Here is a 55813-nt window from a genome sequence, read left to right on the forward strand (position 1 = left end):
GCCGGGTGCTGGGGGTGCCGTGTCAGGGCGGACGCCACGCGTCGTATTCGGGAAACGCTCGGGAAAGCCATGGACAATAGGGGCCATGATGCCCGAAGAACTCACCGCTACACCCCGGACCAAGGACACCGTACCCGTCGTCGAGCACCGGCAAAACGCCGTCGTGCGAGCCTCCGCCTCGAAAGTACCCGAGGTAACCGTCCTGTTTTGGGTAGTGAAGATCCTCACCACCGGGATGGGCGAGACGACGTCGGACTTTCTCGTCCACCGATTCGAACCCGAGGTCGCTCTGGGCCTCGGGTTCGCGGCATTGGTGGTTTCGTTGGTCCTGCAGTTCCGGGTCCGCCGCTACATCCCTTGGGTGTACTGGACCGCCGTAGCAATGGTCAGCGTGTTTGGGACCATGGCCGCGGACGCCGTGCACGTCGGACTTGGCGTCCCGTACCTGGCGTCGACCCTGTTCTTCACCGCGGCGCTCGCCGTCGTTTTCCTGCTCTGGCACCGGAGCGAGAAGACCCTCTCCATCCACAGCATCACCACCCGGCGTCGGGAGATCTTCTACTGGGCTGCGGTGCTGACAACTTTCGCGCTCGGCACGGCTACCGGAGACCTGACCGCCTACACGCTTGGCCTGGGCTACCTCGCTTCAGGCATCATGTTCGCGGCCATCATCGCTCTTCCGGCGCTAGCCCACTGGCGTCGGCTGCTGGCAGCGATCCCGGCCTTCTGGTTCGCGTATATCCTCACCCGGCCGTTGGGGGCGTCCCTTTCTGACTGGACCGCGGTTTCCCCCGAGCGAGGAGGGCTCGATTTGGGGACCGGCCCCGTCAGCCTGGCCCTGGCTGCGGCGATAGCAGTCCTTGTCACTTTCCTGACGATCAATGGGAAGCGAGCCCGCAAGTAGCGCAATTCATCGGCGCGAGATTTCATGCTGAGTTGTTCGTATGTCCTGACATATTTGCATGAATTCTGTTTCCGGTTAACCGCGGATTCACAGCCCATGACCCGTACCTTCACCTTGCCCTTGGAAGGTGGTTCCCGCACTGGGGGAACTTTTCGAGACAAGATGAAGGAACACCATGACCAACCGCTTTCTAGCAGCGGCCGCCGTCGCCGTTGTTGCAGCCACCGCTGTGACCGGCTGCGCTCAAAGCAGCACCGCTTCTGCCCAGAACATTGGCTCAAGCGCATCCCCCGACAAGACCGTCACCGTGTTCATCAGTGGCGACACGAACGTCCAGAACCTGTGGGAAAAGAGCCTTGTTCCCGCTTTCGAGAAGGCCAACCCCGGCTACAACGTGAAGGTCACCCTCGATCTGCACGGCGAGCACGACGCCCAGACACTGTGAAACTGACCAGCGCCACGGAGCAGAACAAGGAAGCTGATTTCGACCTGGTGGATGGCGGCTTCGTTCCGAAGGCCTCCGCGGCAAATCTGCTGACCCCCGTGAGCTCGCAGACGATTTCCGCCCTGAACGATGTCCCGCAGGACGTCCTCAAGGCCGGTGGCACGGGTGGCATCCCATACCGCGGCTCCGCCGTACTCCTGGCTTACGACACCAAAACAGTCGCCACTCCGCCGAAGACCCTTGACGATCTGCTCGCCTGGATCAAGGCAAACCCGGGCAAGTTCACCTACAACTCGCCCAAGTCGGGAGGGTCCGGTGGCGCCTTCGTTGCCACCGTTTTGGACAAGTTCGTTCCTGCCGACGCCCGCGCCAAGATGACGGTGGGCTATGAGAAGGACCTTGAGAAGTACTGGGACCAAGGCTTTGCGACCTTGAAGGACCTCAACTCGTCCGTCTTCCAGAACGGCGTCTACCCCAACGGCAACCAGCAGACGCTTGACTTGCTCGCCAAGGGACAAATCTCCATGGCCCCGGTGTGGTCTGACCAGTTCATCACCGGCTTGACCAACGGCCAGATCCCGTCCACCGTGAGGGCCACCCAGATCAGCAACCCGTCCTTCACGGGCGGCGCCGCCTACCTCGGTATTCCCAAGTCCTCGCCCCACCAGGAAGCCGCGCTGAAGCTCGCCAACTTCGTCCTCTCACCGGACGCCCAGACCATGATCATCAAGGACATGTCCGGTTTTCCGGCCATCAGCCTGGACAAACTGCCGGCGGATGTGAAGGACAAGTTCAAGGACGCAGACACCAACAACCTGCGCAAAGGGTACTTCGACCAGATGGGCAAGGACCTGAACAACCTCTGGGACCAGAAGGTTCCGGGCCAGTGACAACCATGCTGCAGAAGCCGGCGGATGTGCAGCAAGCAGTTCCGCCGGCGGGTGCCACGCGCCCTAAGCGGCTGGGCGAGGGCGCCGTCGGGTTCTTCATGGCACTCCCGCCGATTCTGTTGATCGCACTCTTCGTCGGCTTCCCGATCGTTCTTGCCTTCGGCTTCAGCATCGGCCTGACCGGCGGGTTGAACCACACCATCGCCATCATCGGCCAGAACGTGCACGAGGCAGACTCCTGGTGGGGAACCCTGGCCGCGTACCAGGAAATGTTCACCAACAAGCGTTTCCTTGGGGACCTCCTGGTCACGATCATCGTGACGCTGGTGGGCACGGCAACGGTCATCTTCCTGGCCTTGGGCATTGGGCTCTACCTCAAGCTCAAGGGCGGACGGATGGCCCGCCTCCTCTCCGGACTGGCGATCGTGCCGCTCTTCATCCCGGTGGTCATCGCCTCGTGGGCGATCCTGACTTTCTACTCCGGCACGGGTTTTCTGCGCAGCGTCTTTGCCCTCGCCGGGCTTGACTTCCCCGTATGGGCCTTCACCATGGTCACGGTCATCATCGGCTCGGTCTGGACGTCGCTGCCCTTCGCCGTGCTGATGGTCTCCTCGGGACTGCAGTCCGTGCCGAATGCCATGATCGAAGCAGCCCGCGACGCCGGTGCAGGCTCCTTGCGCACGATTGTCTCGGTGATCGTTCCCATGGCGGCCGTCCCCATCATCATCGCCACGACGTTTACGGCCATCGGGATTGTTGGATCCTTCACGGTCCCGTACTTCACCGGGCCCAATTCCCCCAACATGCTCGGAGTGGACATGTCCAACTACTTCTCCGCCTTCAACCAACCCCAGCAGTCCGCCGTCATGGCCTTCACGGTGTTCCTGATCGCCTCCGGAATCGCCGCGCTCTATGTGTGGGCAAACTTCCGTTCCGCCAAGGAACAGGGGAAAGCCTGATGGCCATCAACGCTGGTTCCCGCGCCGCTTCCCGTATCCGCAGGCCGCTCACGCTCGACTCGATTGTCCGCAGTGCCCTGGTGGGCCTCTTCGTGGTCCTCATGGTCGTTTTCATCCTTGGCCCGCTGCTTTGGCTCGGCGTCCGTGCATTCGCCGGCAACTGGACCTTCCCCCACCTCCTTCCCGACGACTGGACCCTTCGCTGGTGGCAGGTTGTCATCAACGACGGAGCCCTCGGCATCGCAGTACAGAACTCCTTGTTCTTCGCTCCACTGACGGTGCTGGTGTCCGCGATCATTTGTTTGCCCGCGGCCTACGCCTTCGCCCGTTTCGAGTTCCCCGGACGCCGCTTCTTCCTGATCAGCCTTTTCGCGACGAACGCCTTCCCCAAAATGGGCTTGTTCGTCACCCTCGCGGCGCTCTTCTACGCGTTGAACCTCATGAACAGCGTGTTGGGAATCCTGGTGGTGCATGTGCTGGGCACAGTGGTGTTCATGACGTGGATTCCCGCGGCAGCCTTCGCTGCCGTGCCGCGGAACCTCGAGGAAGCAGCCCGCGACGCCGGAGCCTCCAAATTGCGCGTGTTCGCTTCCGTGACCCTCCCCATGGCACTGCCTGGCATTATCGTGGCGGCCGTGATGTCTTTCCTGGCGTCCTTCGACGAAGCTCAAGGTACATATTTGGTGGGTGCGCCGGCCTTCATGACGATGCCCACCCAGATGTACAGCCTGGTGCTGAACTATCCCACGCAGGTGGCTGCCGTTTTCTCGATCCTGCTGGCCATCCCCTCCGTTGCCCTCATGCTCGCGGCGCACAAGCACATCCTCGGCGGCCAGCTCGCCGAAGGCTTCCAGATCAAATAGCGCCACGCGCTCAACGTCAGACAGAGAACCCATGACAATCCATGAGCCATTGACTGAATCGCCGGCCAGCCCCACGAACCCGGGCACACCGGCGTCGAGGGGTGGCCTGAGCATCCGCGGCCTCCACAAGAGCCTCGGCGGACGCACCATCATCGACAACCTCGATCTCTCGGTAAAAGAGGGGGAACTGGTGTCCTTGCTTGGCCCCAGCGGCTGCGGCAAGACAACGACGCTGCGCATGATTGCCGGCTTCCTGGAACCGGACTCCGGCTCAATTGAGGTGGAAGGCCAGGAAGTGTCACACCTTGGCGCGGAGAACCGCCCCAGCGCCATGGTGTTCCAGAACTACGCCCTATGGCCCCACATGACGGTGGCCAAGAACGTCGGTTTCCCCCTGAAGCTCCGCAAAATGTCCAAGGCTCAGACCAAGGAGAGGGTGGAAGCCGTCCTGGAGTTGGTCAGCCTCTTGCATCACAAGGATTCCAAGCCCGCCCGCATCTCCGGCGGCGAGCAGCAGCGCGTGGCGTTGGCCAGGGCACTTGTCCAAGAGCCGAAGCTTTTGCTCCTTGACGAGCCGCTGAGCAACCTCGATGCGAAACTGCGTGTCAAAGTGCGTGAAGACATCCGCAAGATCCAGCAGGAACTAGGCATCACCACGGTCATCGTCACCCATGACCAGGAGGAAGCCATGTCCATGTCGGACCGCATCGCCGTCATGAATGCAGGCCGGATCGAGCAATACAGTACTCCCGAGGCGCTCTATGCCCGCCCGGAAACCGAGTTCGTGGCCACCTTCATTGGCAGCATGAACCGCTTGGCGGGCTCGCTCGTCGACGGGCTCATTACCGAGGGTCCGGACATTCTCGGGATCAGGCCCGAGGACGTGGTCCTTGCAGACGCGCCCTTCGCAGGTGCGGTCCCGGCGACCGTGGAACGGGTTGTCCCCCGCGGGCATTTCCAGGAGGTGTACGTCCGCCGGGCCGACGCCCAGCTCCGCAGCTTTGTGAGCAGCGAGCTCATGCATCCCGGCCAGCGCACGTATGCGGGGATCCGCAAGGCCATGACCTTCCGGGACGGACGGTTGCTAGGAGAGGCAGGTGCCGCACGTTGAGCAACACGATTGATACCAAAACGAAAACGACCCGGGCCACGGCCCATCGGGGCGATTCGAGCAAACACCTGGAGAACACGCTCCCCGCCATCGCCTCGGCCATCGACGCGGGCGCGGACCTCGTGGAAGTGGACGTCCGCGTAACGAAGGACGGGCAGGTGATCCTGCTCCACGATGCCTCGCTGCTCAGGATCTGGAGCCTCGACGCCGCAGCGGCGGACCTCGACTATGACCGCATCAGGCAACTGGGCGCCGGGGAGGAACGAATTCCGCTGCTTTCCGAAGCCCTCGAACTTTTCCGCCGCGCCGAGTCAACCTTGCTGATCGACATGGACGAGCCGGGCCCCGCGGAGGCGGCTGCCGCCGTCGTACGCGAAAGCGGTATCGATGTGGCCTGGTGTGGCGACCTCGACGGAATGCGCACCATCCGGGCCCTCGACCCCGCGGCCCGTATCTGGCTGCCATGGAGCCAGAGAATCGCCCCGCCGGAAGAGCTACTTGCCGAACTGAATCCCGAGTTCGTCAATTCCGAGCACGTGGTTCTCAGCAAGCACATGGTGGAACAGATCCACGCCGCGGGAGCCAAAGTTTCGTGCTGGACGGTGGACGACCTGGAATCCATGCGCTGGGCATTGGGACTTGGCGTTGATTCGATCACGAGCAACCAACTGGACCTGTTGCAAAGCGCCATCGCCGAAGACCCGCAGGTATGGGCTTCGGCCCAGGCTCCAGGGGGACTGGCCGGAGATGAGGTTCTGGAATCCCGGAGAGTCGCCGTTGAACTGGCCGAATGGGCAGTCAACTACATGCGCGACGCCGATCGAGGCCAAATATCCACTAAGGCGCACCCTGGTGACCTGGTCACGGAAGTCGATGTCGCCGTCGAGCGCCACGTTCGCGAAGTGATCGCTGCCCGCCTTCCCGGGCACACGGTGGTGGGCGAGGAAATGGGCGGAGTTGCCGTTCCTGGCGCACCCTGTTGGTACCTTGATCCAGTCGACGGGACCACCAACTACGTGAACCAGATTCCCTGGACGGCGTTCTCGCTTGCCTTGGCCGTCGACCGCAAGCCGGCCGTGGCCGTCGTCGCCGATCCTTGGCGCGGCGAGATTTTCGAGGGGTGGGCCGGTCATGGTGCCTGGCTGAACGGCACGCCACTATCGCTGGCTCCTGCGGGAGTTCCGACGGCGGCTCTGGCCGGAACGGTCGTGGCGACCGAGCTCGCGGGTCACTTGCCGTGGCCCGGCATGCTGGAGCTCCTCGCCGAGCTCGGCGGACGGCACAGCATCATGCGGATCATGGGTTCGGCCACCATGACGGTGGTAGGGGTAGCTGCCGGCCGCGGTGCGGGGGCAATCATCGGGAGTTTCAGCCCGATCGACCACCTTGCGGCCACCCTCATTGTCCAAGAGGCCGGGGGTGTCGTCCTCAACTCCGAAGGTGAGACAGACACGTTCCCGGAAGAAGGCGGCGTGCTGGCGGCTCGTCCGGAATACTCCACGGAACTTTACGAGCTGTGGAGGCAGGCGCATGCGGACGCCGGCAACTGAGCTCCGATTCGACGCTGTCTCCGCCCTTGACCGGCGGAGCCGCTTCGAACTGCTTGGGGAGATCCGCCTCGACTTTCCGACGCACCACCCACAGGGCATGGCCTTCGCCAAAGGGTTGACGTTCTTGTCGTCCGTCGAAATCCTCGAAGCGCCGCGCCCCGCGGCGGATCCGGCGCTGCGCACTCCCGGACGGGGAAACGGACACGTCTTCGTCCTTGGCGCCGGCGGCGAATTGATGCGCGACATCCCGATCGGCGAGGGGGCTGTCTACCACCCGGGCGGTATCGATTTCGACGGCGACCACGTGTGGGTATCCGTCGCTGAGTACCGGGCCGCGGGTAGAAGCATCATCTATACGATCGATCCGGACACTTTCGAGGTGGCTGAGCGGTTCCGCGTGGACGACCACATCGGCTGGATTCTCCGCGATCCCGGTCTGGACCTGGTGTTCGGCGGAAGCTGGGGTTCCCGGCGGCTCTACACCTGGGATTCGGAAGGCCGCTTGGTGGATCAGTGGGAGAACCCCAGCCACTTCGTCGACTACCAGGATGCCCAGCTCCTAGGTCCGGGGCTCTTGCTATGCAGCGGAATATCCCTCTTGCCGCAGGCCGACGGGACGGCCCTTGAACTCGGGGGACTGGCCCTGGTGGAACCGCTACGGCAAAGAATCACGTGGGAGCTGCCGATCAGCGTGTTCAGCGGTGCCGGCCACGTCATCACACGCAATCCCGTCGCGGTCACCGCAGATGAATCCGGGCTGCTGATTCACGCGGCCCCGGATGATGGTGACGACGAGGGCGGCACGCGGATCCTTAGCTACAAGAGCATTTAACACAGCCGTGACAGACCGGAAACGGGTCTTGAACCGCGCCTCGATAGCGTGGCCCGATGATCGTATCCATCATGTCCAAGGTGAGCGCCTGGATCGAAGCTGCATACTTCTACGACGCCGCCGAGCTGGGCGCCTCCGGAGCCACTGAAACCACCCGTTATGGATGGCTCCCGGCGCTCAGCGGCGTCGCCGTCGGCGACTTCCAGGCGCGGAAAATCCGCGCTGGGGAGTAGCCAAACCCCGTGATTCCGGGGTTTTGGCGCGGCCAAATGTATTGTTGAACACACTATTCGTTGATTGCGTGTACTATGCCCTAAACTCCTTCACTGAGATGCCTGAGAGGGCAGTGTGCAGCAACGAAAGTGAACCCCGCCAATGGCTACTGATTACGACGCCCCACGCAAGACCGAAGAAGAGTCTCCCGCCGAGTCGCTCGAGGCCCTTCAGGCGTCTCGCGGCTCCGGTGCCCAGACTGCTGTCATCGACATCGACGAGAACGACACGGCCGAGGGTATTGACCTTCCCGGCGCAGACCTGTCAAACGAAGAGCTCACCGTCATTGTTGTCCCCGAGCAGTCCGATGAATTTACGTGTTCATCGTGCTTCCTGGTCCGTCACCGCTCGCAGATCGCCCTGGAAAAGAACGGCCTCAAGTACTGCCGCGATTGCGAAGGCTAATTTCCCGCACGCACACATTGCCCCGCCAGGCTTGAAGAGAGCCGGGCGGGGTTTTGCGTGCCCGGGGGTGCGTGGAAGCCCTCCGGGTGGAGGCGGCACCCGCCGTCGTTATCTGAAATAACGAACCGAGGCGCGAAACGGTCCACAAACCCCGAAAAGCCGCGGAAACGAGGGGGTGGAATGACATTTCCGTGACCCTGGGTGGGCTCGATTAACGGTTGTGCGCCGAAGCGGAGACGGGACCACTGAAAGCCTTCAAACGCTCCTACGCTTGAGCTATTGATTCCCTCGAGCGCTCAAAGGGAGTGGGCACAAGTGAGGAAATTCCAAGTGTGGTTGTTTGCCCTTCTAGCCGCCGCCGGGCTCGGTCTTGTGACTCCCGGGGTGGCGTCGGCGGCGCCCTATTGCGGCACTGTCTGGGGTTCGCTGGCGAGGTCGAGCCCGGGATTGACCCAAGCGCAGGTTGTCAACATCAGGACAGGAGAGCAGGCCTGTTTCGACCGGCTGGTGGTCGATGTGAACGGGACGATGGCGGGTTACTCTGTCCGGTACGTTCCGCAGGTGCTCCAGGATGGCTCAGGAATGCCCGTTGATTTGAGGGGAAACGCCTACTTGCAGATCACCATCAACGCCCCGGCGTACGACTCATCGGGCAATTCCACCTATAAGCCGGCCGACAAGAACGAACTCACGAACGTCTCGGGCTACAAAACCTTCCGGCAAGTGGCCTTCGCGGGCAGCTTCGAGGGCTACACGAGCCTTGGCCTTGGAGTTCGCGCCCGGCTGCCGTTCAGGATTTTCACGCTGGCGGGGCCGGGATCGGGATCGCGCCTGGTGGTCGACGTCGCGCACATGTGGTGATGCGCCGACAGCAGAAGCCCTGCCCCGGGTAAATCCGGAACAGGGCTCCTGCAGTACTTGGGGTTACTCGGGAACAACCAGGGCCGGGGTGTCCTTGCGGAGGGTTTCGCCGCGGAAGAACCCGGGCCGGGTGCGGGCCATGATCACCATGACCACGGCTCCGAGGACCAGGATTCCCACGCCGATGATGAAAACCAGCCCGACGCCGAAGATCTCGGAACCGCTGCCGAAGGACGGTGACCAGCTGTCCACTGCCGTCTGGATGAAGACGAGTGTCAGAACCACGCCGCCGATCACCGGGAAGAGCAGGCGCATGAAGAAGTTGCGGACGCTGCTGAACACGCTGTGCCGGAAGTACCAGGCGCAGGCAAAAGCGGTCATTCCGTAGTAGAAGCAGATCATCAAGCCCAGGGCCAGGATGGTGTCGTTGAGGACGTTCTCGCTGACCACCTTCATGATGGCGTAGAACCCGCCGGAGATGGCCCCGGCCATAATGGTTGCGAATCCGGGGGAACCGAAGCGCTTGCTCACGGTGGAGAACTTCTGCGGGAGGGCACCGTAGTGGCCCATGGCGAGCAGGCTTCGGGCGGGGGAGGCCATGGTGGACTGCAGGGACGACGCTGTGCCTGCGAGTACGGCCAACGACATGAGGATCGCCAACGGTCCCATGACCGGGGAAGCCAGCGCTGCGAAGATGTTGGACTGGTTGTCCGGGTTGTTGAGCCCGATGCCGTCTCCTCCAACGCCTGCCACCATCATCGTTGCGACAATCACTGCGACGTAGAGCCCCAGGACGGCAATCGCGGTGGTGGTTCCGGCCTTACCGGCAGTGCCTTTGCCGCCTTTGGTCTCCTCGTTGACCGTCAAGCAGACGTCCCAGCCCCAGTAGACGAAGACGGCGAGGGACATGCCGGCAGCAAATTGCTCGAAGCTGCTGATCTTGGTGGGGTCGAACCAGTCCCAGCTGAAGGCGATCGCCGTCGGGGTGTCACCGGAGGACGCATGGGTGAGGGCCATGACGATGAAGACGCCCAGGACCACCACCTGGAAACCGACCATGGCGTACTGCACCAGTTTGGTGGCGTGCAGGCCCCGGTAGCTGACCCAGACAGCAAGCGCGACGAAGGCAAGGCATGTGGCGATGTTCAAGGCCTTGTTGGAAGTGAGGTCGGCAAGATCGGGATTGCCGAAAACCTGGGCGAGGAAGAGGTAGAAGAAGTCCACGGCCACGCCTGCCAAGTTGGACAGGACGATGATGTTCGCGGCGAGCAGCCCCCATCCGCCCATCCAGCCGATGAACGGCCCGAAGGCCTTGGTGGCCCACGTGAAGGTGGTCCCGCTGTCGGGAGAGTCTGCGTTGAGCTCCCGGTAAGCGAAGGCCACGAGGATCATCGGGATGAAGGCGACGATGAAGATCGCCGGCAACTGCAGGCCCACCGCGTTGACCGCCGGGCCCAGCGAGCTGGTCAGGCTGTAGGCAGGTGCCACGGAGGAAATGCCCAGGACGACGACGGCGAGGAGCCCCAGCTGCCCCGTCTTGAGTCCTTTGCCGCTGATGCCGTGTTCGGTGCCGGCGGGATCATGGGCCTCTGCGGTTTTCCTGGCGCTTGGGCGGGTTAATTGAGTCATGTGCCTGGCTCTTTCTAGATGGGCCGAAGGTTGTTTCTACGTGATGCAGTGAAAGCCGTCTGTGGGGTCATGGAAGCTGATGGCGGGCGGGGGAGGGTGGGGCGCCCGGGCGGGTGGTGCAGATCATGATGGCTGTTCTCCGGTGAGACGGCAGTCACTAAATGAATGACGTTCATTTAGTATGGACGCGCAGACGGCCCGGCGCAAGTGGTTTGGCCAAACAATTTCGATTCGGAGTGGATCATCTGGGCAAGCGTCCGCCGAAAAAGACCCATAAGTGACCGGGCATCGGGGGAAACGGCCGATAAGTGGCCGGGCGTCGGGGGGAAACGGCCGATAAGTGACCGGGCATCGGGGGACCGGCGGGTCAAGAAGGACGCCCGGTCACATACGATGCCAAAAGCGGCGACGCCCGGTCAGATATGACGCCAAAAGCGGCGACGCCCGGTCAGATCATCTGACCGGGCGTCGCGCGGGAGGGGTCCAAAGGTGAGCGGGCGTCGGGCGGGAAGGGAGCGGGCGCTGCCTACGCGCTCAGCTCCGCCCGGAGGGGGTATTCCTTGCTGTCCAGGAGAAGCTGTGTGCAACGCCCGGTGTCCGGGTTCAAGACGATAGGGGCCGCGAGGTTGACCGTGGTCTTTTCAAGGGTCGGATTGACCACCACCAGCGTGGTTGCCGGTTGGGTGCCCTGCAGGCCCAGATCCTCGAGTGTCGAGTCGGGGATGGCCGGGGCGTAATCCGGAACATAGACGGAGGCGTCGGCCAGGAACATCCGGATGCGGGGGCTTGCCGACTCCATCGCGTAGAGTCCGGGGGCGCCGTCGATTCCCCGCAAGGCGAATCCCTCCGCGGCTTCCAGGCCGGGCATCGGCGCGGTGAAGCTCAGCTCACGGGATGCTTGCGCCGGGCTCATTTGAGGAAGTCCATCAGGGTTGGTTGGAGCGTTTTGGCGGTGACCGCCAGGGCAACCTGGTAATTGGTTTCCTGCAGTTTCAAGTCCATGACAACCTTTCCCATGTCAGCATCTTCAATATTCGAACGCTGTACCTCAAGCGAGGCCTTCAGTCCGTCCACCGAGTTCCGGGCGCTCATCAGCTTGCTCTGCCGTGCTCCCACATCAGCTCGGCCGTCAATGACCGACTTGATCTTGTCACCGATTGCCGTCAAACGGCTGCTGACATCCGCCCCGGAGCGGATATCCGCGACGACGTTGCTCACCAAAGCGAAGACCGAGTTGGCGCCGTCACCGAAGATCGCGCCGCCGTCGGCGTCTACCCGCACGGTCTGCGTCGCGTCAATCCGCCGTTGAACGCTCCCTCCCGGCGTTCCGTTGAATACGGGGGGAGTGGCGTTGCTGAATGCGCCGGCCGAATCGGAGCTTCCCGCGAAAACGTTGCGGCCGAGGTACTGCGTGTTCGCGCTGTTGAGGAGGTCTTTGTTGAGTCCTTCGATTTCGACGGCGATCGCCTCCTTGGCGGTGCTGTTGAGTGAGCCGTTGGAGGCTTGCACGGTGAGGTCGCGGATCTGGTTGAGGACGTTGGTCGCCTGCCCCAGGGCCGCGTCCGCCGTGGTCAGCCAGCCATTGCCGTCGTTGATGTTGTTCGAATACTGTCCGGCGGCGCTGATCTGTCCCCGCACGGCCAAGGCATTCGCCAACCCCGTTGGATCGTCTGAGGGCCGGTTGATGTTCGTGAGGTTGCTGGCCTTGTCCTGAAGGGCGGCGAGCTTGGCCTGGCTCGCCTGAAGATTCAGCTGCGCGGCGGCGGCCATCGTCTGGGTGGTGACTCTGTTCAGCATGGCTTACCTTCCCACCAATCCGGTGTGGTTGATCAGGACATCGAGGGTCTCGTCCACCGCGGTCATTGCGCGGGCGGCCGCCTGGTAGGCGTGTTGGCTGGTGAGGAGGTTGATGTTCTCTTCGTCGAGGCTCACGGACGCTCCTGAGGAACGCTGCCCGACGGCGGCAGTGCTCGCCGCGTTGGCGAGCTGCTCGTGTTGCTGCGCCGCGCGCGACGCCGTCCCGATCCCGGTGACGATCCCGGACCATGCTGAGTCCGGGGAACCGGGACCGACGCCGATTTGGGCGAGGGAGTCGGCAATGCTGCCGTCGAGGGCACCGGAACCTGGAGTTCCGGTGCCGATTCCTGCGGCATTCGTCGGGACGACGCTGAGCGACAATGCAGCCGGAGTGCCAGGGGTGGTCGCAAAGAAATCGAGGTTCGTGGCACCCGTGGTGGACTGCCCGGTCCTGTGCACTGCGTTCACGTCGTTCATGAGTTTGGTGGCGAATGCGTTGTAGGACGCGGCGGCCTCGGCAATTGCCCCGCCGGTCCCTCCGGCTGCGGCCGGGGCGAGAAGCGAGACCGCGCCGGCGAGCTTACCGCCGTCGAGGGGCACTGCCACGCCGGGGCGGTCCGCCCACTCCACCTGGGCTGGTCCGCCGGCCGGCACTGTGGAGCCCGGCGCGCTCATGGTTGTTTGGCCCGCCAGCGCGAGGTCGCGGTGCGAAGTGCCTGAGACGATTGCATTGCCGCCAACGAATACATCCACTGTGCCGTCGGCGTTGTCCCGGACGGTGCCTCCCGCCAAGGAAGAGATGGTTTCGGTCACTTTGTTGCGGGCGTCGATGAGCTCGTTGGCAGAGGCACCGGAGGCGGTCATGGAGCGGATGGTCGCATTGAAGTTGGCGACTTGGGCCGCGGCAGCGTTCAGGGTGGCGACGGTGCTTTGGGCTTCTCCGCGGACGCGTGTCCATTGCGAATCCAAGGCCTTGTAGCCTGCCGAAACGGTATTGGCGAGTGTTCTGCCTGCCTGGAGAAGCAGGCCGGCCGGCGCAGCTTCTCCAGGGCTGTTGGAAACACCCTGCCAAGCGGACCAAAAACTCTGCAGCGCCGTCGATATCCCTGCGGGGCCAGGTTCTTGGAGGGTCCCCTCGATGCTTTGGAGCTCGCTGGACCGGTATCCGGCGTAGCCGGCCTGGGCAGCACTGGCGCGGACCCCGGCATCGAGGAAGCTGTTGCCCAAGCGTGCGATTCCGTCGACGGACACGCCTTGGCCTGCCTGGACGCCCGCGGCGAGCAGCCCTGTGCGGGCCGGGGCGCTGAGCGCCGATTGTTCGATGCGTTGCCGTGTGTAGCCGTCGGTGCCGGCGTTGACGATGTTTTGCCCGGCCACGTTGATGGCCTGCTGCGCTGCGGTGAGGCCTAGGTAGGCCGTGTTGAGTCCGCCGAATGTGCTCACTGCTTTGTCCTTTGGTGGTCCGGCCTCTGCTTGCCCGGCGGTGTTCCGGTCAGATTTTCTGGTCGAAAAAGCGGGACCGGGCCGATTCCGCCGTGCTGCCTTGGGAGCTTGTCCGGCCGTGGGAGTCGTAGGTCCCGGCGGCGGGCTTCAGGTCCGCCATGGTTTCCTGCGTGGAGCGGACAGCCGCGCGCAAGAACTGATCGTTTGAATCACGCAGTTGCTTGATGGTGGCAGTTTGCTGCTGCATGGCATTCAGGTGCGAGGACAGAACGTCAGCCCAGGCCTCTTCCGGGGCGGATGAAGCCAGTTCGCCCAGTGAACACTCGGCAGGCAGGCCCCATTGCTCCGCCACCGCGGCCACTTCCACTGCCCTCGCAAGGCCTGCCTTGGACAGATGTTCCAGTACCTGCTCCACTTCGCGTGTGCCGTGCGGCAACCAGCGGGATTTGCCCGCCGTGAGGAGCAGTTGTTCTTCCTCCAGCTTGAACGTCAGCAAATCCAGCAGCTCACGTTCTCGCCACAGCAGGGCCGACAGTTCATGGATGGCCATGTCGGGTCAACTCCAGTTCCGGGGGTTTCGAAGGTGCGATGACGCGGATCGGCACTCCCCCTGTCCGTCACCGCGTCGAGGACAACTATCGGCCACCTTCGCCTATGCGTTAGTAAGTCCCGATGCACGTCCAGCGAACTTTGTCTAGTCAAAGCGTCCCTGGCCGTGCTGTGACTACGTCCGGAATTATCCTGTCCGTTTTCCTAACCACCGGCTTCCCCGTTCCGATAATCAAAAGTGACAGGCCACGGATGGCCTGGAAGCAGTACCGGACCCAATCACGGAGGAATACACCATGGGCATGGCAATCAACACAAACCTGATGGCGAACAACGCCTACCGCAACCTCAGCAACACCCAGAACGACGTGGCCAGCTCGATGCAGAAGCTTTCCAGCGGTCTGCGCATCAACAGTGCAGCTGATGACGCTGCCGGCCTGACCATCTCCGAAGGCCTCAAGTCCCAGGTTTCCGGTTCTGCCGTTGCAGCCCGCAACGCCCAGGACGGCATCTCGGTCATCCAGACCACGGAAGGCGCACTCGGCGAAGTCACCTCGATCCTGCAGCGCATGCGCGACCTTGCCGTGCAGGGCTCGTCTGACACGAACAACGCCAATGCGCGTGCAGCCATCAAGACCGAAGGCGACTCCCTCGGCAAGGAGCTGGACCGCCTCACCCAGGGTACGAACTTCAACGGCATCGACCTGCTCAAGGGCAACACCGGCACCGGCGTTTCCGCCACCGGCACCCTGAGCATCCAGGTCGGCACCGGCAGCACCGCCAGCGACAAGATCGACATCAAGGTCGGCGACGTGGCCACGGCGGTCGGCAACCTGTCCGGCGCAGCCGGGGCCACCGACTTCAACGTCACCGACACGGTGGCCGGCGACGGTACGGCTAGCGCAAACGCTCAGGCGACGATCGCCAAGATCGACACGGCGATCAAGAACGTCACCACCCAGCAGGCAGGTCTGGGTGCCACCCAGAACCGCCTGCAGCACGCGATCAACACCCTGAACGTCTCCGGTGAGAACCTGCAGGCCGCACAGTCCCACATCACCGACGTCGACATGGCTCAGGAAATGGTCAAGTTCACCAAGGCCAACATCCTGCAGCAGGCCGGTACGGCCATGCTGGCCCAGGCCAACCAGTCCGGCCAGGGTGTCCTCAAGCTCCTCGGCTAAATCCGGAACCGCCTAGCGGATCCATCGCCGGTGGCGGTCAGCTCGGGTCTACCCGTCTGACCGCCATTGGCCTTTAGCGCAGCAGCATAACTTGGAAGGAACCCTCAGTGGGAGCATCGATTGACGGTCTCGCCAGCGGCCTGAACACCACCTCGATGATCGACGCGCAGATGGCCGTGGAAGCGCTGCCCCAGCAGCAACTGCAGTCCAAGGTCGCTACCGACCAGTCGATGATCAACGCGCTTAACAGCCTCAACACCCGCCTGACGGTGTTGAACTCCCTTGCCACTTCCACCTCGGCGCCGGGTGCGACCAATCTGTTCACGGCCACCACCAATAGCCAGGGCGTCACTGCCACGGCCTCCACATCGGCTTCCGCAGGCTCTATCGACATCACCGTGACCCAGCTGTCGTCCACCAAGATCGGTGTTACTCAAGCTTTCACCGCCTGGCCCACCGACGCATCCGGCAACCCGGCCCATTTGACGCTGGTTGACAAGACCGGCAAGGCCACTGAGATCACCCCCGCTTCCACGAGCCTTGACGATGTAGTCAAGGCCGTGAATGCTGCCGGCGGGGGAGCGACAGCAGTGAAGGTGCCGGCCGGCAACGGCACTTATCGCCTGCAACTGACCTCCAGTACGAGTGGAGCAGCCGGCGACTTCCAGGCCTATCAGGGCACTGCCGCCGACGTCGCTGCAGGGACCGCAACAGACCTGTTCGCCGCGCCTACGGCCGCCATCGTCAAACCGGCCGCGGATGCGCAGGCCGTCCTGTATGCCGGAACCGCTGCGCAGCAGACCATCACCTCGTCCACCAATACCTTCAGCGATGTCCTGCCGGGCATCGCGGTGACTGCCACGGCCGTGAGTTCGTCACCGGTCACGGTCACTGTCGCCAGCGACACCGCCGGGATTTCAAAGAAAGCCGGCGACCTGGTTTCATCGGTGAACGATCTCCTGGGCTACATCGCGACCAGCAGCGCGGTGAACACGACCACGAGCTCCGCGGGTGTCGCCAGCGCCCAGGGCGGGATCTTCACCGGAAACAGCTCCGTCCGGGCTGTCAGCGACGCCCTCACCGAAGCGGTGGTGGCCCCGGTGAACGGCAAATCGCCCTCGGACTACGGCATCGCCATCCAAAGGGATGGCACCTTCACTTTCGACAGCGGAAAGTTCGCCTCGGCGATGGCGGCAGACCCCGCGGGAACCCAGTCGGCCCTGTCGCAGATCGCCACGAGGGTTGCCACGGCTACGACGAACGCCTCGGACCCGGTGAACGGCTCCATACCGCAGCTGATCAAGGGTCAGCAATCCGAAGTGTCGACCCTGAACTCCCAGATCGCCGAATGGGACACCCGGCTCGCGGACCGTCGCGCCGCCCTCAAGACTGTGTACACCAACATGGAGGTCCTGCTTGGGAACCTGAAGTCACAGTCTTCCTGGCTCTCCGGCCAGATTTCTTCTCTCTCGTCCTCTTCCTCCTCCTCGTCAGGAAAGTAAACCGTGACCGCCACCGCCCTGCGCGCAAGCCAGCTCAACCAGTACAACACCAACGCGATCCTCTCGGCCCCGCCGGCGCGGCTCCTGACCATGCTGTACGACCGGCTCCTCCTGGATCTGGGCCGCGCCCAGTTTGCCCAGGAAAACGCCAACTGGGGCGTCGCCCGCGAAAACTTGCTTCACGCCCAGGCGATCGTCACGGAATTGTCTTCCACCCTGAAGACCGATGCGTGGGATGGCGCGCCCGGACTGCTGAGCATCTATCAGTACGCGATGGAAGCCATGATCGGAGCCAACATCTACCGCGACGTCAACAGGACCAAGGAATGCATCGCGCTCCTGGAGCCACTCCGGCAGGGCTGGCATGACGCCGCTGCGCAGTTGCCTGCCCAGGGCGGGACCGCGGGCAAGAACGGCACGCTCGGTGTCGGCTGACCGGGTCCAGGAATGGTCCGATATTCTGGACCGCCTGGAAGGTGACATCGCGGTTGCTGTTTCCGGGGATGTGCCGGCGCCATGGAGTCCCACTGCCGAGTCCGGCCCGCTTCCGCTTGAGCTGGCGGACAGGGCGCGGCGGGTCCTTGACGCGCAGCTGGAATCCATGGCCATCCTCGACAAAATCCGGAGCGATGCCCTTGCCCACCTCGATGCCCTCAGCACCGTTCCTGGGAACCGGAATTCACCCCGTCCGTTGATCCTCGACGTCCGGGGCTGAAGGGCAGTATCCGAGGCTGAAGGGCAGTACCGAAAACAATCCCATAATCGACTAACGGATCCCTGACGCATGCCGATGGTGGAAGTTGAGCATGGATTGCTCGATGCACGGCCACGGATCGGCCTCTTCATTTCTATTCGCGAAGGCAGGCCGTCGTGTTCGATTCAGTGACTTCTGTTGCGCTTGGCAGCGCCCTGGACGGGCTCACATTGCGCCAGAACACCATCGCCAACAACATCGCGAACATCAATACCCCGAACTACCATGCCAAAAGGGTCCAGTTCGAAGACGCCCTCGCCGCCTCTGTGGCCTCCGGCGACGGGTTTGCTGCGGCAACAGTTTCCACATCCCAGGAACCTACCCAGCTCAACGGCAACAACGTGAACCTGGACACCGAAACCCTCTCCAACGTGGACACCGTCCTGCGCTACCAGTTCGCGGCACGGGCAGTCGGAGACGAATTCACCGCGATCCGCACGGCGCTGAGGAGCAGCTGATGACATTCGATGCGATCGGGATTGCCGGCTCGGCCCTGACTGTCCACCGCAAATGGCTCGATGCCGTCTCGGACAACATCGCCAACATCAACGATGTGTCCCCGACTAGCGGCAAGGCTTTCCAGGCCCGCTACGTCGAAGCCGCCGAGGGAAGCGACGGACAGGGGGTGTACGTCAAGAGCACTCCCCAGGGCAGCGCGACCGGCAGGATCGTGTACCAACCAGACCACCCGCTTGCCGACGCCCAGGGCTATGTGCGCTACCCGGACATCGACCTCTCCGAACAGATGGGTGCACTGATTGTGGCGCAACGCGGCTACCAGGCCAACGCCCAAGTGGTAGACCGTGCCCGGGAGACTTACCAGGCAGCGCTCGAGATAGGAAAATCCTGATGGCTTTTGACCCGATCGGCGCAATTCAGGGTGGCGGGGGGCAATCCGCGCAGGGCGTCTCCGGCACCGGCTACATAGGCGGTACAGCCAACATCAACGGAACCGCAAGCGCGGGGGACAGCAACGGTTTTGCGACGGCGCTCACCGGTGCCGTGGACAACCTCCAGTCGCTCCAATCGGCGTCGAACCAGCTGGCAGTGTCTGCGGTGAGCGGCAACCTTGACGACATCCACAAGGCGACGATCGCTGCCACGCGCGCCCAGATCACCATGGAGCTTGTCTCCACGGTACGGAACAAGGGCGTTGACGCGTTCAACGAGATCATGAGGATGCAGGCCTGATGCCCCCACAGATTGCCGCTTTCTTCCGCAAGTTCGGGGAAGGAATCAGAGGGTTCACCGCAGGGCAGCGCACGATCGCCATCATCGGTATCGCCGTCTTGGTCCTGGGCGGGATAGCGCTGTCAGCATGGCTTGGCAAACCATCGTATTCCCCGCTTTTCTCCGGTTTGAAGGACACCGACGCCAACAGCATCGTGGAGCAGCTGCGCAAGGACAACGTCCCGTACGAGCTCAGCAACGGCGGTGCCACCATCTTGGTTCCGGACGACAAGGTCAACGATGAACGCTTGAAAGCTGCCGCAGCAGGCCTCCCGGCAGCGGCTGCCACGGGCTATTCGCTGCTGGACAAGCTCGGTGTGACTTCCTCCGAATTCCAGCAGACCGTGACGTACAAGCGCGCGCTTGAGGGCGAACTCGCCACCACCATCCAGGCCATGGACGGCGTCAAGACCGCCGCCGTGCAGCTCGCCCTTCCGGCGAAAACGGTATTCACGGCTACGACTCCGGACGCAACGGCATCCGTGTTCGTGGAAACGCAGCCTGGCATCACACTGTCCGCGGACAAGGTCCAGGCGATTGTGCACTTGACCTCGGCGGCGATCGAGAACCTGAAGCCAACGAACGTGACCGTGGTTGATTCCCAAGGCAACGTCCTGTCCACGGTAGGAGGGGGAGCCGCGGGGTCCTCGTCCAAGCAGGCCGCCGACTACCAACAGCGCACGTCCGATTCGGTGAAGGCCGTGCTGGACAGGGTAGTGGGCCCGGGCAACGCCACGGTCGCCGTCGCTGCCGACGTGACGGGGGAGTCCGCGCAGCAGCGCAGCGAGACGTTCTCCACCGCCAAGGACGCGGCCCCACTGAGCGAGACCACCAAAACAGAGAAGTACACGGGAACGGGCGGAGGCGCTTCGGGTGTCTTGGGTCCGGACAACATTGCGGTGCCGGGCGGGACGAATGGCAACGGAAGCTTCGACTCCAGCGACACCACCAAGAACAACGCCGTCAACAAGGTCACCGAAGACCGGACCATCCCGCAAGGCGCCCTCAAGCGCCAGACCATCTCCGTCGCCATCAACCAGGCTGCGGCGGCTGGACTCAACCTCAACTCCGTCAAGTCTCTCGTCACCTCCGCGGCCGGCGTCGATCCCACGCGCGGCGACGTGGTGACTGTTGAGGTGCTCCCTTTCAGCACCTCGGCCGCGGACGCCGCGGCACAGGCGCTCGGCGCGGCCAAGGCCCAGGCCGATGCCAAGCAACAGTCGGACTTGATGAACGCGCTGATCATCGGCGGCAGCATCCTGCTTGCAGTGGTGGCGCTGATTGTGCTTGTGCTGATCCTCCTGCGCCGCCGGCAGAGCCGCGAACCGGTTGACCTTGGCGAACGGCTCGACTTCGAAATGCTGCCCCAAGCCGTCTCTACGCCGGCGCTCGAAGGACCGCCCGCGACGACGGCGATCGAACTGCCGCCGGTGCATCCCGTTCCCGCGTTGCCGATGCCCGGAGCCGAAGCGCTCGACGGCGAGCGGCGGCGGGCCCAGATTGAAGCCATGGTCGCCGAGAACCCGGCACGGACCGCCGATTACCTGCGTGGCCTCATGGATGACAGGCAGCCGGTATGAGGACCGGGGAGTTGGACGTAAGCAGCTTGTCCGGTGCCCAGAAGGTGGCCGTGGTGCTCATGCAGATGAGCCCGGCCAGCGCAGCCTCCGTCATGACCCAGTTCTCCGAATCCGAGGCCGAGGACATCGCCGCCGAGATCGTCCGTCTGCGGCGCGTTTCTCCAACCGTGGCAGACCACGTCATGACCGAGTTCCACGACCTGGCGGTCAGCGGACGCCGCACCGCCCGCGGCGGCCAGGAATTCGCCGTCGGGCTCCTGGAAGCTTCCTTCGGTGCGGACAAAGCGGCCGGTTTCATGGACAGGCTCGCCTCGACCATGGCCGGGAAGTCCTTCGAATTCCTGGAAATGATGGATTCCGGCCAACTTCTGGCCCTCATCGACGGCGAGATGCCGCAGACCATTGCCTTGATCTTGGCGCATTTGCGCCCGGGCAAGGCTTCCGCGGTCATGGCCGGCCTGGGCGAAGTGCAGCGGAGTGAGGTGGCCCGTTGCATCGCGACGATGGGGATGGCTTCGCCAGAGGCCGTGGGCATCGTGGCGGAGTCCCTCAAGGTTCGTGCCGGAGCGGTCATGTCCCAAAGGAAATCGAGCGAGATTGTCGGCGGCATCCAGCCCCTCGTTGACATCATCAACCGCTCCGACATCAACACCGAACGCTCGGTGCTCGAAGGCCTGGAAACCCTCGATCCTGAGTTGGCCACGGAAGTGCGCGCCAGGATGTTGACCTTCGTGGACATCGTGAAATTGGAACGGCGCGACATCCAGCAGATCCTGCGCGGGGTCAATGCAGAAGTGCTCGCCCTGGCCATGAAGGGTGCGCCGGCTGCGGTACTGGAGGCCGTGCGCACCAACGTGTCCGGGCGCAACCTCGAAATCCTGGAAGCCGAGATGGCTTCCGCCGGGCCGGTGCGGGCTTCCCAGATTGAAGAGGCCCGGGCAGAGATTGTCCGTTCCGTCCGGGAATTGGAAGCCGAAGGCGCCATCGTCGTCCGGCGCGGCGAAGAAGACGACTATGTCTACTGAGGCCGGGTTCCGGAAGGTGGTTTTCCCCGACATCCAGCCGGCCGCGAGGTCGAGCAAGGAAGACCGTGGGTACACCCAGGGGCACGCCGCGGGTTACGCGGCCGGCATCCGGGCGGCAGCCGCGGAACAGTTGCGCCTCCGGGAACAGCTCCAAGCCGAACACCACGCAATGCTCGACGCCGGGCGCTTGGCCGTGGCGGAAGCTGTCGGCGTGCTTGAAGCGGCCGCAGCGGCGTCCAGGCGAAGCCGTGGCGTTGTGTTGGAGGATGCGCAGGACGTGTTGGCAGCCAGCGCAATAGAGCTTGCCGAAGCCATTCTCGGGTACGAACTCGACAACGGCGCGAACACCGCGCGCGCCGCTTTGGCACGTGCGCTCGGCGCAGCGTCCGGAGCGGAAACCATAACGGCCGTCCGTCTCCACCCCGCGGACCTTGCCGCCCTGGCCGCCGTCGACGCCGGGAACCCCTCCGGCGTCGAGCTCAAGGCAGATCCGGCACTCAACCCCGGGGACGCCATCGCTGAATATCCGCAAGGCTGGCTGGACGCCCGGCTCAGCACCGCTTTGGAACGGGCCAAAGCAGCCCTGCTGGGGAACGACGCATGAGCGTCACCGACTTCCGGCCGCACGCGGGCCGTTTCCGCGCAGCCCTCGCCGCAGCGGCGCCCCAGCGCGTAGGCACTGTGACATCCGTGCTCGGCCTTGGCCTCGAGATCTCCGGTTTGGACTGCGCGGTGGGAGACCTGGTAACCGTGGGGGAGGCACCCGGGCTCGACGCCGAAGTGGTGGCCTCGGTCAGTGGCGCCGTGCGCTGCATGCCGCTGGGACGGTTGACCGGAGTGGCCGCGGGAGACCAGGCACGCTCCAAGGGCACTCCGATCCTGGTCCCCACCGGCCACTGCCTCTTCGGGCGCGTGCTCGACGGGCTCGGGCGTCCGATCGATGGCAAAGGCCCCTTGGCCCCCAGCCCCATGGTCCCTGTCGACAACGAAGCACCCTCCGCAATGCACCGCGCCCGGGTGGACACCCCGCTCCAGACCGGCGTCCGCGTCCTGGACACCCTGGCCACTCTAGGCCGAGGCCAGCGCACGGGGCTGTTCGCAGGCTCGGGCGTTGGAAAGTCCTCGCTGCTGTCCATGATCGCCCGGGGCACGGACGCCGAAGTCTCCGTGATTGCCTTGGTAGGCGAACGCGGACGTGAAGTGCGCGAATTCCTGGAAGACGACCTCGGCCCCGAAGGCCTGGCCCGTTCCGTGGTGGTTGTTGCCACGTCCGATGAGCCGGCCCTGATGCGCCTGCGTGCCGCGGTCACGGCTACCCGGATTGCCGAATCGTTCCGCGAGGCCGGCCAGGACGTGGTGCTCATGATGGATTCGCTCACCCGCGTAGCCATGGCCCAGCGCGAAATCGGCCTGTCCGCCGGTGAGCCACCGGCGACCCGCGGCTACCCGCCGTCGACGTTTTCCGTGCTGGCCCGGCTCCTGGAACGCGCCGGAACCGCCGAGACCGGTTCCGTGACCGGCATCTACACCGTGCTGGTGGATGGCGACGACCACAACGAGCCGATCGCCGACGCCGCCCGCTCGATCCTCGACGGACACGTGGTCCTGGACCGGAAGCTCGCCGTCACGGGGCATTTTCCCTCGGTTGACGTGCTTGGATCGGTGTCCCGAGTGGCCTCCAAGGTCAATTCCGCCGACCGTACGGCGCTCGCGGCATCCCTGCGCAAGGTCCTCGCCGCGCGGCGCAGCGCGCAGGACCTGATCGACGTCGGCGCCTACCACCGCGGCAGCAATCCCTTGGTTGACGCGGCACTGGACCACGAAGCCGCCATCAACGGGTTCCTGCAGCAAAGCATGGACGAATCCACCCCGTACAGCGAGTCCTGGCCGGACCTCTTCCGGCTTTCAGCAAGCCTTTCAGCAAGCTTCGAAGGAGCCGCGTGAACCGTCAATTCTCCCTGGCCGGGCTGTTGCGCCTGCGCCAGACGCAGCAGGACGCCGCCGCCAGCGGACTGGCCCGTGCCAACTCGCGGACAGCATCCCTGCGATCCCGCCGGGCTGAGGCACGGGAGGAACTTGCAGAGTCCGCGGGCGAAGCTGGAAGTTCCGCGTCGCTCCTGGCCATCGCGGCCTCCCGCGCGTCCGCGCAATGCATGTTGGCCGAGCTTGATGCCCTGGCCGCTACCGCGGAGGCCGAAGCCGCCGAGGCCCGGGCCGAATACACCGAGGCCAAGCGCCGTGCCGTGGGACTCGAGAAGCTTGAAATCCGCCACGGGGCCGCCTTCGAGGCTTCCGCGCTGCGCGCTGAACAAAGCATGCTGGACGAGATCGCATCCTCTGCTTGGCACCGGAAGGCTACCTCATGAGCATGACCGAGGCCATCGGGCGCATCCAAAGCATCCAATCGATGCTGCAGCAATTGAACCAAGGGGTCCTCCCGCAGGCCACGGCCGCGACCACCGCGACAGCGGCCTCCTCCGCGAGCACCGCCTCTTCCACGGACGCGGCGTCCTTCGCGCAAGCGTTGAGCACCGCCGTCGGGGACTCGACGACGCCGGACGCAAGCCAGCTCGCTTCTTCTTCGGGGCTCGACGGCAATGCTGTATTTTCCGGTATTGCGGGCCTCGCCGGCGCCGCGGGCCTCTCCGGCATCGCGGGTCTCCCCGTTACTGCGGCGCCCGGGGCGGGCGGTGTCACTGGCGATGCCGTAGTGGCTGACGCCAAGAAATACGTGGGCGTGCCCTACGTCTGGGGCGGCACGAACCCGGCAGTGGGCATGGATTGCTCGGGTTTCGTGCAGCGCGTCTTCAAGGATCTCGGCGTCAATCTACCCCGCGTCGTCAGTGACCAGATGCGGCAAGGCACCCCTGTTGCGACCTTGGCCCAGGCCAAGCCTGGAGACCTGCTGGTCAGTTTCGGCGGTGAACACATCTCCATCTACCTCGGCAACGGCAAAGCGATCGACGCGCCTGTGCCCGGCCAGACCATCCAGATCCGTGATGCGTGGGAACAGCAGTCCAACCTGACCGCCATCCGCCGCATTGTCCCAGCGGGAGGCTCGTGATGCAGTTGCCTGCCGCTGTTGCGGGGTCTCCGCGTCCGGCTCTTCCTGGCTCTTCGCCCGTGCCGAAGTCTGGCGCCGCCGCCGGGTTTGAAGCCGTGATGAGCGGCGTGCTGGCGTCCGACGCGAAGACCCCGGACGGGACCACACAGCAAGCGCCCGACGGCGGCGCGCAGGGAAAGCCTGCGTCCGCGGCCGCGGGGACGGTTGCCGCAGCCGCTAAACCGGAATCGCCGAAGACGGTCAAGGACAAGGCTGAGGAGCCTGCCCCGACTGGCTCGCCCGACGCATCGGGTGCGGTGGACGCAGCCAGTGCAGCGGGCTTGGCGGCCGCTATTGCGGGCGTTCCCGCGATGGCGGAAGCCACCGCGAGGCCCGTTGCTCCGCAGTCGGGCGCGCCGCGCATTGCTGTGCCGATCAAAGGTGGCGCGATCAAAGGTGGCGCGGTTGAGGGTGGTGAAGTTGCGGGCAGCATTCAGCCGGCGCCGGCCGGAACTCCTGCCCAGGCTCCCGTGGTTCCTCCTCTTCCGGTCCCTGCCCCTACTGCGCCGGGGATGCCACCGCTCGGCAGCCCGGGCCAAAGCTCAACCCAGCCTGCTCCGATCTCCGCGAGTGCCTCAACAACCGGCCGGCAGCCCGCTGGGTCCCGGCCCACCAGCCCGCTAGCCGCCGGGACCCCGTCGCCCAACACCCCGCCGCCTATCAGCCCGTCGCCTGCCAGCCCGCTAGCCACCGGGACCCCGCTGCCTACCAGCCCGCCGCCCGCTAGCCTCGAACCCGGGATCAAGACGACCGTCGCCCAGTCCCGGGAGTCCGGCACCGCCGTCGTGCTCCCCGCAGGGAAAGCCGCGACGCAACAGGACCCGCTGCGGACCCTCGGGCAGGACACTCCGGCAGCCCCGGCACTTGGGATTCCCGCGGTAATCCAGGCCGGAATTCCGGTGCCGCAGCCAGCGTCGACACCCCAGCAAGCCCCTGCGGCCGCCCCGGCGGGAATGGCAACGCCCACACCCCAAGCGGACCCTGCAAAACTGCTGCGCCAAGTGTCTGGACCACTGTTCTCCCTTGCAGCGGCCGCGCCCGGCGCGCACGTGATGACCTTGAAGCTGTCGCCGGAAGACCTAGGTCCGCTGACTGTCCGGGCCCATATTGACGGTGCAGGGGTGCGGATCGAATTGTTCGCGCCTGGAGAAGCGAGCCGTGAGGCGGTGCGCAGCGTCCTGCCGGAACTGCGGCGCGAGCTCGGCGAATCAGGCTTCGGCGCCAGCCTGGACCTATCCGACCACAACCCTCCGGCCGATACCGCCGCGGGCGGCTCGGACCCCAGGGGTTCGGATCCACAGAACCGGCGCCCGGCCGAAAACCCGGCCTTCCCACGGGGCAGCGACGGCGAATCGGGTCGCTTGCCGCGGACCGTCGTCGTACTTCCCCGAAGCAGTATCAGCAGCCTGGACATTCTTGTCTGATGAAAGAGAGCCAATAGTGACCATCCAAGCCATCGCGGCAAGCAGTGGAATCCAGCCTGGAAGCGGAACTGCCGCGCCCGCACCCGCGAAGTCCATGGACTCGAGCATGTTCATGAACCTGCTCGTGACCCAACTGAAGAACCAGGATCCAAGCGCTCCCATGGACACCAACCAAATGATGAGCCAGACCGTCCAACTGTCCATGATGGAGAAAATGACGGAGCTCACCGCCGACGCCAAGGAGAGCTTTTCGCTCCAGATGCGCAGCGCCGCCGCACAGATCATCGGCCATAACGTCAGCTACACCCTCGCGGACGGGACGAAGGGTTCCGGCGTCGCTAGTTCGGTTTCCTTCGCTGCCGGTACCCCCACCGTGGCGGTCGGGGGAGCGAATGTTCCGCTCGATTCGATCAGCGGCATGACGGCCGCGCCCACTGCTTCGCCAACCTCCTGACGCTCCGCAAACCTCCTCTGAACCACCCGAAGAAAGGCAACACCATGCTTCGTTCGCTGTACTCCGGAATCTCCGGCCTCCGTGCCCACCAGGCCATGCTGGACGTCACGGGAAACAACATCGCCAACGTGAACACGGCCGGCTTCAAGGCTTCCTCAACCCAGTTCCAGGACACACTGTCCCAGATGACCCAGGGCGCCGGCGCCCCGCAGGCTGAAACCGGCGGCACCAACCCGGCCCAGATCGGCCTGGGCGTGCGCGTTGCGGGGGTCAGCACCAACTTCAGCCAGGGTTCATCGCAGAGCACCGGGCGAGCCACTGACATGATGATTTCCGGCGACGGGTTCTTCATCACCAGCAAGGCAGGGCAGCAGCTCTACACCCGTGCCGGTGCCTTCGACATGGACGCGGCAGGCCGCCTCGTGAGTCCCGATGGCGGGATCCTGCAAGGCTGGTCCGCCGCCAACGGTGTGGTGAACCAGGGAGGTCCCGTTGGCCCGATCACGCTCTCGCCCAACACAACGTCGGCAGCAGTCGCCACCACCAAAGCCTCGCTGGACGGCAACCTGCCGTCCGACGCTGCCGTGGGAACCAGCGTGGAGCGCCAAGTCAAGGTGTACGACGCCGACGGCGCATCCCGCAGCCTGACGCTGACGTTCAGCCGCTCTGCGGGCGGTTGGGACGTGGCAGGGGCAGACGCCAACGGCGCCGCAGGCAACACGACGCTCACGTTCGCCAACGGTGCGCTGACCTCCGGCGGCACCATGACAGTCGGCGGCATCTCGGTGGACATGTCCACTGTTACCGGCTTCGCGGCGATGAGCACGCTCACGGTCGGCAGCCAGAACGGATCCGAGGCTGGCAAGCTGGAATCCTTTACTTTGGGCGGAGACGGCTCACTCGTTGGCTCGTTCAGCAACGGCGCCAAGCAGGTTTTGGCGAGGGTGGCCCTTGCCCGCTTCACCAACCCCGGGGGCCTCGAGAAAGCCGGTAGCTCGACGTACGTGGCCACCGCCAACTCCGGCGCGGCCCAGCTGGGAGCGCCGGGCGACGCCGGACTCGGTACCTTGACCGCGGGGTCCCTCGAGATGTCCAACGTGGACCTCTCGCAGGAATTCACCAACCTGATCGTCGCCCAGCGTGGCTTCCAGGCCAATGCCCGCATCATCACCACCTCGGATGAGGTTCTGCAGGAACTCACCAACCTGAAGCATTAGCGGCCGGGACTGCGGCAGGGGCGCCCCGTCACGTCACGCACAAAGGTGGCCGGCATCTCTGGACGCCGGCCACCCTCAAGCAACTACTGCACTTTTAGAGGCCGGCGACCCCGTTCGGAGTGCCGACGCCTGTGGGTCCGTCCCATCCCGTGCCGGAAAGGCACCATTGGCTCGTGGAGCACGTGCCCGTTGAACCCGAGGCGACATCATTGAACTGCCCGGAGTTTGTGTACGGGAGGGAGTTGGCCAGCGCCGTGGAGCTTCCGGAATTCCCGGAAAGCGCATACATGGCCGCGATCAGGGGTGAGGACAGGCTGGTTCCGCCATACTGCGCCCATGAGGAGACGGTGCTGCTGCTGGGCGCATACACCGCCAATCCGGTCTGCGGATCTGCGACGGCGGAAACGTCAGCCGAGGCGCGCTTGCTGCATCCCGTGCCGAAGGTGGCAGCGGCAGGCAACGCGGCGTTGACGCTGGAGCATCCGGATCCCGAGCCGGACCAGGCAGACTCGCCCCAGCCGCGCGCGCTGGTGTTCTTGACCAACGATGTGCCTCCAACCGCGGTGACGTAACTCGAGGACGAGGGGTAGGACGCGCCGGTATACCCGTTGTCGCCGGTTGACGCTGTCACGGCAATGCCCGGGTGGTTGTAATACGCACCGTAGCTGGAGTCTGCGGAATCCCCGCCGCCGTAGCTGTTGGAGATCGCCTTGACGCCCGGCTGCTTGGCGGCCGTTGCCACGGCTGTGCCAAGATTGGTGAGGCTGGCTGTTGTCGCCTGTACCACCAAGATCTTGCAGTCCGGGCACGCTGCCGAGACGGCATCGACGTCGAGCGCTGTTTCGTCGGCCCATCCGGAATTGAACGCCGGGAGTTTGTTGCCGCCGTTTTGGTCCTTGATGGTGAGGCAGCCGTTGCTGACCGTGCATGCCGGAAGGCCGAACTGTGCGCGGTAAACGCCGAGATCGCGTTCAAGGTTCGGATAGCCGTAGGCATCCACGATGGCGACGGTTCGGCCGCCGGACTGGAGGCCCGTGATGTTGTAGGCGCTCTGTATGTCCGCAGGGGTCTTACCGGTGGCGGACGGAGTGCTCGAAGCGGGCTTGACCTGTCCTCCATGAGTAGCTGTGGCGGGGACCGAATCGTCGACGTACTTAAGTGCAAAACACGAGGCATTGCCGCTCGGAACATCGGCGCAAGCCCTCTCCGCATGCCAATTGGCATGCGGAGATGGTTGGGCGACTGCGGCCGGCGCTGTGGCTGAGGCCGCACTCACCAATAGCAACAACGCTGCGGAAACGCTAAGGATCTTCTTCACGAAACCTCCACGAGGGTCAATAAGATCCGAGTTGACAGAATTGTCAACTCGGCGTGACAAGCTTCGCATCAAACTTCACAATTGTCACCCACGTCACATTCGCCCCCGTGGTAACGGCCTGGGCGGCGCGGGCAATCGACTTGGGATGGCGCAACCGCGTTCTTCCGCCACGATGAAAGCAGCCAAGCGGAGCCGAGTCTGCGCTCCACTATCTTCCAGCAAACTCGCAGCTTCTGTCCGGTTCCCGCCCTTTATTCCGGCTCTATCCTGAGGGGATGGAGCAGAGTACGGAGTCCGGGAGCGGCGATCGAGCCGCCGCGCGGGAAAATCGCGAGCCGCGGTTCAGGGTCAGCCGGCGCGGGTTCCTTAGCGGGGCGGGGATGGCTGGAGCGGGATTGCTAGCCGGACTCGGCATTGCCAGGTCAGGCGTGATGCCTGGCGGAACCGCCCCGGTCAGTGCGGCCACCCCGACGCCGGTAGCGTCACCCTCTGCGTCGGCGGCCGGCACGGCTTCCGCGCCTGCGATCCGCAGCTTCGTCTCGACGGCTTTGACCGCTGCACGCGTCGCCAGCTGGGCTACCGGCCCCACCGGCGCGGGCCTGCTCTTCGTGGGGCCGATGGGCCATGGCTCGAACGGGCTGATCATGGACAACCACGGGGAACCGATATGGATGGAACCGACCGGTTCCGGTGTGACCGACCTTCGGGTACAAGCCTTCGAAGGCCAAGCGGTACTGACCTATTGGACTGGAATCGGAACCGGCGGACACGGTGCAGGCAAGGGCGTCGTCAAAGACATCCACTACCGCACCGTGGCCGAGGTCAATACGGGCAACGGGCTGCAAGCAGACCTGCACGAGTTCACCATTACGCCCGCCGGGACGGCGTTAATGATCTCCTACCCAACAGTCCGGCACGACCTGACGTCGGTGGGCGGAGCTGCAGAGGGCTACATGTTTGATTGCCATGTCCAGGAAATCGACATCCGTTCCGGCAAGGTCCTCTTCGATTGGACGGCCTCGGATCATATCGACCTCACGGAGTCCTATCTGCGCCCGTCCGATAACCCCAAGGCCGACGGCTCCGATGCCACGAAAGCGTACGATCCTTTCCACCTCAATTCCGTGGACGAGAGCGGGGACGCCCTCCTCGTTTCGTCACGCCACACTCACACCGCATATTTGATTGGCCGTTCCGACGGCACGATCCGCTGGCGTTTGGGCGGGAAACGCAGCGATTTCTCGATGACTCCGGAAGCTGTCTTCGCTTGGCAGCATGACGTTCGACGCCGGCCCAACGGTCTCATCAGTATGTTCGACAACCATTACAACCAAGGCACCACCGGTACATCCCGGGGGCTGCTCCTCGCCGTCGACGAAAAGGCCCGCACCGCCGTCGTCAAGCAGGAGTTCAGCAGGGGCGGCCACCGCGGCGACGCCGAAGGGAACCTGCAGTTCCTTGATAACGGTCATGTCCTTGTGGGCTGGGGCGCGGATCCGGCCGCCACTGAATTCACTCCTGAGGGGCAAGCGGTGTTCGAAGCTACCGGACTGGGAGATGCCTCCTACCGCACCTACCGCTCGCCGTGGACAGGCCGGCCGGACACCGTCCCCGACCTGGCGGCGGTTCCGGGCAATGGATCCACGATGCAGCTCCATGCGAGCTGGAATGGCGCAACCGAGGTCGCCAGGTGGAGGTTCCTCACAGGAACCGGCCCCGGCTCCCTGTCCGAAGCAGTGACGGTCCCGCGCCGCGGTTTTGAAACGTCGACGGCGGTGGCCGCCGCGCCGAGGGCGGCCGTGGAGGCTTTGGACAAGTCCGGCAACGTTTTGGCGACGTCCACGGTCATCGCCACCGCCTGACTCCGGGCCGATCCGTCCCCACGGCGCTACGGCAAGATGTGTTCGCGGGCGGCCGCCTCCAGCGCGTCGGCTTCGGCTTTGGCCAGGCGGGCCTCGGCTTCCACGTCAATGCGCCGGGTCAAAAGCCAATACAGGCCAGCAGAGACCGGAAGCCCGATAAACAGCGAGATATCAGCGCCGTCAAGGGCATGGGCTATGGGCCCGACAAAGAGCTTGCCAGCGGAGAAGAACGGAATCATCAGCACAAAGCCCACGAGGTAGGAGATGATGCCGGGCCAGCCCCAGCGTCCGTAGATCCCGTCCGGCTTGAAGATCTCGGCAATGGCGTAGTGGCCCTTGCGGACGATGAAGTAGTCGGTCAGGTTCACCGCCGTCCACGGAATGAAGAAGTACAGCACCAGCAGCAGGAAGTCGTTGAAGTTGGCCAGGAAGTCGGCCGAGGCAAGGTTCGCCAGGACTACGGAAATGAGTGCGGTGATGGCGATCGTGATGATCCGGAGCCTCAATGTCGGCCGGATCTGCCGCACGCTGTCAATAGACGAAATCAGGGTCAGCGAACCGCCGTACATGTTCAAGGCAGTCACGGACAACAAACCCAGGGCGGCGACGAGCAAGGCGATGTCACCGAATCCGCTGAAGAGCTGGTCCGCGGTGGACTTGATCGAGCCGATGGTTTCGAAGTTCTCTCCTGCCGCAGCCCCGATATACGCGCCCAGGAACATCACCCAGATACCGCCGAGGGCGCTGCCCCAGAACGTCCACCTGAAAGTTCCCCGCCCGCTGGACGGCGGAAGGTAGCGGGAGTAGTCAGAGACGTAGATGGCCCAGGAGATCTGGTAGCCGGCCGCGACCCCCAGCTGGCCCAGGAACGGAACCAGATGGAAGTCGGCCAGGTTGTATTCGCCGGCGGGAATGGCCAGCTTCACTGCCGCAATGGTGAGGAGCGCCAGCATGATGATGGTCAGGTAGGTGAGGTAGCGCTCAAAGGCATGGATGAGGTCATAACCGAACAAGGCGATCACGACGGCAATAATGGTGACCACCCAGAACCAGAGGCTTTCGGACCCGACGTTGACCGATTTCTGGATGGCCTGGCCTGCCAGGATGGTGTTGAAGATGTTGAATCCCGCGTACTGGAGGTAGGCGAAGAGCCACACCAGCAAGGCGCCGATATAGCCGAATTGCGGCCGGGACTGGATCATTTGTGGCAGGCCGAGCTGGGGTCCCTGCGAGGAGTGCGCGGCCATGAACAGCGTGCCGACGAGCACGCCGATGGCGATCGCGAGCAGGGACCAGATCAGGTTTCCGCCGGTGGTGATGCTGATGAGTCCCACAGCCAGGGTGGCGATCTGGGCATTGCTGACGAACCACAAAGGCCCGATGTGTGAGACCTTCCCGTGCCGCTCGTTCAATGGAACGTAGTCGATCGACCGGACCTCCAGTCCGCGGCCCGAGCCTTTGTCCGTCGTAGTGCTCATGGCGTTTCTCCCTCGGAGCATCGGTGCATCTTGACATTGGTTTAGCACAGAGTCGGACGGCCCAGAAGAGGTTCCGGGATTCCTAGGGGAGCCGGTGGTGCCGCCACGTGGGGAACTGGTCCCGGGCTGCCTGGACGGCATCCGGTGAAATGTCCAGCGTCCCGGTGCCCGGCCCCGTGCCAAGGCCATGCACGACTGTTCCCAACGGGTCAATGAGCATGCTGTAGCCGATGGACACCGGCGGAGTCTGGGAGACCGCCGCCACGTACACCCCGTTCTCGATTGCCCGGGCCTTGGCCAAGGTGGCCCATTGCTCGGTCTTGGCAGTGCCGGGAACCCAGGAGGAGCAGACGAGGAGCACCTCGGCCCCGGAATCGGCCAGGACGCGCGCCAACTCGGGGAAGCGCAGGTCGTAGCAGGTCATCAACCCGAAGGTCATCCCGCCGCTGGAAAAGGTGACGGGCACGGGCTCAGGCGCGGCTTCGATGTAATCCGATTCGCGGAATCCTTGGCAGTCGAACAGGTGGATCTTCCGGTAGCTCGCGAGGCGGGAACCATCCGCGCCGATGGCCACCAAGGTGTTGAAGGCCCGCTCGCGCTCGCCGGATCCGCCCCGTTCTCCGGACCTTTCCAGGAGGCCGGCGACGACGGCGATCCCGTCTCGTGCCGCCGTCGCCTGGAGCCTGGTGGCCACCGGGCCGTCAAGGGGCTCGGCCATGTCCGCGAAGCTCCGGTCCACCCGGCTTTTCTCATACGTCGAGTACTCCGGGAACACAATGAGGTCGGAGCCCTCGCGGGCGGCCTTGGCAGAGTATTCCGCGATGAGGTCGAGGTTACGGTCGACGTCTGAGCCGGAATCGATCTGGGCTAGGGTGATGCGCACGAAGTCCTCATTTCGAATCCAGCTTCCTTAGGAGTTGGAGGACCGCGGGGTCCAAGTGCCGGGGTCGATGCGGCCTTGATAGACGGGCAGGTCGATGGCCGGTTCGCCGGGACGGAATTGGGACCAGGGACGATTGAGGTTTTCGGTCCCGTGCGTGCGGACATGCTCGACGGCGGAGAGGTCCAGTTCCGTGGCGAGAAGGGTGGGGGCGTCGTCGTCGGCCGCCGCTATGGTGTTCCCCTCGGGGTCGACGATCAGGCTGAGGCCTGTGCCGGTGGGGCCCGCGCAGTTGACGCTGACCATGAAGACCTGGTTCACGATCGCGTTTGCCTTGGCCAGGACGAGTTCTTGCTTGCGGTCCGGCGTCGTAGTCTTAACGACATTGAGGATGACTTCGGCGCCCATCCACGCCAGCTGGCGGGTCACCTCGGGGAACCAGGCGTCGTAGCAAATGTTCAGGCCCACCCTGCCGATCCCGTCCAGGTCAACGGTCGTGAATCGATCGCCAGGATCGTAGGGCTCAAAGGGGCGCCAAGGGAAGACCTTCCGGTAGTAGCCGGCAAGGTCGCCCTCCGGGGAAAGAACCAACTGCGTGTTGAACAATTGCCCCTCGGGGCCGCGTTCGCAGACGCTGCCCGGAACCAGCCAGATGCCCATATCCGCCGCGAGCTCTCGCAACTCCTTGACCCGCGGACCGTCCAGCGGTTCGGCAGAGTCCTGCAACACTTCAGTTCGCTGCTGATCCGGGTACGTGTCCCCAAAGAGGTGCAGCTCGGGGAAGACCACCAACTTGCTTTGCGGTTGGATCGCGACGGCGGCCGCGACCTCGGCTGCGAAGGCCTGGATCGGCTCGCCGATCAGTCGGGGTGCCGCTTGGGCAGCGATGAGGGGAAGGATGCGTTGCACTTGTTTCTCCACGTTGTTGTTGTGACTCGACTCATATTAGATCATAATGATCAAATAAAAGAAAGGTCGATTTTGCCCCGTAAAGTAGCGGATATGACCCGTCAGCTCGAGGAGACCACCGGCGACTCACCCATCGATGCCGCGCCCTTGCTCGGAATCGACCGCAGGAGCGCAATCGACGCCGTGCGGCTGCGGATCGGCATGGCCATCTCCTTGGGACTGCTTCAGCCGGGGGAGAGGTTGCCGGACCAGCAAGACGTCGCGTTGGGCCTCTCGGTCAGCCCGATCACAGCTCGCAGGGCCCTGGCAAGCCTGGCTGATCAGGGTGTTGTTGTCCGGCGTCGGGGACGCGGCGGCGGAACCTTTGTCGCTGATGAGCCGCCCCGCAACGTGCTCGAGCAGCTCGCTGCGTCGCCCGCCGAATCCCTTGCGGTGAACCGGCTGGTGGACCGTCGGCTGCTGTTCGAATGCGCGGTCACCCACTTCGCTGCTGTCAATGCCACGGAGGCGCAGCTTGATGAGCTGGAGCGGCTTACCCGTGAAATGGCCGGATCAAGCAATTGGTCCGAGTATCACCAAGCCGACGAGAGGTTCCATCGGATTGTAGCGGCGTCCTCCGGCTTGGGAGCTGCGGTCGAGGCCTACAACGAGGCATTGGCGGAACTCTATGCCTACTTCATCCCGTACCCGATCGAGTTTCTCCGCAAATCCAATCGGGACCACATCGCGCTGGTGAACGCCCTGCGGGCCGGCGACGATCGGACCGCGGTGGAAATTTCGCGGCGGCACGTGGATGTGTTGCATAAGACCATGTTCATGGGCCTATCGTCCGGGATATCGGACTAAACATAGGCCCCTTTCCGTGAGCACTGTCACTTTGCATGCTCTGATTGATTCTCAGTTGGGGACATCGGACTTCGGTTGTCAAAGTGAGGATCAGGCATGCAGGCCACAGGAAAAGCGGGAACGGGTGGACCGCGCGCAGAGCGTCGTTCCATCGACTTTGTCCCGGAAAATGAACGCCATGGTTCGCCTGGCCAGCAGTTCACGCTCTGGTTCGGGGCGAACATGCAGATTACGGCCATTGTCGACGGTGCCTTGGCGGTGCTGTTCGGCGCGGACGCGCTGTGGGCGATCCTCGGCCTCTTGGTCGGAAACCTTCTGGGTGGCGCTGTCATGGCGCTCCACGCGGCCCAAGGGCCGAAGCTCGGCTTGCCGCAGATGATTTCCAGCCGGGCGCAGTTCGGAATCTTCGGTGCCGTGATTCCCTTGGTGCTGGTTGTCGTGATGTACCTCGGCTTCGCGGCAACCGGTACTGTCCTCTCCGGACAGGCGGTCGGCCTCATCCTCCATACGGGCACACCGGCCGTGGGCATGATCGTCTTCGGGGTGCTGACCGTCATCGTGGCGACCCTGGGTTACAAGTACATCCACATGCTGGGCCGCATCGCGACCGTGGTGGGTATCCTCGGCTTCACTTACCTGGGGATCAGGTTGTTGACGAGCCAGGACGTCGGGGCGCTCTTGGGAGCCGGCGGTTTCGAGTTCCCCACCTTCCTGCTCGCTATTTCGCTCGGTGCCGGATGGCAGCTGACGTACGGTCCGTACGTGGCCGACTACTCCCGGTACCTGCCTTCGAACACCCCGACAAGCAAGACCTTCATGTCGGCGTACTTCGGCACGGTGATTGGTTCGCAGTGGTCCATGACCCTGGGCGCGCTCTTCGCTGCCCTCGCATTGCCGAAGGGCTCCCGGTTCCTTGACGGCCAAGTCGCTTTCCTCGGGAACCTGAGTGGCGGCGGACTGATCGCCGTTGTCATCTACCTGGTGATCGTGACCGGAAAACTGACCGTCAACACGCTGAACGCATATGGCGGCTACATGACCATGCTTACCTCGGTCACAGCGTTCACCCGCAAGTCTGCGGTAGCGTCCTGGACCCGGTTCGCCTACGTGATCGGCTTTATCGGACTCTCAGTACTCATCGCAGTCCTCGCGTCTCCCGACTTCATCGCCAACTTCAAGAACTTTGTCCTTCTCCTGCTGATGGTATTCATTCCGTGGAGCTCCATTAACCTGGTGGACTACTACCTGGTTTCCAAGGAAAAGGTAGACATCCCGGCCTTGTATGACCTGGACGGGCGCTACGGTCGCTGGAACAAGACTGCGCTGCTCAGCTACGCGATCGGGATCATCGTCCAGGTCCCGTTCCTTGCCCAGACCCTGTACACCGGACCGATGACGGACCTTCTTGGCGGTGCGGATATCTCCTGGCTCGTAGGCCTCGTGGTCACGGCAATCGTGTTCTACCCTCTGGCGAAGAGGAACTCCAACGCTCCGGCTGAGATGGTCTACCCGACGGAACCTGACTCAGAGGCGGCCGCACCGCTAGCCGGTTCAGTACGGAACAACGCAGCAGTCTAGCCTCTGCGACACCCGGATCAGGCTTGGGTGCCCAGCCTGCGGGAAATTTCCCGGGCGCACCTGGTCACTTCCGGAATCCACTCGCGGGCGACGTCCTCAATGCGGACCGCCCGTTCCTCGGCGGTCTCGCCGTCCTTGGCTCGGTGCCGGGTGCCCCCGCCAGGGAACGCCCGGTTCGACACCGTCAGGGTCACGCTGGCCACCGGGTATCGCTGCCTGTCCAGGACCGCGACGGCCACAGAGGAAAATCCCTCCGTGACCTCGTCTTGCTCCCAGGCGTATCCCAGCGACCGTGCCCGTGCCAAGAGATCCTGCAACGCAGGCAAGGATTGCGGGCCTTTGCTGTGGCGCTCCGCGAAGGCCTCCGGCCCCGGGAAAAGCGCAGCCACCTGGGCCGGGTCCATCTGGGCCATCATCGCCCTGCCGCTGGCCGTCAAGTGGGCCGGAAGCCGGACCCCGGTGTCGGTGACAAGGGGGCTCTGCCGCGGCGCCCGCTCCTCGATCACATAAACGACGTCGCGCCCGTGCATGACGGCAAGGTGGGCAGTCCGGCGCGTCCGTGCAACGAGCCGGGACAAGGGGAACCTGGCAATCCGCTGGATCGGAGCTTGCCGCGAATACCCTGTGCCCAACTCATGGGCGGTCACTCCCAGGGCATACTTGCGCTCCTCGGGAAGATGGACCAAAAAGCCGTCATCGATCAGGGACGTAATGAGCTGATATGTGGTGGACCGAGGCAAGCCGACGTCCCGCGCAATGATGGACGCGCTGACCGGGCCCGCTTGGCTGGCGACGTATCTGAGGACCGCCAATACCTGGGCCGCGGCCGGGGCCTTGGGCCGCACGGATTGACTGTACATTCTCCTAGAATACGCCCCGGATTGTCCGGTATCCCGGACGTTGTGAGACCGTCGAATGCCCTCCGCCCTAAGGCAGCCCCTCTAACCTGGCCCGGGCTGTATCGGCGGTCCGGCGTTCCTTTCCAGCTAGCCGGACTGCCAGTTTGCGGTTCCGTTCGGCCCTGGCAATTGCCCACTCCGTCTCGGCAAGTTCTTGCTGCAACCCGGCCAGCTTGTCCTTGGCAGCTTTGACCTCGACGGCGAGTCGCTCGCTCCGGCGCACTGCCTCCGACTTCTCACGCTCGGCCTGGGCAAGTTCCAGGTCAGCCTTGTCCGCATTGCGCTCTGCTTCCGCGAGTGCGGCTTGGGCCTTCTCTCGTTGGCGCTCCGAGTCGGCGCGTTCGCGCTTCGCCTCTGCCCGCCCGCGCCGCTGCCCGCCGTCGTCGGGCTCTTCTTTGCCGACCTCCACAACGGGAAGTGCGCCCGCGATCGCCACCGCGCCCGACAGATCGACTGGCTCCAATCCGTTCGTGGCGAGGGAACGGACCAACTGCCCGCTGCGCAGCGCCGTGGCAGCGGCGGGATCGGTCATGGCGGCCCTCAGCGTGGCCTCGATCTCCATCGCGGCGGCGCCACTGACCTTGACGCCCAAGCCTTCCGCCACTGCCCGGGCCTGCTCGACGGCGGCGCCCAGGACGCGCGGGCGCTGTTGGCCGAGCGTGCGCAGGCGGTCGTGATCCTGCTGCTCCTGAGCCCTCCCGAGTGACGCCCCAAGCTCCACGACGCCCGCGAATTCCTTGGTTCCATGGCGGACAAGCATGTTGACCGCCCATGCCGCCGTCGAAGGCTTGGGCAACCGGGCGATCTGTTTCGCCAGTTCGGGGTCCCCTGCGGATTTGGCTTCCTTGGCTCGCGCAGTGCGGGCTGCCGTGAAGGCCGAGGGAACCAGTGTGTAGAGTTCGACGGCGATCGCGGCCAGTTCCATCGTGGAAGCGGGTGCCGTCTTACTCGGCCAGGAACTCAGCGAGCGCGTCGGCCATGACCCCGGGTTCCCAGCCGTGGTTGGCGCCCGGAATGGTGGCTTTGCGGGCACTCGGGATGTTGGCCACGATGGAGTCTGCCGCTTTAGGCATGATCGGAATGGTTTGTTCGCCGACGATCGCGAGGGTGGGCTGGGTGATGCCGGACCATAGTTCTGCCCGTGGCGCGGACTGGGTCCAGGCGAGCGATTCGGCATCGGCGGAAAGGCTGGGGCCCAACTCGAGCATGATGGGCCAGGCCGGGCTGTTCTTGGCGCCGGCCAACCACTCCGGCGGCATGTCCTTCATGTAGTACTCAATGGTGGCGGCCTTGTCGCCGGATGCGATCCGCTCCTGGAGCCCGGCGAAGAATTCGGCGCCGCCGCTGCCGAGCTCATCGCTCAGGGGAGTCTCCCAGAGCGCGAGCTTCGTGACGGGGAGGCCTGCTGCCGCGGCGGCCAGGGAAATCGAGCCACCGGAAGAGCTCCCGAACAGCGCAGCTTGGCCGCCCGCGATATCGATGAGCGCGGCGAGGTCGTCGATGTTGTCCTGCAGGGTGAGTGACGTAGCTTCCGCGCTTTCTCCACGGCCGCGCCGGTCGTAGTTGACCACCGTGAACCCTTTGGTCGACAAGAGCTTGGCCATTTCCACCGTGTTGGCGTCGAAGCCCCTGAATTGCATCGCACCGCCGACCAGGATCACGGCAGGTCCCTCGCCGTATTGGTCATACCCGATGCGGGTACCGTCTTTCGAGATCGCAAATTCGGACATCCCAGATCCTTCGATGTGGCGGACAGTAGGTTCCTAAACTCTGGTGCCCAACCACTTATGGGGTCAAGGGGAAACGCGCTGGCCAGGAGTTCTTAAGAGCTTCTTAAACGCCGCGCGCGAAAGTGGAAGCAGGCCGCACAACGGCCGTCGCCCCCGAACCGGAGAGTCCCATGCCATCAGATGCCCAGCAGAACGCTTCCACGGAAGGCCGCACTTTCGCCGCCGTCCGTAACGATGTGCCGTTGCTTCCGCAGCCCAGGTTCTGGCTTCTGTGGGGGATTGCCCTCGCCGCCGTAGTCCTTGCCATCAGCTTCAGCGTGCAATCGGTAGCGGGCCTGACCACCAACGAGTTCGGTGTCGACCAGGAACTCAGCCGTCATCATGTGGGCGCGCTGACCACCGTGGCCATGGCTCTGAACTTCCTCTTCGCTCCCGTAGCGGGAGTCTGCCTTGTGCTTCTGATCGGCTTGTATCTTTTCCTGGTTCGCAAGTCCGTTATCCGGGCAGTCATGTTTGTGCTCTTCGCATGCTCAGGCTGGGTTGCCAGCGAGGCATTCAAACTCATCGTTGCCCGGCACCGGCCCAACCCTGCGCTTCTTTTCGACCCCTTGGCCCCCGAAACGGGTTCCAATAGCTTCCCCAGCGGCCACACTGCCTTCGCCGTTGCGCTCGCCTTCGCCTTGTACTTCCTGGTCCGGGGCACCCGGTGGGGCGTCATCACCGCTTGGGCCGGCGCGGTCCTGGCCGTGGTGGTGGCCTGGTCCCGCCTCTACATCGGAGTCCATTACCCCAGCGACGTCGTGGCTTCATTCCTGGCCACCAGCGCCGCAGTGATCGTCTTGGCCGGGCTCTGGAACCGTTACGCACCGCGAGTCATCGGGCGGCTACCGTTCGGCGTTGCCCCGGAAGCCTCCGCCTCTGAAGCTGCCGCTAGCCAAGCACACGGATCCTGAGGAGGACCCCATGCACGTACTTTCCGCCATACCCGCTTTCCTTGATCCCACCACCCTGCTTCAGGGCACGGGACCCGCGGCGCTGGGCGTAGTGGCGCTGATCGTCTTCATCGAATCCGGTCTTCTCTTCCCGTTCCTGCCCGGTGACTCTTTGCTGTTCACGACCGGCCTGCTGCACCAGCAACTTCAGCTCGAACTGCCGGTGCTGATCGGCGTCGTCTCAGCCGCTGCCATCGCCGGAGACCAGATCGGCTACATGCTCGGGCGCAAGTTCGGACGCCGCTGGTTCAAGGATGATGCCCGGGTCCTGAAGACGGCACACCTGGAGAAAGCCGAAGAGTTCTTCAAGCGCCGCGGAGGTCCCGCGATCGTCTTGGCCCGTTTCGTCCCCATTGTGCGGACATTTGCACCGTTGAGCGCAGGCATCGCCCGCTACAACTACAAGTCCTTCACGCTGTGGAACATCGCCGGTGCCGTCATTTGGGCAACGTCCGTGACACTCCTGGGCTCCTGGCTGGGACACTACGAGTTCGTGGCCAAGAACATCGACGCCATCGCAGTCATCATGGTTTTGATCTCCGTCCTGCCGTGGGGAGTCGAGTTCCTCAAAAAGCGGCGCAAGGTCAAGGTGGGCGCCGCGAACGGGCATGCCGAGGAGTAACCGGCGTTTCACGGAAGAATAGACAGCATGACAACAGCTGAGCGGCCGTCCCTCCTCCTGGTCGAAGACGACGCCGCACTGGGACCGCTCATCAGCGAGCTCCTGGAGCCGGACTTCGCCGTTCACTTGGCTGTCAATGGGAGCGACGGCCTCCACCTCGCCCTGACACGGAGTTGGGACGCGATGGTCATTGACCGGGGGCTGCCGGTCATGGACGGCATCGCCTTGATCAAGGCCGTTCGGGCCAAAGGGATTGCCACGCCGATCCTCATCCTGACCGCACTCGGTGCCACCGATGAGAAGATCCGGGGCCTCGACGCCGGGGCGAACGACTACATGAGCAAGCCGTTCGACGCCATGGAGCTCGCCGCCCGCTTGCGGGCCCTTACGAGGACGTACGCCCTGCCGCCTCAGACCCTGGGAATCGGAGATTGGGAGCTCGACGCCGGTGCCCGCTCCATGCGCTCCATGTACGGCTTGGTGGTCACCCTGACGGCGAAGGAAGCCGGGCTCCTGGAAATTTTGGCTGGCGAACCCGAACGTGTCTTCACCCGTGAAGACCTCATCAACGCGCTGTTCCACCCCACGGACCAGCCAGGCGTGATCGACACCTACGTCCACCACTTGCGCCGCAAGATTTCCAAAACGGTGATCCGGACGGTCCACGGCCTCGGATACCAGATCGGCGAGCCCCATGACTGAGAAAACGCCCATGACTGAGAAATCGCCCATGACTGAGAAGCCGGACCAGGCCACTCTCCGCAGAGCGTCCCTCAAGATCGCATTGCGGATCAGTGCGGCGTGCGCGGTTTTGGTTCTTTGCCTGCTGGCGGCCGCCGCGATCTACCTCTTCAACCAGGCACAGCATCCAACGCTGCCTGGACCAGGCGAGACCAACTCCGCCTACGCGTACCTGGACACCAAGGACCTCCTGAAGGCCATGATCGTTGCCGGCATTGCGGGAATCCTTCTTGCGGGAGCCATCGGCTGGCTCAGCGCTCGGAGTGCAATCAGGCCACTGGGAGAAGCATTGGCGTTGCAGCGGCGGTTCGTGCAGGACGCCAGCCACGAATTGCGCACACCTTTGGCCATCCTGGATGCACGTGTCCAGCTGGCACAACGCGATACCCCCGCAGACTCGAAAACCGGCGAGGCACTCGCCCGGATCCGCAATGACACTGCCACGCTCACGGGCATCGTCAACGAATTGCTTGTGGCAGCCACCGGTTCGCCCCCGGATGCCGCAGCAGTGCCAAGCGATCTCGCCAAGGTGGCTGGCGCCGTCGTCGAGAGCTTGCAACAGCTCGCGGCCGAGAAAAACGTCCGCATCACCCTGACGGAAAAGGACCGCCCCTTCGCGCTCATCGACGGCAACGGCTTCCGCCGCGCCCTCCTCGCCCTGGCCGACAACGCGCTGGCACACACCCCCGCCGGCGGCCAAGTGCAGATCACGACCGCGGTGCTCGGCAGCCGCGCGGTAGTCACCGTCTCGGATTCCGGGGCCGGAATCAGGGGAGTGGACCAGACCCGGATTTTCGACCGCTTCGTGCGGACCCACAGTCCGGAAGGCGCGCCGGGCCAACGCAGCTTCGGGATCGGCTTGGCGCTGGTCCGTGAAATCATCACCGGAGCCCGGGGCACTGTGGAGGTCGAGCGCAGCGGGCCGCGGGGAACGGTCATGAAGATCACGCTGCCACTTGCCCCGAAGGATGCGGGGCCGGGCTCGGCGTAGCTTTCTTAGACGGCCTGGAGTTCCGTGAGATGGGCGTATTTCAACGCCTTGGCTTGGTGCCTGAGCTTTCGTCGTCGACGCCCGGAATACGGTGCCACGGTATCGGGCGGGTGTGTGGCCGGTGGCTCGGCGACTGGCGGATTACTGCCGGGTAGGGGTGGGGCTGTGGAGCGGTAGGTGTGTCCGGTGGGGGTGCGGATTTCGAGGACATGCCGTGTCCCGTGCCGCGTTGTTGACCCGGTTTGCGCTGTCCAGCCGGGGAGTTCTTTGGTGTGGTTGCAGGCTTCGCACAGGCCTGCCCCGTTGTCCAGGCTGGTGGTGCCGCCTTGGTGCCAAGGGATGATGTGGTCGTAGTGCCTGATGGGCGCGTCGCAGTACGGGGTGCGGCAGGTATCGTCGCGGGCCTGGATGAAGCGCCGCATCCCGGGTGGGAAGAACCGCGCCCTTGAGTCCGCGGCGAGGAGTTCCCCGGTTCCGGGGGCGGTGAAGAGGCGCCGGAGCCAGATCGTGAAGGCCTGGTCTTCACCGGGCTCTGTCCGTCCGGGCCGGCCGGGTTCTGTCTGGCGGGGCTCGGGCTGGCCGGGGTCGGCGGGCCTGTTTCCGGCCAGGAGGTTCCTGGCCCAGCCTGCGGGGACGGTGCCGTACCCGGTAAGCCGGGCCGGTTCGCTGTCTGCCTGGATGAGGGTGCGGTCGGTCATGACGAGTTGGACCTCGACCCCGGTGATTCCTGCCGGGGTGCCGGTGATGCGTTCGACCAGGGCATCGGCCATGACCTGGCCCCGGGACCGGGAGTCCCCGGTGGTGGCGCGGAGGGTGTCGGCGTGCCGGGACAGGGCTGCGTGCACCGCCACCCCCTGGGCGACGGGAAGCAGGGCGGTCAGGTAGGTCATGGTGTCCGGTGCCGGGCGCAGGCTCACGCACCGCTCCGTCGCCGCACGGGCTGCCCGCTCCGCGACCGAGCGCGGGTCCCGCCGATAGGCCGCGGTCCTGGCCGCGGCGGTGATGGTTTTGTCCCCGGCGCCGTCGAAGGTTCCGGTGTCGGGGGCGAGTTCTTCATCCACCGCGCACCGGTCTTCGGCGGACAGGCAGGCTGTTTCCTTCACCAGCAGCGTCGCGCGCCACTCGTTGAACCGCCCCGCATCCAAGGCCGCGAGGGTGCGGGGCATCTCCGTCACCAGCGCCTTCGCGAGTCCGAGTAGCCTCGATCCGCGGGACGGGGATTCCCGCCGTGCCAAGGCGATCTGCGCCGCCACCCCGCGGCCGCGCTCTTCCGCCGGGACACCCAGATCAGCCTGGGCCCGGCGCTGGAGCGCATCGAATGCCACCGCGATCCTCGCCTGCGCAGCCGCGGCCGCGGACTTCAAATCCTCCAAGCCCCTCAACTGGTCGATCAGCTCGGCACCCGATTCAGCACCCGCGAGCTGACCCGTGCCGCCGTCTTCACCGCCGTCGATGGTTGGCCGGATCGCTTTCACGGCGGCAATGAGCTCTTGCACACGGACGGTCCGGATTCCTAGGCCAGGGCCGCTTGATGGCGCGCCTGTCCCGATCCGCTCGGTTGCCTGAATGCCGTCCATAAGGAAACTCTCTCAGGAGGCACTGACAAAATAAGCCCGAAGAACCCACACCCGCGAAAAAAACCGTAGGACTTTTATAGGGTCCTACAGGCAGCACGCGAGACGCGACATAGCAGGCAGTACATTGATCTGACCGATCCGTGGGCACTCCGCTGTTGGGTGGGCGAATTACAGGCGACAACAACCAGATTGTGGGAAAAATAGGGCTCGTTCAGTACCTCCGCCCCGACATCAACGATGTTCCGTGGTGGACCCCGAAGCCCGCTTCCCGACAAAGCAGCGGGCCACAGTTCTCAGTTTCGACTCACTGATGGGAGCGAGCGGCGGAGTGGTGGTGCAGCCGCTGCTCGGCCGGGCTGCCGATGTGTACCGCCTCGTTGGCGATCAGCGGTGTCATCGAGGTGGTCGCAGTGCCGTTCCTTTTGACGAGTCAGAGGCAGCGCTCATCGGCTGATCAGGTAATTAGCACAGCCGGGCCACGACGCAGGATCCCATCGGACAGCGGTTGGCAGCGCACGCCGCCCGGGCTGCCGCCCCGCGACTCCAACTCAGGGCCGGGCCCGGCATGGCTCTCCTAGGCGAGCTGCAGCCTGCACCGTTGCTCAGAACAGCGGCGTCACCGAACAAAACGGCATCGCTTGTGCGGGACAGTAACCCCCAAGGAATTCCAACCCAAGCCTTGCGGCGTTGGAAATCAGCGAACGCTCCGATGCCCGTTCCAACGAGGGCGATACCAGCAAGTATTGCCCACCATAGCGGCATACTTCCGGCAGCCGGTATGAATAGCAGGACGGCTACTAGCGTGAATAGAATCAGGGAAATAGAAATGCTGCGAGTATTTTTAGGAGTCAAAACACGCTTCCTTGATCGAGGCGATGCCAAGACTCTCTCCAGCAGGACCACAGTCGGCGGCAACGACAGCTTGCCACTTCCTGTCCCACCCGGAAGCGGCGTTCCAGGCGCGGAAGAGAATTTCGAAGGTCCTTGGCACGGTCACCTTTCAGCGAGAGGCAGGCGCTTCATAACCAAACTAGGCACACCAGACAAACTAGGGCAACGGTTATCAGTAAATAAGCCAAAAAATTTATTCAAATGTTTCCCAGTGGAATAATCGATTAGGTTCCCGTTATATGTCTCAATACTCAATCCGCGATCGGTCGCCACTCAATTTATGGCTTTAGGGCACTCAATTTCAAGAATCCGTCACTCAACAAGAATAAATCTCTTGACATTAATGTGTCTCTCATGATCGAGGATGTGGTCCAGCGCGCAGAGTCGACTGGGTTTCACGGGCGTCAGCTCCAGAACCCGGTGAGCTGCCCCGCAAGGGATTTGCCTTGCTCGTAGCCGGCCCGGGCGGCGGACGGACGGAGTGACAGATCCATGGCATTGGCGCCGAACATGTGCTCGGAGTGGGCGTCCGGGAAGATCGTTTCGACCCTGCTGCCGCCTGCGCGGAGTTCGTCGACCTGCGTTGCCAGATGCGTGCCCCACTCCAGCGGTTGCAATGACTTGCCACCGAAGGGCGAGAGCACCAGGACCCGCCCGTACCCGGCTGCCAGATCGGCATTGTCGGCGTTGGACCGGTAGCCGCCGTCGATGTATCTCCCATCTCTGATCCTGTACGGCAGGCCACTGGAGCAGCTGGCGGCCACGGCGTCCGCCAGGCCGACTCCCGAGCCGCGGTCGAACACGACTGGTTCACCGCTGCGGGCATCGACCGCCGTGATGAGCACGGCTCGTTCCGGCCAGTCCTGCCTGGGCAGCCGCGCGGAAACGGTATCCCGCCATTGTGTCGACCAGGAGCCATCCGACGCCGCATCCATTTCAAGCGCGGCCGCGCCCATTCGGCGGCGCATATCAGCCACGTCCTGAGCTTCGGCGATGATCTTATTGATCCGCTCCAAGTGGTTGACCACTGGCCTGAGCGGTGCGCGGCCTGGTCCGGCCGGAGCGGACCGTTGCTGTGGGACGGCGTCAAGGATGGCGGCAAGCAGCTCAGCCGGGGGTGCACCTGTGATCTGGGCCGCGGCCGTGGATCCGGCCGACGTGCCGATGGTCAGATCGGCTTCGGTGACGTCCAGCCGTGCATCGAAGAGGCCGGCGACGACGCCGATCAGCCAAGCATTGCCGGTTGATCCGCCGCCACCTAGGACCAGCGCTCGCTCGCGGGAGTGCAGGGGTGAAGGAGATGTTGTATTCATGGGAGTCGCCTTTCGCGAATTGCCTGGCGGGCGCTCCCGGTGCCGACTACTTCAGTCGCGCGATCGTGGACTGCGGGGGAGCACCCATTGCGGATACTGCGTTCATGGGACTCACCTCCTGCCGAAAGATCACGATCGCCACGATGCTAGCACGCCCGCGATGCGGCGTGCTATGGGCATCATGGCGCCGGCCTAATCCTCCATCGGGAACGCTACGCCTTCGCCCACCACGCGGAGGCACAGTTCAGTACCGGGCCTGGTGATAGATGCGTTCCAGTGGCGGATGGTTATGACCTCGCCGCCCCCTGGGTAGGTCCGGGCGGCACCTTCGGCTGCAACGCGCGGAGCGAGCTTGATTCGCACCGTGGTCTCCGGGCCGAAGTAGTCGGTGTCGACAACGACGCCGCGGATGGGGCCATCCGGAGCTATCCGGATCTGTTCCGGGCGGAGCATCAACTGCACGAGGCCCTGTGCCGGGGGACGGCGCACAGGGATGCCGCCCAGTGAACAAGTGGCCAGGGAGCCTTCCATCCAGGCGTCCAGGATGACCGCATCACCGAGGAATTCGGCCGTTGCCCGGTCCGCAGGACGCGTGTACACCACGAACGGATTGCCGATCTGCGCAAGTTTGCCGCCGCGCATGATCGCCACTTGATCGGCGAAGGACAGGGCCTCGGCCTGATCGTGCGTCACAAGGATAGTGGTGACCCCGGCTTCGTTCAGCACTTTCGCTACGGCTCGCCGGGTGGCGACGCGGAGGCCGGCGTCGAGCGCGGAGAACGGCTCGTCGAGCAGCATGAGTTGCGGCTCACGGGCCAGGGCGCGGGCGAGAGCCACCCGTTGCTGCTGGCCTCCGGAGAGCTGGTGGGGGCGCCTCTTCGCCATGTCGGGATCGAGGGAAACCATCTCGAGCAATTGCTGGACGCGCGTCTTCACGGCGCGGCGGCCGCCGTCGAGCGCTGCTTTGTCCAGCCCGAACGCGACGTTCTGCCCCACGGTAAGGTGCGGGAAAAGCGCTCCGTCCTGGGCAACATAGCCGACGTGCCGCTTGTGGGCAGGCACCCAGATTCCGTCCCCGGCCACCTTGTTTCCGTTGAGGCTGATGGAGCCGGTGTCCGGGTGCTCAAAGCCGGCGATCAGGCGCAACAGGGTGGTCTTGCCGGATCCGGAAGGCCCGACGATGGCGGTGGTACCGCCCTTGGCCACGGAGAGGTTCACGCCCTTCAGCACGGCCTGCGAGCCGAAGTTCTTGGTGGCCTCGGCGATGTCCAGATGCGTGTTGGTGCTGGGAGCCACCGAAGCCGCTACGCGCGGTGACGGAAGCCTTGAGGGGGATTGTTCGGTCACTGTCCGGCTACTTTCTTGGACTGTTGGAAAAGCAGGTACGTCATGGGGGCGGACAACAAGATCATGAGCAGGGCGTAGGGTGCCGCGCCCGCGTAGTCGATCTCGCTGCTCTTGCTCCAGAATTCGGTGGCCAGGGTGTGCGTGCCGTTGGGCGATAGCAGCAGCGTTGCCGTCAGCTCGTTGACGATGGCGAGGAACACCAGCGCCGCCCCGCCGGCGGCGGCCGGTGCGGTGAGTCGCAGCGTTACTTTCAGGAAGGACACCAACGGGGCCTTGCCGAGCGATTGCGCGGCTTCGTCGAGTTCCTTGGGGGCCTGGGCCAGTCCGGAGCGAATGTTGACCAGTGCCCGCGGGAGGAACAACAACACATACGCAGCAATCAGGACCCCGGAGGTCTGGTAGAGCCCAGGCACCAACCGGATGCTGACAGTCACGAAGGCGAGGCCCACCACGATGCCCGGCAGGGAACTGGTGACGTAATTGGAGAGTTCCAGCATCTTGCTGAACCAGCTGGGGTGCCGCACGGCCAGATAGGCCATGGGGAAGCCGACGACGATTGTCGCCGCGGCGCCAACGGTGCCGTAAGCGAGGGTCTGGAGCAGCGCCGGAAGGAATTCATCGGCTGACCAGACGCGGGCGCCTCCCGCCACAACCCAGCGCAGGACAAAGAAGATCGGCAATCCGAAGGCCAGGACGGTGAGGGCAAGCAAGGCTAGCTGGGACGGAATCTGGTAGTGCCGCAGGGGCAGCCTGCCCGGCTTGGCCTGGGCGCCCGAACCCACGCGGGCATAGCGCGCGCTGCCGCGGCTCCTGACTTCCGCGAGAAGCAGGATGAGGCAGAAGAACACCAGGACGCTCGCCAGCATGTTCCCGGCCGTGCCGTTGAAGGTGGATTGGAACTGGGTCATGATCGCGGTGGTGAACGTGTCGAAGCGGATCATCGCGAACGCGCCGTATTCGGCCAACAGGTGCAGCGACACCAGGAGTGCGCCACCCGTCATTGCGATCCGTAGTTGCGGCAGGACCACCCGGAAGAAGATCGCCCACGGACCCAGGCCAAGGGACGCCGCGGACTGCTCAATCGCGGGGTCAAGGCGCCCCAGGGTTGCTGCGGCAGGAATGTAGACGAGGGGGAAATAGGAAAGCGTGGCGATGAGCACGCCGGACCAGATGCCCTCGAGGGAGGGAACCGCGGTTACCCACGCATAGCTGTTGACGAACGCCGGGATGGCCAGCGGGGCTGCCAAGGCCACGGCCCACCAACGATGCCCCCGCAGCCTGGTCCGCTCCACGAGCCATGCGCCGCCAACTCCCAACACCAGGCATATCGGCACCGTGAAGACCACGAGCATGACGGTGTTGAGGAGCAGCTCGCCAACGCGCGGCCTGAAGATGAGCGCGCGGGCGGTGTCCCACCCGGTCGCGGCCGTCATGTAAGCGACGTAACCCAGCGGGATGAGCGAAAACAGCGCGATCAGCACTGCCAGGACGGATAGTGCGGAAACGCCGAATGGCGGGCGGGGGCGCTTGCCCCTGCCCGCCGTCGTCGTGCCCGCTGAAGCTTCCGGGGTGTCCGAAGAGATGCGAGCCGATAGATCAGAGGTCACAGAATTACAGCAGTCCTGCCTTGGTCATCAGGTCGGTGACCTTTGCGGAGTTCAATTTGGCCGGATCCACGGTGGGAGCTTGCAGATCCTTGATGGGAACGAGTTTAGCGTTCGAGTCCACGTTGGAAGCGATGGCGTATTCGTAGGAGGTGCCGTTCTTGAGGACTTCCTGGCCCTTCTTGCCGGTGATGAACTTGATGAATGCCTGGGCAGCCGCGGAGTTCTTGGAGGATTTCAGGACGCCTCCACCGGAGACGGACAGGAAAGCGCCCGGGTCCTGGTTCTTGAAGAAATACGGGGTGACCTTGTTGGAGTTCTCGCCGGTCTTGGCCTGGTCGCCGTAGTAGTAATAGTGGTAGATCAACGCTGCGTCGACTTCGCCGGCGTTGACTGCCTTCATGGCGGTGCTGTTGCCCTTGTATGCCTTGAAGTTCTCCTTCATGCCCTTGAGCCACTCAGTGGTGGCGGCCTCGCCCTTCTGTTCGAGGAGCGCCGCAACGATCGCTTGGAAGTCGGCGCCCGACGGCGAAGCAGCCCACCGGCCCTTCCACTCGGGCTTGGCCAGGTCCAGCATGGACTTGGGCAGCTTGTCGTCGCTGATCTTGGTCTTGTCGTAGACCAGCACGGTGGAGCGGGCGGCGATACCGGTCCACTTGTTGGTGGACGGGCGGTACGCGGCCGGGACCTGGTCCACAGTGGCCTTGTCGATGTCGGCGAAAAGGCCGGCGTTCTCAACCTGGGCCATGGCGGGGGAGTTCTCCGTGAGGAAGACGTCGGCCGGGGACGCCGCGCCTTCCTGGATGATCTGGTTCGAAAGTTCGGTATCGGAACCTTGGCGAACGGTGACCTTGACGCCGGTCTCCTTGGTGAACGCGTCTACCCATTCCTTGGTCAGGGTGTCGTGCTGGGCATTGTAGACAGTGATTTCGCCAGCCACTTTGTTGTCTCCGGAGGCTGAACCGGCGGCCGCAGGCGAGGCGGTCCCATTACCGCAAGCGGTGAGGGCGAGGGCGGTGGTGGCGGCGAGGGCAATGCCTGCCAGCGCTTTGGCGCGAGTCTTCATGAGGGCTACTTTCTGCGAGCAAGTCCTAGGAGCCCGGGGAAGGAAATGCGGGCTCACAGCTTGAAACTTTAGGTTAGCCATACCTAAATTGCCATCCAGAATGTGCCATCGTGACCGGAATCACATGTATTACGCAAGGTTTCTGTGCCCTAATAGGCGAAGAGGGCGTGTCGCCGCTTGAGTCGGTGCCTTGCGGCAGTGGATAAGCTGGCTCCATGCCCGGTCTCGCCGAAGTCCTGCCGACGTTCCTCGGGGTCGGCGTCCTGATGGCGGCCACCCTCGCGCTGCTCCTGGTGTTCCGGACGCCCCACCCTTTTGCGCCTGCGCTGGCCATCCTCCGCGGAGCCGTGCAGCTCGCCGCGATCAGCTTTGTCCTGGGTGGCGTGATCACCAGCCCGCTTTGGGTGGCGGCAGCGCTTCTGGTGATGTTTGCGGTAGCCGCGATAAGTGCCACCCGCCGGATTGGCTGGAGCCTGCCCCACTTGGGCTTGGTCAGCGGCTCCATGGCAGCGGGAATCGGCGTAACACTTGCCGTGATTTTTGCGACAGGTGCCATCGCGTTCACTCCCCGTTACGCGCTCGCGATTGGCGGGATCGTCATCGGCAACGGCATGACCATCGCAGTCCTGGCCGGACGGCGCTTTAAGGAGTCGGTCTACGAGCATTGGGAGGAGGTCGAAGGTTGGCTCGCGCTCGGCGCGTCGCCGAGGCAAGCAACGCTCGATCTCGCTCGACGCACCGTGTATTCGGCCCTTATCCCGTCAACCGATCAAACCAAGACGACGGGACTTGTCACCCTCCCCGGGGCGTTCGTCGGGGCCATCTTCGGTGGGGTTTCTCCTTTTGAGGCCGGCCGCTTCCAGATCGTGGTGCTCGCGGCGATCATGGCCGCAGGTGCAATGACCGCCGTCATGATCATCGGAATCCTCGCGCCAATGCGCGTGCGTCCAGCAACGCTGCGCTGACACCGCGGGACGCGGAATGGACGGCAAGCTAACGCGGGCGCGCCTCCGGCCGACAGTAGGAACTGCACCGCCTCCTACCAGCGCCTCCCTAGCTAAAGCAGAAACAGCCCATGATCGTAGTCACCCGCCTGAACGGCACCCGCTTTGCCGTGAATCCGGACATCATTGAACGGATCCACGAAAGCCCGGACACCCACCTGGTGACCCTCGACGGCGCTACGTACGTTGTGCGGGAAAACCTCGCTGAGGTCGTGGAACTGATTGCGAACTACCGGGCCTATATTCTTCGGCGGGCACAGGATCTCCCCACAGTGACGGGCTATCCCCTGAGCCTCGTGCGCACACCGGACGCGGACGGAAGGTAAACCATGGATCCCTCGACAATAATCGGCCTGTTCCTGGCGTTCGGCTCGGTTGTGGCCATGGTGACCCTCGAAGACGCCAACCTCATGGCCCTCCTGCTTCCCGCGCCCATGGTCCTGGTCTTCGGCGCCACCTTGGCCGTGGGCCTGGCCGGGAACACATTCCGCGATACCCTCCGGGCGTTCAAAGACCTCCCCAAGGCGTTCAAGGGAAAGACCGACAAGCCGCAGGAAAGCATCGACCAACTGATCGGCTTTGCCGAGAAGGCGCGGAGCGAGGGCCTCCTCTCCCTCGAAGAGGCAGCCACGGAGGAGAAGGATCCCTTCCTGGCCCGCGCCCTGCAGAACATCGCCGACGGCACGGACGCCGAGGAGCTGCGCATCCTCATGGAAGACGAGATCGACTCCAAGATGCGCAGCGACCACGTCTCTGCCAAATTCTTCGCCAGCCTGGGCGGCTACGCGCCGACCATCGGCATTATCGGCACAGTGGTATCCCTGACCCACGTCCTTGAGAACCTCTCTTCCCCCGATCACCTGGGGCCGATGATCGCCTCCGCTTTCGTGGCGACCCTCTGGGGTTTGTTGTCCGCGAACTTCATCTGGCTGCCGTTCAGCTCGAGGCTCAAGCGGCTGTCCGAGCTCGAGATCGAACGCATGACCCTCCTGATGGAAGGCATATTGGCGGTCCAGAACGGGACCCAGCCCCTCCTGCTCGCCGAGCGGCTTCGCGCCATGGTTCCCCCGGACAGGCTCGGCAAGGCGAAAACGGCAACAAAGAACGACGACGACGATGCCCGCCCCGGCAAATTCGCTTCGTCCAAGGCCGCATGAGGTCCAGGCGCCGCCGCAGTTCACCTCCGGCGGAAGAACACGTCGACGAACGCTGGATGGCTTCCTACATGGATATGGTCACGGTGCTCATGTGTATGTTCATCGTGCTCTTTGCAATGTCCACGGTGGACCAGGCCAAATTCGACAAACTCCGCAATTCGCTGGCCACGGGTTTCGGCGCGGTGGTCAGCCAGAAGGTGGACACCGCCACCGGGACGGTCGTTCCTCCGGAATACACAAACGCCGACGCCCAGGGATTCTCCAACCTGGACCTCGCACTCAAGGAAGCGGACCGGCTCACCGCTTTGCGGGACGAGATGAAATCGAAGCTCGACGCCGCGGGGCTGGGGGCCAATGTGCAGTTCCAGATCAACGAACGCGGACTCACCGTGAAACTCGTAGGATCCCAGACCTTCTTCGAACCCGACCGGCCTGAGCTCACGTCCCGCGCGAGCCAGGTCCTTGGCATGATCGGTCCGACCATGGCCAAGGCGGCCCTTGAAATCATGGTGGAAGGCCACGCCGCCAACGGGATCACCTCGTACCCCTCCACGTGGGAGCTGTCTTCGGCGCGCTCCGTCAACGTCCTCAGGTACCTCGTCGACCATGAAGGCATTTCGGCAGGGCACATCGGCGCCGTCGCGTTCGGATCCGCCCGGCAGGTCAACGACGATTCCACCGAGGCCCTGATGGAGCTCAACCGCAGGGTCGACGTCGTCGTCCTCTCGGATAAGCCCGAAGTCGTCCGCGCCCTGATCCCAGAGGCACTCAAAGCGAGGGCCGGCGGCCACTAGGGCGGCGAGCTTGCTCCGGGCGGTGGCGGGGCGGCGTCGGAATCCGTGGAAATGGCCGGCGTGCCGAGGTACCCTCGTGGCATGACCCCGGAAGACATCGCCAGGCTCACGTACCTGCGCCGGGCCCGCGACCTAATCGACCGCGAGTACGCCAAGCCCCTCGACGTACCCACCATGGCCAGCCATGCCTTCATGTCGCCGGCGCACTTCTCGCGCCAGTTCCGCGCGGCCTACGGGGAGACACCTTACAACTACCTCATGACCCGCCGCATCGAGCGCGCGATGGCGCTCCTGCGCGCAGGAATGACTGTGACCGACGCGTGCATGGAGGTCGGTTGTACGTCACTTGGCTCCTTCAGTTCGCGTTTCACCGAACTCGTGGGCGTGCCTCCGAGCACATACCGCGCACGCGAGCACTTGGCCGTGGTTGCCATGCCGGCGTGCGTGGCGAAGATACGCACCCGGCCCACCCGGAGCGAAGCGAACAAGCGTCGGGAGGCGCTCGCTGTCGCCGCGGACTGACTAAACCCTGAATTGCAGGTCATATTTGCTTTGCGGAAGACACGTGCCGTTGTGGCCGCATGTGAGGGTTATTCTGAAGCCATGCCCAATATTCGCGTATCTGAAGCAGCCCGGTTCCTGGGCGTCAGTGACGACACCGTCCGGCGCTGGACCGAGAACGGCACCCTGACGCCGGTCAAGGATGATTCCGGCCGTCTGGCGGTGGATGGGCTGGAGCTTGCCCACGTCGCGCGGGACCAGGCCCAGTTGCCTGAGGATCCCACCCGGGTGGGCCGCTCGGCACGCAACCGCTTCGTCGGACTGGTTACCGGCATCACCGCCGACAAGGTCATGGCCCAGGTGGAACTGCAGTGCGGTCCCTTCCGCGTCGTATCGCTCATGAGCACCGAGGCCGTCCGGGAACTCGGGCTCGAACTCGGCTCGGTCGCCACAGCCGTGGTCAAGGCAACCACGGTCATCATCGAAACACCCCAGGGAAAGAGCACCATATGAGGATCACCCGCACGCGTGTCGCCGCGCTGCTCGTTGCCGGCGCCCTCGCGGCCGGCACCACCGGCTGCGGTACGGGCAGCCCCGCGGGCACCGCGAGCAGCGGATCGGCCAGCGCCAGCGAAACGCCAAGGCTCACCGGTACAGTGACGGTTTACGCGGCTGCCTCGCTGAAGGCGACGTTCACCAAGCTGGCCGGCGAATTCGAGGCCACGAACCCGGGCACCAAAGTCGCCCTGAGCTTCGCAGGGTCTTCAGACCTTGTCACGCAGATCACCCAGGGCGCGCCGGCGGACGTCTTCGCCTCGGCAGATACGAAGAACATGGCCAAGCTCTCTGACGCCAACCTGCTCGACGGACCGGCCAAGAACTTCGCCACCAACGTCCTGAGCATTGCCGTCCCGCCGTCCAATCCGGCGTCCATCCGTTCCTTCGCGGACCTGGCCAAGCCGGGGGTCAAGGTGGTTGTGTGCGCCAGCCAAGTACCCTGCGGCTCCGCAGCCCAGACCATCGAAAAGGCCACCGGCACGGTCCTCAAACCGGTTAGTGAGGAGTCTTCCGTGACTGATGTCCTGGGCAAGGTCGCCTCCGGGGAAGCGGACGCCGGACTCGTCTACGTCACCGACGTCAAGGGCGCCGGGGATAAGGTCAAGGGAATCGCTTTCGCCGAGTCGGACAAGGCTGTCAACACCTACCCGATCGGCACCGTCGGCACCAGCAAGAACAAGGATCTGGCCGCCGCCTTCATCGCTTTGGTGACGGGAAGCGAAGGCAGGAAAGTTCTCGGCGACGCCGGTTTCGGAACGCCATAAACCATTTCGGAACGCCATAAACCTTCAGAACGAAGAGAGCAGGATTCGAGAAGCGCTTGCGGGCACCGCGGACTAGCGTCATTGCCATGACTATTTCACTGCAGTACTCACAAATCACTGTCAACGATCCTGACGAAGCACTTACCTTCTACCGGGATGCCCTCGGCCTCGAGGTTCTCAATGACGTCGCGCAAGGCGGATTCCGTTGGGTGACGCTCGGCAGCTCCGAGCAGCCGGGCGTTGAAATCGTGCTTTCCGAACCCCATGCTGGCCGGTCCAAGGCCGACGGCGACGCCCTCCAGGAACTGGTCACCAAGGGGGTCCTGGGCCCGATCGTCTTCCGCACTGACGACGTCGACACGCTCTTCGAGAAGGTCAGGGCCTCGGGCGCAGAGGTCATGCAGGAG

The 55813-nt window shown here is 64.2% G+C and carries 59 protein-coding genes and 1 pseudogene (1 of these 60 running past the window's edge); 43 read left to right on the top strand and 17 right to left on the bottom strand.

The annotated features are described in order from the left end of the window. The first annotated feature begins 85 nt into the window (after nt 1-85). From J2S96_RS03705 to J2S96_RS03755, 11 genes are all read left to right on the top strand, one after another. Complete coding sequence (locus tag J2S96_RS03705) at nt 86-904, top strand: COG4705 family protein (protein ID WP_306860031.1); 819 nt, start codon at nt 86-88, stop codon at nt 902-904. Nucleotides 905-1079: 175 nt separating this feature from the next. Further along, a complete protein-coding gene (locus J2S96_RS03710) occupies nt 1080-1349 on the top strand; it encodes a hypothetical protein (RefSeq protein ID WP_306860033.1) in 270 nt (89 codons plus the stop codon). After that, entirely contained in the window at nt 1346-2239 is an 894-nt protein-coding gene (locus tag J2S96_RS03715) for an extracellular solute-binding protein (RefSeq protein WP_306860035.1), read from the top strand. The genes J2S96_RS03710 and J2S96_RS03715 overlap by 4 nt, the downstream gene beginning before the upstream one ends. A gap of 5 nt (nt 2240-2244) precedes the next feature. Then, nucleotides 2245-3198 carry an ABC transporter permease gene (locus J2S96_RS03720; RefSeq protein WP_306860626.1) on the top strand — a complete coding sequence of 318 codons (954 nt, stop codon included), beginning with the start codon at nt 2245-2247 and terminating at the stop codon, nt 3196-3198. Continuing rightward, complete coding sequence (locus J2S96_RS03725; protein ID WP_306860037.1) at nt 3198-4061, top strand: ABC transporter permease; 864 nt, start codon at nt 3198-3200, stop codon at nt 4059-4061. The genes J2S96_RS03720 and J2S96_RS03725 overlap by 1 nt, the downstream gene beginning before the upstream one ends. Before the next feature lie 31 nt (nt 4062-4092). Beyond that, nucleotides 4093-5172 carry an ABC transporter ATP-binding protein gene (locus J2S96_RS03730; protein WP_306860039.1) on the top strand — a complete coding sequence of 360 codons (1080 nt, stop codon included), beginning with the start codon at nt 4093-4095 and terminating at the stop codon, nt 5170-5172. After that, nucleotides 5169-6722, top strand: coding sequence for an inositol monophosphatase family protein (locus J2S96_RS03735; protein WP_306860041.1), 1554 nt, complete (start codon nt 5169-5171; stop codon nt 6720-6722). Before J2S96_RS03730 ends, J2S96_RS03735 begins: the two co-directional genes overlap by 4 nt. Beyond that, nucleotides 6703-7554 (top strand): DUF6454 family protein, encoded by an 852-nt coding sequence (locus J2S96_RS03740; protein ID WP_306860042.1) that lies wholly within the window; start codon nt 6703-6705, stop codon nt 7552-7554. The genes J2S96_RS03735 and J2S96_RS03740 overlap by 20 nt, the downstream gene beginning before the upstream one ends. 56 nt (nt 7555-7610) lie before the next feature. Continuing rightward, nucleotides 7611-7787 carry a hypothetical protein gene (locus J2S96_RS03745; RefSeq protein ID WP_306860044.1) on the top strand — a complete coding sequence of 59 codons (177 nt, stop codon included), beginning with the start codon at nt 7611-7613 and terminating at the stop codon, nt 7785-7787. A gap of 142 nt (nt 7788-7929) precedes the next feature. Further along, a complete protein-coding gene (locus tag J2S96_RS03750) occupies nt 7930-8232 on the top strand; it encodes a DUF4193 domain-containing protein (protein WP_234759488.1) in 303 nt (100 codons plus the stop codon). A 315-nt stretch (nt 8233-8547) separates the two neighbouring features. Continuing rightward, a complete protein-coding gene (locus J2S96_RS03755; protein WP_306860046.1) occupies nt 8548-9093 on the top strand; it encodes an AMIN-like domain-containing (lipo)protein in 546 nt (181 codons plus the stop codon). Nucleotides 9094-9156: 63 nt separating this feature from the next. On the opposite strand, the gene J2S96_RS03760 is transcribed toward J2S96_RS03755, so the two are convergent. From J2S96_RS03760 to J2S96_RS03780, 5 genes are all read right to left on the bottom strand, one after another. After that, a complete protein-coding gene (locus J2S96_RS03760; protein WP_306860048.1) occupies nt 9157-10722 on the bottom strand; it encodes an APC family permease in 1566 nt (521 codons plus the stop codon). 526 nt (nt 10723-11248) lie between these two features. Beyond that, nucleotides 11249-11635 (bottom strand): flagellar assembly protein FliW, encoded by a 387-nt coding sequence (locus J2S96_RS03765; protein WP_306860049.1) that lies wholly within the window; start codon nt 11633-11635, stop codon nt 11249-11251. Continuing rightward, nucleotides 11632-12519, bottom strand: coding sequence for a flagellar hook-associated protein FlgL (gene flgL / locus J2S96_RS03770; protein WP_306860051.1), 888 nt, complete (start codon nt 12517-12519; stop codon nt 11632-11634). Before flgL ends, J2S96_RS03765 begins: the two co-directional genes overlap by 4 nt. Before the next feature lie 3 nt (nt 12520-12522). Continuing rightward, nucleotides 12523-13962: a flagellar hook-associated protein FlgK gene (flgK, locus tag J2S96_RS03775; protein ID WP_306860052.1), complete on the bottom strand. Its 1440-nt coding sequence runs from the start codon at nt 13960-13962 to the stop codon at nt 12523-12525. A gap of 49 nt (nt 13963-14011) precedes the next feature. Continuing rightward, nucleotides 14012-14512 (bottom strand): flagellar protein FlgN, encoded by a 501-nt coding sequence (locus J2S96_RS03780; protein ID WP_306860054.1) that lies wholly within the window; start codon nt 14510-14512, stop codon nt 14012-14014. Nucleotides 14513-14807: 295 nt separating this feature from the next. Between J2S96_RS03780 and J2S96_RS03785 the strand changes: the two genes are divergently transcribed. The 16 genes from J2S96_RS03785 (at nt 14808) to J2S96_RS03860 (ending at nt 27984) form a co-directional block, all read left to right on the top strand. Continuing rightward, complete coding sequence (locus tag J2S96_RS03785; RefSeq protein WP_306860056.1) at nt 14808-15695, top strand: flagellin N-terminal helical domain-containing protein; 888 nt, start codon at nt 14808-14810, stop codon at nt 15693-15695. 107 nt (nt 15696-15802) lie between these two features. Continuing rightward, entirely contained in the window at nt 15803-17197 is a 1395-nt protein-coding gene (fliD, locus tag J2S96_RS03790; protein ID WP_306860058.1) for a flagellar filament capping protein FliD, read from the top strand. 3 nt (nt 17198-17200) lie between these two features. After that, nucleotides 17201-17632, top strand: coding sequence for a flagellar export chaperone FliS (gene fliS / locus J2S96_RS03795; protein ID WP_306860060.1), 432 nt, complete (start codon nt 17201-17203; stop codon nt 17630-17632). After that, nucleotides 17622-17912 (top strand): hypothetical protein, encoded by a 291-nt coding sequence (locus J2S96_RS03800; RefSeq protein WP_306860062.1) that lies wholly within the window; start codon nt 17622-17624, stop codon nt 17910-17912. Before fliS ends, J2S96_RS03800 begins: the two co-directional genes overlap by 11 nt. Nucleotides 17913-18067: 155 nt before the next feature. After that, nucleotides 18068-18409 carry a flagellar basal body rod protein FlgB gene (gene flgB / locus J2S96_RS03805; protein WP_306860064.1) on the top strand — a complete coding sequence of 114 codons (342 nt, stop codon included), beginning with the start codon at nt 18068-18070 and terminating at the stop codon, nt 18407-18409. Next, a complete protein-coding gene (locus tag J2S96_RS03810; protein WP_306860066.1) occupies nt 18409-18801 on the top strand; it encodes a flagellar basal body rod protein FlgC in 393 nt (130 codons plus the stop codon). Before flgB ends, J2S96_RS03810 begins: the two co-directional genes overlap by 1 nt. Then, nucleotides 18801-19142: a flagellar hook-basal body complex protein FliE gene (gene fliE / locus J2S96_RS03815; RefSeq protein WP_306860067.1), complete on the top strand. Its 342-nt coding sequence runs from the start codon at nt 18801-18803 to the stop codon at nt 19140-19142. The genes J2S96_RS03810 and fliE overlap by 1 nt, the downstream gene beginning before the upstream one ends. After that, nucleotides 19142-20761 carry a flagellar basal-body MS-ring/collar protein FliF gene (gene fliF, locus J2S96_RS03820; protein ID WP_306860070.1) on the top strand — a complete coding sequence of 540 codons (1620 nt, stop codon included), beginning with the start codon at nt 19142-19144 and terminating at the stop codon, nt 20759-20761. Before fliE ends, fliF begins: the two co-directional genes overlap by 1 nt. Then, nucleotides 20758-21786 (top strand): flagellar motor switch protein FliG, encoded by a 1029-nt coding sequence (gene fliG, locus J2S96_RS03825; protein WP_306860072.1) that lies wholly within the window; start codon nt 20758-20760, stop codon nt 21784-21786. The genes fliF and fliG overlap by 4 nt, the downstream gene beginning before the upstream one ends. Beyond that, on the top strand, nt 21776-22390 hold the full coding sequence (locus J2S96_RS03830; RefSeq protein ID WP_306860074.1) for a FliH/SctL family protein: 615 nt from the start codon (nt 21776-21778) through the stop codon (nt 22388-22390). Before fliG ends, J2S96_RS03830 begins: the two co-directional genes overlap by 11 nt. Then, the gene (locus tag J2S96_RS03835) at nt 22387-23730 is read left to right on the top strand and encodes a FliI/YscN family ATPase (RefSeq protein ID WP_306860076.1); all 1344 of its coding nucleotides are present in this window, start codon (nt 22387-22389) and stop codon (nt 23728-23730) included. The genes J2S96_RS03830 and J2S96_RS03835 overlap by 4 nt, the downstream gene beginning before the upstream one ends. Further along, entirely contained in the window at nt 23727-24152 is a 426-nt protein-coding gene (locus tag J2S96_RS03840; RefSeq protein ID WP_306860078.1) for a flagellar FliJ family protein, read from the top strand. The genes J2S96_RS03835 and J2S96_RS03840 overlap by 4 nt, the downstream gene beginning before the upstream one ends. Next, complete coding sequence (locus J2S96_RS03845) at nt 24149-24850, top strand: C40 family peptidase (RefSeq protein ID WP_306860080.1); 702 nt, start codon at nt 24149-24151, stop codon at nt 24848-24850. Before J2S96_RS03840 ends, J2S96_RS03845 begins: the two co-directional genes overlap by 4 nt. Before the next feature lie 59 nt (nt 24851-24909). Further along, nucleotides 24910-26313: a flagellar hook-length control protein FliK gene (locus tag J2S96_RS03850; RefSeq protein WP_306860082.1), complete on the top strand. Its 1404-nt coding sequence runs from the start codon at nt 24910-24912 to the stop codon at nt 26311-26313. A gap of 16 nt (nt 26314-26329) precedes the next feature. After that, nucleotides 26330-26767, top strand: coding sequence for a flagellar hook assembly protein FlgD (locus J2S96_RS03855; protein ID WP_306860083.1), 438 nt, complete (start codon nt 26330-26332; stop codon nt 26765-26767). 44 nt (nt 26768-26811) lie between these two features. Next, nucleotides 26812-27984 carry a flagellar hook protein FlgE gene (locus J2S96_RS03860; protein ID WP_306860085.1) on the top strand — a complete coding sequence of 391 codons (1173 nt, stop codon included), beginning with the start codon at nt 26812-26814 and terminating at the stop codon, nt 27982-27984. Nucleotides 27985-28078: 94 nt separating this feature from the next. Here the strand turns inward: J2S96_RS03860 and J2S96_RS03865 are convergent, their stop codons facing one another. Next, a complete protein-coding gene (locus tag J2S96_RS03865; RefSeq protein ID WP_306860087.1) occupies nt 28079-29302 on the bottom strand; it encodes a S53 family peptidase in 1224 nt (407 codons plus the stop codon). Nucleotides 29303-29577: 275 nt separating this feature from the next. Here J2S96_RS03865 and J2S96_RS03870 point away from each other — a divergent pair, with 275 nt between their 5' ends. Continuing rightward, on the top strand, nt 29578-31164 hold the full coding sequence (locus tag J2S96_RS03870) for an arylsulfotransferase family protein (protein WP_306860089.1): 1587 nt from the start codon (nt 29578-29580) through the stop codon (nt 31162-31164). Between the two features lie 26 nt (nt 31165-31190). Here J2S96_RS03870 and J2S96_RS03875 read toward each other — a convergent pair whose 3' ends face one another. The 3 genes from J2S96_RS03875 to J2S96_RS03885 all read right to left on the bottom strand — a co-directional run bounded on the left by J2S96_RS03875 (nt 31191) and on the right by J2S96_RS03885 (nt 34443). After that, nucleotides 31191-32642 carry a purine-cytosine permease family protein gene (locus J2S96_RS03875; protein ID WP_306860091.1) on the bottom strand — a complete coding sequence of 484 codons (1452 nt, stop codon included), beginning with the start codon at nt 32640-32642 and terminating at the stop codon, nt 31191-31193. A gap of 82 nt (nt 32643-32724) precedes the next feature. Next, a complete protein-coding gene (locus J2S96_RS03880) occupies nt 32725-33525 on the bottom strand; it encodes a carbon-nitrogen hydrolase family protein (protein ID WP_306860093.1) in 801 nt (266 codons plus the stop codon). A 27-nt stretch (nt 33526-33552) separates the two neighbouring features. Further along, on the bottom strand, nt 33553-34443 hold the full coding sequence (locus J2S96_RS03885; protein WP_306860095.1) for a carbon-nitrogen hydrolase family protein: 891 nt from the start codon (nt 34441-34443) through the stop codon (nt 33553-33555). Nucleotides 34444-34524: 81 nt separating this feature from the next. On the opposite strand from J2S96_RS03885, the gene J2S96_RS03890 reads away from it, so the two are divergent. Together J2S96_RS03890 and J2S96_RS03895 are read left to right on the top strand one after the other, a co-directional pair. Further along, a complete protein-coding gene (locus tag J2S96_RS03890; protein WP_306860098.1) occupies nt 34525-35277 on the top strand; it encodes a FadR/GntR family transcriptional regulator in 753 nt (250 codons plus the stop codon). 96 nt (nt 35278-35373) lie between these two features. Further along, nucleotides 35374-36855 (top strand): purine-cytosine permease family protein, encoded by a 1482-nt coding sequence (locus J2S96_RS03895; protein ID WP_306860099.1) that lies wholly within the window; start codon nt 35374-35376, stop codon nt 36853-36855. Between the two features lie 17 nt (nt 36856-36872). Here the strand turns inward: J2S96_RS03895 and J2S96_RS03900 are convergent, their stop codons facing one another. From J2S96_RS03900 to J2S96_RS03910, 3 genes are all read right to left on the bottom strand, one after another. Then, nucleotides 36873-37715 (bottom strand): IclR family transcriptional regulator, encoded by an 843-nt coding sequence (locus tag J2S96_RS03900; RefSeq protein WP_306860101.1) that lies wholly within the window; start codon nt 37713-37715, stop codon nt 36873-36875. Nucleotides 37716-37782: 67 nt separating this feature from the next. Beyond that, complete coding sequence (locus tag J2S96_RS03905; protein WP_306860103.1) at nt 37783-38679, bottom strand: hypothetical protein; 897 nt, start codon at nt 38677-38679, stop codon at nt 37783-37785. A 19-nt stretch (nt 38680-38698) separates the two neighbouring features. Continuing rightward, on the bottom strand, nt 38699-39484 hold the full coding sequence (locus tag J2S96_RS03910; protein ID WP_306860105.1) for an alpha/beta fold hydrolase: 786 nt from the start codon (nt 39482-39484) through the stop codon (nt 38699-38701). Nucleotides 39485-39654: 170 nt separating this feature from the next. Between J2S96_RS03910 and J2S96_RS03915 the strand changes: the two genes are divergently transcribed. The 4 genes from J2S96_RS03915 to J2S96_RS03930 are packed head-to-tail and all read left to right on the top strand — an operon-like array spanning nt 39655 to nt 42830. Continuing rightward, nucleotides 39655-40437, top strand: a complete 783-nt coding sequence (locus J2S96_RS03915; protein ID WP_306860107.1) for a phosphatase PAP2 family protein — start codon at nt 39655-39657, stop codon at nt 40435-40437. A gap of 10 nt (nt 40438-40447) precedes the next feature. Further along, nucleotides 40448-41098, top strand: a complete 651-nt coding sequence (locus J2S96_RS03920; protein WP_306860109.1) for a DedA family protein — start codon at nt 40448-40450, stop codon at nt 41096-41098. Nucleotides 41099-41125: 27 nt separating this feature from the next. Beyond that, entirely contained in the window at nt 41126-41800 is a 675-nt protein-coding gene (locus J2S96_RS03925) for a response regulator transcription factor (RefSeq protein WP_306860110.1), read from the top strand. Nucleotides 41801-41810: 10 nt separating this feature from the next. Beyond that, entirely contained in the window at nt 41811-42830 is a 1020-nt protein-coding gene (locus tag J2S96_RS03930; protein WP_306860112.1) for a sensor histidine kinase, read from the top strand. Between the two features lie 5 nt (nt 42831-42835). Here J2S96_RS03930 and J2S96_RS03935 read toward each other — a convergent pair whose 3' ends face one another. Beyond that, nucleotides 42836-44407: an HNH endonuclease gene (locus J2S96_RS03935; protein ID WP_306860114.1), complete on the bottom strand. Its 1572-nt coding sequence runs from the start codon at nt 44405-44407 to the stop codon at nt 42836-42838. A gap of 268 nt (nt 44408-44675) precedes the next feature. On the opposite strand from J2S96_RS03935, the pseudogene J2S96_RS03940 reads away from it, so the two are divergent. Next, nucleotides 44676-44865: pseudogene (locus J2S96_RS03940) on the top strand (MFS transporter); the annotation flags it as partial. Nucleotides 44866-45702: 837 nt separating this feature from the next. Here the strand turns inward: J2S96_RS03940 and J2S96_RS03945 are convergent. The 4 genes from J2S96_RS03945 to J2S96_RS03960 form a co-directional block, all read right to left on the bottom strand. Beyond that, entirely contained in the window at nt 45703-46611 is a 909-nt protein-coding gene (locus J2S96_RS03945) for a patatin-like phospholipase family protein (protein ID WP_306860116.1), read from the bottom strand. Between the two features lie 192 nt (nt 46612-46803). Next, nucleotides 46804-47958 carry an ABC transporter ATP-binding protein gene (locus J2S96_RS03950; RefSeq protein WP_306860118.1) on the bottom strand — a complete coding sequence of 385 codons (1155 nt, stop codon included), beginning with the start codon at nt 47956-47958 and terminating at the stop codon, nt 46804-46806. After that, nucleotides 47955-49565, bottom strand: coding sequence for an ABC transporter permease (locus J2S96_RS03955; protein WP_306860121.1), 1611 nt, complete (start codon nt 49563-49565; stop codon nt 47955-47957). The genes J2S96_RS03950 and J2S96_RS03955 overlap by 4 nt, the downstream gene beginning before the upstream one ends. A gap of 4 nt (nt 49566-49569) precedes the next feature. Beyond that, a complete protein-coding gene (locus J2S96_RS03960; protein ID WP_306860123.1) occupies nt 49570-50628 on the bottom strand; it encodes an iron ABC transporter substrate-binding protein in 1059 nt (352 codons plus the stop codon). Between the two features lie 215 nt (nt 50629-50843). Between J2S96_RS03960 and J2S96_RS03965 the strand changes: the two genes are divergently transcribed. The 8 genes from J2S96_RS03965 to J2S96_RS04000 all read left to right on the top strand — a co-directional run. Further along, entirely contained in the window at nt 50844-51593 is a 750-nt protein-coding gene (locus tag J2S96_RS03965; RefSeq protein WP_306860127.1) for an ABC transporter permease, read from the top strand. A gap of 110 nt (nt 51594-51703) precedes the next feature. Continuing rightward, nucleotides 51704-51958 (top strand): flagellar FlbD family protein, encoded by a 255-nt coding sequence (locus tag J2S96_RS03970; protein WP_306860129.1) that lies wholly within the window; start codon nt 51704-51706, stop codon nt 51956-51958. 3 nt (nt 51959-51961) lie between these two features. Beyond that, nucleotides 51962-52789 (top strand): motility protein A, encoded by an 828-nt coding sequence (locus J2S96_RS03975; protein ID WP_306860130.1) that lies wholly within the window; start codon nt 51962-51964, stop codon nt 52787-52789. Then, complete coding sequence (locus J2S96_RS03980) at nt 52786-53583, top strand: OmpA/MotB family protein (protein WP_306860132.1); 798 nt, start codon at nt 52786-52788, stop codon at nt 53581-53583. Before J2S96_RS03975 ends, J2S96_RS03980 begins: the two co-directional genes overlap by 4 nt. A gap of 81 nt (nt 53584-53664) precedes the next feature. Then, nucleotides 53665-54105, top strand: coding sequence for a helix-turn-helix transcriptional regulator (locus J2S96_RS03985; RefSeq protein WP_306860134.1), 441 nt, complete (start codon nt 53665-53667; stop codon nt 54103-54105). Between the two features lie 81 nt (nt 54106-54186). After that, a complete protein-coding gene (locus J2S96_RS03990; protein ID WP_306860136.1) occupies nt 54187-54597 on the top strand; it encodes a TOBE domain-containing protein in 411 nt (136 codons plus the stop codon). After that, nucleotides 54594-55406, top strand: coding sequence for a molybdate ABC transporter substrate-binding protein (modA, locus tag J2S96_RS03995; protein WP_306860138.1), 813 nt, complete (start codon nt 54594-54596; stop codon nt 55404-55406). The genes J2S96_RS03990 and modA overlap by 4 nt, the downstream gene beginning before the upstream one ends. A gap of 86 nt (nt 55407-55492) precedes the next feature. Further along, nucleotides 55493-55813 carry the 5' portion of a VOC family protein gene (locus J2S96_RS04000; protein WP_306860140.1) on the top strand. 90 nt of this gene lie beyond the right edge of the window, so the window shows 321 of its 411 coding nt (coding positions 1-321); it begins with the start codon at nt 55493-55495; the stop codon falls past the right edge of the window.

It is taken from the genome of Arthrobacter bambusae (assembly GCF_030812595.1).
GTDB lineage: Bacteria > Actinomycetota > Actinomycetes > Actinomycetales > Micrococcaceae > Arthrobacter > Arthrobacter bambusae_B.

Excerpts from the sequence above, each read along its gene's own strand:
- J2S96_RS03990 (WP_306860136.1), top strand. The coding sequence starts at position 54,187 with ATGCCCAATATTCGCGTATCTGAAGCAGCCCGGTTCCTGGGCGTCAGT.
- flgL (WP_306860051.1), bottom strand. The coding sequence starts at position 12,519 with ATGCTGAACAGAGTCACCACCCAGACGATGGCCGCCGCCGCGCAGCTG.
- fliF (WP_306860070.1), top strand. The coding sequence starts at position 19,142 with ATGCCCCCACAGATTGCCGCTTTCTTCCGCAAGTTCGGGGAAGGAATC.
- J2S96_RS03760 (WP_306860048.1), bottom strand. The coding sequence starts at position 10,722 with ATGACTCAATTAACCCGCCCAAGCGCCAGGAAAACCGCAGAGGCCCAT.
- J2S96_RS03745 (WP_306860044.1), top strand. The coding sequence starts at position 7,611 with ATGATCGTATCCATCATGTCCAAGGTGAGCGCCTGGATCGAAGCTGCA.
- J2S96_RS03870 (WP_306860089.1), top strand. The coding sequence starts at position 29,578 with ATGGAGCAGAGTACGGAGTCCGGGAGCGGCGATCGAGCCGCCGCGCGG.
- J2S96_RS03900 (WP_306860101.1), bottom strand. The coding sequence starts at position 37,715 with ATGTACAGTCAATCCGTGCGGCCCAAGGCCCCGGCCGCGGCCCAGGTA.
- J2S96_RS03985 (WP_306860134.1), top strand. The coding sequence starts at position 53,665 with ATGACCCCGGAAGACATCGCCAGGCTCACGTACCTGCGCCGGGCCCGC.
- J2S96_RS03905 (WP_306860103.1), bottom strand. The coding sequence starts at position 38,679 with ATGGAACTGGCCGCGATCGCCGTCGAACTCTACACACTGGTTCCCTCG.
- J2S96_RS03920 (WP_306860109.1), top strand. The coding sequence starts at position 40,448 with ATGCACGTACTTTCCGCCATACCCGCTTTCCTTGATCCCACCACCCTG.
- fliE (WP_306860067.1), top strand. The coding sequence starts at position 18,801 with ATGGCTTTTGACCCGATCGGCGCAATTCAGGGTGGCGGGGGGCAATCC.
- J2S96_RS03970 (WP_306860129.1), top strand. The coding sequence starts at position 51,704 with ATGATCGTAGTCACCCGCCTGAACGGCACCCGCTTTGCCGTGAATCCG.
- J2S96_RS03720 (WP_306860626.1), top strand. The coding sequence starts at position 2,245 with ATGCTGCAGAAGCCGGCGGATGTGCAGCAAGCAGTTCCGCCGGCGGGT.
- J2S96_RS03930 (WP_306860112.1), top strand. The coding sequence starts at position 41,811 with ATGACTGAGAAATCGCCCATGACTGAGAAGCCGGACCAGGCCACTCTC.
- J2S96_RS03975 (WP_306860130.1), top strand. The coding sequence starts at position 51,962 with ATGGATCCCTCGACAATAATCGGCCTGTTCCTGGCGTTCGGCTCGGTT.
- J2S96_RS03965 (WP_306860127.1), top strand. The coding sequence starts at position 50,844 with ATGCCCGGTCTCGCCGAAGTCCTGCCGACGTTCCTCGGGGTCGGCGTC.
- J2S96_RS03765 (WP_306860049.1), bottom strand. The coding sequence starts at position 11,635 with ATGAGCCCGGCGCAAGCATCCCGTGAGCTGAGCTTCACCGCGCCGATG.
- J2S96_RS03835 (WP_306860076.1), top strand. The coding sequence starts at position 22,387 with ATGAGCGTCACCGACTTCCGGCCGCACGCGGGCCGTTTCCGCGCAGCC.
- J2S96_RS03875 (WP_306860091.1), bottom strand. The coding sequence starts at position 32,642 with ATGAGCACTACGACGGACAAAGGCTCGGGCCGCGGACTGGAGGTCCGG.
- J2S96_RS03810 (WP_306860066.1), top strand. The coding sequence starts at position 18,409 with ATGACATTCGATGCGATCGGGATTGCCGGCTCGGCCCTGACTGTCCAC.
- J2S96_RS03935 (WP_306860114.1), bottom strand. The coding sequence starts at position 44,407 with ATGGACGGCATTCAGGCAACCGAGCGGATCGGGACAGGCGCGCCATCA.
- J2S96_RS03945 (WP_306860116.1), bottom strand. The coding sequence starts at position 46,611 with ATGAATACAACATCTCCTTCACCCCTGCACTCCCGCGAGCGAGCGCTG.
- J2S96_RS03710 (WP_306860033.1), top strand. The coding sequence starts at position 1,080 with ATGACCAACCGCTTTCTAGCAGCGGCCGCCGTCGCCGTTGTTGCAGCC.
- J2S96_RS03830 (WP_306860074.1), top strand. The coding sequence starts at position 21,776 with ATGTCTACTGAGGCCGGGTTCCGGAAGGTGGTTTTCCCCGACATCCAG.
- J2S96_RS03895 (WP_306860099.1), top strand. The coding sequence starts at position 35,374 with ATGCAGGCCACAGGAAAAGCGGGAACGGGTGGACCGCGCGCAGAGCGT.
- J2S96_RS03730 (WP_306860039.1), top strand. The coding sequence starts at position 4,093 with ATGACAATCCATGAGCCATTGACTGAATCGCCGGCCAGCCCCACGAAC.
- J2S96_RS03860 (WP_306860085.1), top strand. The coding sequence starts at position 26,812 with ATGCTTCGTTCGCTGTACTCCGGAATCTCCGGCCTCCGTGCCCACCAG.
- J2S96_RS03890 (WP_306860098.1), top strand. The coding sequence starts at position 34,525 with ATGACCCGTCAGCTCGAGGAGACCACCGGCGACTCACCCATCGATGCC.
- fliG (WP_306860072.1), top strand. The coding sequence starts at position 20,758 with ATGAGGACCGGGGAGTTGGACGTAAGCAGCTTGTCCGGTGCCCAGAAG.
- J2S96_RS03705 (WP_306860031.1), top strand. The coding sequence starts at position 86 with ATGATGCCCGAAGAACTCACCGCTACACCCCGGACCAAGGACACCGTA.
- J2S96_RS03960 (WP_306860123.1), bottom strand. The coding sequence starts at position 50,628 with ATGAAGACTCGCGCCAAAGCGCTGGCAGGCATTGCCCTCGCCGCCACC.
- J2S96_RS03845 (WP_306860080.1), top strand. The coding sequence starts at position 24,149 with ATGAGCATGACCGAGGCCATCGGGCGCATCCAAAGCATCCAATCGATG.
- J2S96_RS03915 (WP_306860107.1), top strand. The coding sequence starts at position 39,655 with ATGCCATCAGATGCCCAGCAGAACGCTTCCACGGAAGGCCGCACTTTC.
- J2S96_RS03740 (WP_306860042.1), top strand. The coding sequence starts at position 6,703 with ATGCGGACGCCGGCAACTGAGCTCCGATTCGACGCTGTCTCCGCCCTT.
- modA (WP_306860138.1), top strand. The coding sequence starts at position 54,594 with ATGAGGATCACCCGCACGCGTGTCGCCGCGCTGCTCGTTGCCGGCGCC.
- J2S96_RS03725 (WP_306860037.1), top strand. The coding sequence starts at position 3,198 with ATGGCCATCAACGCTGGTTCCCGCGCCGCTTCCCGTATCCGCAGGCCG.
- J2S96_RS03785 (WP_306860056.1), top strand. The coding sequence starts at position 14,808 with ATGGGCATGGCAATCAACACAAACCTGATGGCGAACAACGCCTACCGC.
- J2S96_RS03750 (WP_234759488.1), top strand. The coding sequence starts at position 7,930 with ATGGCTACTGATTACGACGCCCCACGCAAGACCGAAGAAGAGTCTCCC.
- J2S96_RS03980 (WP_306860132.1), top strand. The coding sequence starts at position 52,786 with ATGAGGTCCAGGCGCCGCCGCAGTTCACCTCCGGCGGAAGAACACGTC.
- J2S96_RS03780 (WP_306860054.1), bottom strand. The coding sequence starts at position 14,512 with ATGGCCATCCATGAACTGTCGGCCCTGCTGTGGCGAGAACGTGAGCTG.
- J2S96_RS03925 (WP_306860110.1), top strand. The coding sequence starts at position 41,126 with ATGACAACAGCTGAGCGGCCGTCCCTCCTCCTGGTCGAAGACGACGCC.
- J2S96_RS03910 (WP_306860105.1), bottom strand. The coding sequence starts at position 39,484 with ATGTCCGAATTTGCGATCTCGAAAGACGGTACCCGCATCGGGTATGAC.